We start from the raw sequence: 57,671 nt of genomic DNA on the forward strand, positions 1-57,671 counted from the left end.
TGACTGTTACTAATCGGTCGAGGGCTTGACCTGAATGGTTGTGTTCACAAAAATGGAATGATAGATGTATAGTGTATGCGGTTTTGAAGGTATATCAGATATCTTCAATTGAATAATCCTCGATAGCTCAATGGTAGAGCATTCGGCTGTTAACCGAAGGGTTGTTGGTTCGAGCCCAACTCGGGGAGTGAATGCGACCTGTAAGAAACTCTTACAGGTCAGTTCTTTCAAAAAGTAAATATGGCTCCGTGGTCAAGCGGTTAAGACATCGCCCTTTCACGGCGGTAACACGGGTTCGATTCCCGTCGGAGTCACTGAATATAAAATATTTGTTATGTATGCCGATGTGGCTCAATTGGCAGAGCAGCTGATTTGTAATCAGCAGGTTATCGGTTCGAGTCCGATCATCGGCTCTTTGGACCTTTAGCTCAGTTGGTTAGAGCAACCGGCTCATAACCGGTCGGTCCCGGGTTCGAGTCCCTGAAGGTCCACTTTAGTTCCATATTTTATATTCTGTATATGTCTGGCCCGGTGGCTCAGCTGGTTAGAGCGCCGCCCTGTCACGGCGGAGGTCGTCGGTTCGATCCCGATCCGGGTCGCTTTAAAAAGTCTGCGGAAGCAGGCTTTTTTCGTGTATAAAATTTCTTCCAGCTATAAAAGATGCCGTATTTCAGACATAGAAAAAAGTCTGAAAGACGGCATCTTGCTTAACAGATAAATTAACGGATAAAGTTTGTGCCGACGCGCGGTTCCTTTTCCGGAAGACCAAAGGATTCTTTTCCGAGCTGGATGCTCTTCATCAGAAAACTCATATTCCGTGCAAGGGTACGCATGATCTGCAGGCCTTCGAGATCTTGCTGTGCCTCGTCCGCATTATTTCCATGGATACTGTTCCAATACTGGCCGGAAGCAACCGGCATGCCGGAGATGGTGAAGTATTTGTTCAGCTCATCAAAGGTAGCGGAAAGACCGCCGCGGCGTGCAGAGACAACCGAAGCGCCGACTTTCATGGTCTTGTCAAAGTGTGTGCTGTAGAACAGACGGTCAAGAAAAGCAATAAGTGTTGCATTTGCAGATGCATAATAAACCGGACTTCCGACAACAAGGCCGTCAGCCTCTTCAAATTTCGGAGCAACCTCATTTACCATATCGGAAAAAGCACATTTTCCGAGCTTGGAACAGGCACCGCAGGCAACACAGCCGCGGATATCTTTATTTCCGATATGTACGATTTCCGCCTCAATACCATTTTCTGTAAAGACTTTTTCCATTTCGTGCAGGGCAGTATAAGTGCTGCCTTTTGCGTGAGGACTTCCGTTGATTAATAATACTTTCATTTGATGGTACCTCTCTTTCGTAATTTCCTTTATTATAACACCGGAAAAGATGCAAATAAAGACGCTTTTTTGGGCAAAAACTGATCTTAACAGAAATAGCTGCTGGACGGTATAATACAATCAGCAAAGAAGGCAAAACTTGCAATGGGAGGTTACCAAATGAAGATAGAGAGAATTCTGATTGAAGATCAGATGGCACCGATCGGGCTGGATGAGAAAAAACCGGCATTTTCCTGGCTGCTGACGGCAGAAGAAGGAGAACAGAATCTGATGCAGAGCGCATGCCGGATCGTTGTGCGCACCGGAGAAGATACTGTGTGGGACAGCGGAAAAATGGAAACCGGCGTATCAACAGGGATTGGTTATGAAGGAGAAGCACTGCAGCCCTGTACCAAATATGAGGTAAAAGCAGAGGTGTGGGATAACCACGGCGGAAAAGCAGAAGCAGAAAGTTCCTTCGAGACAGGCCTTATGGATTCTTTGTATGCAGCATGGGAGGGAGCTGAGTGGATCGGCGCACCGCATGCGACGGTATGCGCGGAAAACCGCGGTGTTTTTACAATCGAGAGTGAATTTCGGATGGAAGGCGGGAAGGGAGAAGCGGGTATCGTCTTTGGAGCCAATGACTTCCGTCTGAACGATCATACGAAAAATGAGCTTGGCATGGAAGGGGAGAACTATATCCGTTATGCTGTGTGCCTTGAGGATGGAGATGCACGCCTCGAAATTTACCGCGTGGGCTATGCGCCGGAGGATACAGCGGAAAAACCGTTTGCCGTTACAAAACTGGTCAACTGGAAAGAGAAAACACAGGAAATCCTGACACCAGAGAATGCCGATGCCTTTCATAAGCTGACCGTAGAGGTTGACGGCAATGTGGCATACGCCTATGTCGACGGCATCCTCGTGGATGCCATTGAAGAGCATGGATTTTTTGGAACGAAAGTATCAGGCCGCCAGCTGAATCCGAGAGGAAATAACGATGTGCTGCCGTATCCGAGACTGAATGAGATCGGATTTTATGCAGGAAAAGGGACGACAGGATATTTTAAGAATCTGACCGTAAGAAACGTAAGAAAACCATCCGCGGAAATTGTTCGTGAGACGCCGGAAGGACGGCTGGATGGGGGAAAAAGTATCTTTGCGGATCAGATTCCGGTGGAAAACGGATACTTTAAAGTAGAAGACAGCCAGATTACGGCAGATCCGTCCCATCATTCAATTCCAATGCTGCGGTCGTGTATTTCCTGCCAGAAAGAGAAAAAACTGGCATCGGCACGCCTTTATATTACTGCGCGCGGTATCTACGACTGCCGGATCAACGGACAGGAGATCACGGAAGATCTGCTGCGTCCGGGTCTGACACAGTATGACCACAGAATGAACTATCAGACATACGATATCACAGGGCTGATGAAACCGGGCCGAAACGGAATCGGCGTGACGCTGGCATCGGGCTGGTGGAGCGAGGCACAGACCTTTGTGGTGAAGAACTTCAATTACTTTGGAGACAAGGAGAGTCTGCTTGCCAAGGTTGTCATGAAGTACGAGGACGGCAGCCGCGAGGTCTTTGGAACAAATACCGAGGATTGGAAGTATTTCGGAGAAGGTCCTTACCTGTTTTCCAGCTACTTTGCCGGAGAGCAGTACGATGCGCGCCGGGCCGAGGTTTACGAAACTTATTCTCTGCCGGAGTTTGATGACAGCACCTGGGAAAAGCCAGTTGTTGTGGATACCGTCATGATCGAAGAGTTCTGCACGATGCCGGGCTTTGGACGGTCCTGGCCGGCGGTTCATGAGCAGAAGCCGGAATATATCGGTGAGTACGATGCGCCGGTGCGGATTGTGGACCGGAGAACGGCAAAGACGAGAAAAGAGCTGTTCCCGGGTGTGTATCTCTACGATCTGGAACAGGAGATGGCCGGTGTACCGCGGATTACACTGCATGAGAAGGCGGGCACAAAGATCATCATCCGCTATGCGGAGGTGCTTTATCCGGATCTGCCGGAGTATGCCGGAAAAGAAGGCACGATGATGCTGGAAAATTACCGGGATGCGACGAGTACGGATGTTTATATCTGCCGCGGCGGGGAAGAGGTGTTCCAGCCGAAGTTTACCTTCCACGGCTACCGCTATATTGAGATCAGCGGTGTGGAGCATGCGCCGGAGCTGGAAGAAGTAGAGAGTCTTCAGTATTCTTCTGTGACGGGATTCCATGGAAGCCTTACGAGTAGCCATAAACTGCTGAACCGGTTTGCCGAGAATGTTTCCTGGTCACAGAAATGCAACTTTATCAACATTCCGACCGACTGCCCGCAGAGAAATGAGCGCATGGGCTGGGCGGGCGATACGCATATTTTCTGCCATACGGCGCTCAACAACAGCAGCCTGAAGAAATTCTATGAGCGGAACCTGCAGGCGATGTGTGATCTGCAGACACCGGAAGGCCAGTACCCGGAGATTGCACCGGTGGGCGGCGGATTCGGCGGCATTACGTATGAGTGTGCGAGTATTTTTATGGCGTGGGAACTGTATGAGCAGTATGGGGATATCCGCACACTGGAGAAATTTTATCCTGGCATGCAGAAATATATGGACTATATGAAGGATAAGGGTCTGCCGGGAACGAAGGTAAATCCGGCGATCGGACCGCTTGGCGACTGGCTGGCACCGGAAGAGACGGATCTGCTGCTTTTATGGAATGCATTCTATTATAAAGAAGCCGATCTGATGAGCCGGATTGCCGGTGCGCTCGGAAGAACAGAGGAGCAGCATCAGTATGAGGCGCTTGCTGCGAAGGTGAAGAAATTCTGGAATGAGACATTTGTACTTCCGGATTCCGGAAAGACCTGCAATGCGGACGGAACGCTGTGTGATACGCAGTGCTCGTATGCAATTGCACTGTCTTATGGTGTGGCAGAAGACAGAAAGAGAATAGGAGAGCATCTGATCCGAAAGACGAGAGCGATCGGCTATACGGTCGGAACGGGATTCTTTGGAACGGGTATTCTGAACCAGATGCTGACCGAGCAGGGCGCTGTGGAGGATGCCTGGAAGATGATGCTGCAGACGGCATTCCCGTCGTGGCTGTATCCGGTGACCCAGGGAGCGACGACGATCTGGGAGCACTGGGATTCTTACACGAAGGAAAAAGGCTTCGGCGGACAGAATGCGATGAACTCGTTCAATCATTATTCGCTCGGAAGCGTTCTTTCCTGGCTGTATCACACGGGACTTGGTATCCAGAGAGACGAGACAAAACCGGGTTATCAGCACATTCTGCTGAAACCGCAGCCGGGCCCGCTCGAGTTTATGAAAGGTTCCGTAGACAGCCCGTACGGCGTGATTTCTGCCGGATGGGAGCGGAAAGGTGACAAAATAGAGTATCAGGTTACGATTCCGGTCAATACAACGGCAACCCTGTTTAAAAACACGGAGGATCCGGCGGATACCGTGGAACTGGGAAGCGGAACGTATACTTTTATGCTGTAAAAAGAAAACCCGAAAGGCTCCGGCAAAGAAATGGGAGACTTTCGGGCGGAAAGAGAAACGCTGTCGGAGAGAAGAGAACTCCGGCAGCGTTTTCTTTGTCATGCTTATTTTTCGGCAGTCATGTGCAGATGACGTTTGATCGCTTCAAAGCTTTCCTGGCTGATGACATGCTCGATGCGGCAGGCATCTTCCGTGGCGGTCTGCTCATCAACACCAAGGCTCATCAGGCCGCGGGAGAGGAGCTGATGGCGCTCATAGATCATCTCTGCGATCGCGCGTCCGCTGTCGGTCAGGTAGATGTAGCCTTCCGGCGTTACGCGGATCTGCTCTTTTTCTCTTAAGTTTTTCATGGCAACGCTGACACTTGATTTTTTAAAGCCAAGTTCTTCTGCAATATCAACACCGCGTACAACGGGTTTTTTCTGACTTAAGACTAAAATGGTTTCCAAATAATTTTCTGCGGATTCATTCGTTTTCAGCAAGATGTTCACCTCGTTTTTCTAAATAGCTGAAGATTCATAAATATATATACATATAGAATAGCATATTTTTCGGAATAGGGCAATGATGGTTTTTGATGGTTTTTCTTAATTTCAGAAAAGTTGTAAGATTTCAGAAAAAAAAGACAATGAGGATAGAAGAAGAAAAGCAAGAGAAAAGATGACAGGGGGCAAAAAGAGAGGTAAAATAGGAAAAAACAATGAAATTTAGATGGAGGTTAGGACATACCATGGAACAGGTGATAAAGAAAAGACTGCAGCAGGTGATGGATGCGTCTGTTGCAAAAGGAGAGACACCGGGCTGTCTTCTGATGGTGATCAAAGACGGAGAGGAGCAGGTTTATCTGGAGAGCGGATATGCGGATATCGAAGCGAAAAAGCCGGTTTCCCGCGATAATATTTTCCGTCTCTACTCCATGAGCAAGCCGATTACCGCGACGGCCATGATGATTCTGGTAGAGCGCGGAATCGTCGATCTGGCGGATCCGGTCAGCAAGTATCTGCCGGGCTTCCGGAACCCGGTTGTATGTACAGCGGATGGGAAGATAGAAAAAGCGGAGCGGGAGATCCTTCTGGAGGATATTATGAATATGACATCCGGGCTGACGTACGGCGGAACGGATGAGACGGGACGGCAGACCGATGCACTTTTTCAGGAGGTGATCCACGGACTTAAGGAAGAAAACGGCGGAACGATCAGTACAGTAGAATTTGCAAACCGTCTTGGAAAAGTCCCGCTTCTGTATCAGCCGGGCCAGTCCTGGAGTTATGGAACGTCGGCGGATGTCGTAGGTGCGGTGATTGAGGTGGCAAGCGGCATGCGCTTTGGGGATTTTCTGAAAAAAGAAATTTTCGAGCCGCTCGGCATGAACGATACCGATTTCTGGGTTCCGGCAGAAAAGCAGGATCGTCTGGCGAAGGTGTATGACTGCAGGGAGGGACAGCCGTCCGTCCGTTATCTGGACAATAACCTTGGCATTCAGAACGATATGGCGTACCGCCCGGCATATGAGGCAGGCGGAGCAGGCCTTGCATCTACCATCGACGATTATGCGAAATTTACGCAGATGCTGCTGAACGGCGGCACCTACAACGGTGTACAGATTCTCCGTCCGGCGACGGTAAAATTTCTGGGAGGCCACACATTAAGCGCAGTACAGCAGGCAGGCTTTGATAACTGGATCGGCCTGGAAGGATTTTCCTACGGAAATCTGATGCGTGTTCTGGTAGATCCGACGCGTGCGGTAACGCTGGGAAGCAAGGGTGAGTTCGGCTGGGACGGCTGGCTTGGATGCTACATGGAAGTCGTGCCGGAGCAGAATATGACATTTCTGATGATGACCCAGAAAAAAGATGCCGGAACGTATACGCTGTCCCGGAAGATCCGAAATATTATTTTCAGCGAATAACTTTTCATGAGAGTGATTCTCAAGTAAGGCCTTCCGGCCCGTCAGATCAGACGAAAAAAGTGCCGGAAAAGAAACAACTTAACGAATCAGACGGAACATATGAGCAAATTGCTGTAAAACTACGTCGAATTTTGTCTAAAACGGATATTTGCAGTGAGACAGATGTATGCTATTTTAGTGTCAGTCGAAAATGAAGGCGATTTCATTACTACTTTCAGAAAAAACAGCAAAAAAGGGATATCGTGTAAGCTTTTGACCGATTTTGAAGGAAATAAAAGAAAGAATTCAAAATCATGAAAAAAAGACCAAAAAGCAGAAAGGATGCAGAAAATATGATTTCGTTACCGTTAAAGTTTGATGAAGTAGAGAGTGTAGAAGAATTTGTAAATATGGTGAAACGCCTGGATTACGACGTTGACGTAAAAATAGGACGATGCGTCTTTGATGCGAAATCCCTGATGAGTGTCCTGATGATCGCCGGAAACCCGGATGCGGTTGTGGAAGCCCATACGAACGATATCGAAGCATTTAAAAAGAAATTTAAGGATTACCTTCAGTAAGAAAAAAAGTCGGAAAGGCACTGTGTGTAAGATGCATGGTGTCTTTTTTGATGCACGAAAAAGCGGGTGAAGTATCTTGCCGGGGAGACGTGTGCATGGTAAAATAAAGTCTATTGGGATGGAAATAAGAGAATCAAAAGAACGGGCTGATGTAGAAGAAGTTTTTCGTAAAAAAGGAGGTACAAAGTGGAAGAAGAGAAACTGGAAAGAAGCATCAGAAAATCAGAGATTCCCGGACTTACGAGGGAAGAGGAGGAAGCACAGCTTGCGAAGGTGATCGGGATTGCCGAGCAGAATCTGGAACAGGCGAAGGCGGATATCCGGCTGGCGAATGAGGATCTGGCGGATCTGATGGAGACGTACGACGCAAAAGAGGCGGAAGGCCTGGCGCTCTGGAACAACGCGACGGCGAAGCTGAATGCGTACCAGCACGGCATGGCGCGGCTGGAAAAAGCGAGAAAGAAGCCGTATTTCGGGCGGATTGATTTTCAGGATCCGCGGCTTTCGTTTTTAGAGTCCTATTACATCGGGCGCGTCGGCATTTCCGATGAGAAGGCGGAACCGGTTGTGCTGGACTGGCGGGCGCCGATTTCCTCCGTCTATTATGAGAACAGCACTGGGCCGTGCAGCTATACGGTGAGTTCAGAGGGTACTTTTTCGATTGATCTGAAAAGAAAGCGGACGTATGAGATTGAAAATGACCATCTGAAAGACTTTTTTGATTCCGATGTGGTAGCGAACGATGAGCTGCTGACAAAGTATCTGGCGAAGAACAAAAAAGCGGTGCTCGGTGAGATCATTGCGACGATCCAGCAGGAGCAGAACCTCATTATCCGCAGATCCCCGAAGACGAATCTGATCGTACAGGGCGTGGCTGGCTCCGGAAAGACGACGGTGGCGATGCACCGGATTTCGTACATCCTCTATAATTACGAGGAGGACTTCCGGCCGGAGGATTTCTATATCATTGGAAGCAACCGCATTCTGCTGAACTACATTACCAGCGTTCTGCCGGAACTCGATGTGTACGGCATCCGTCAGATGACGATGGAGCAGCTTTTCATCCGGCTTCTGTATGAGGACTGGGACGAAGAAAAGTACATGGTACACACCATCGACCGCGCGGATGAGAAAAACAGCATAAAGGGCGGAAGCGGCTGGTTTTTCGATCTGGAAAATTTCTGCCGTACGTACGAGGCAGAGCAGATTCCGCGGGAGCCGGTGCGGCTGGAAAAAACGGGAACATTGCTTCTGGACGCCGAGTATATTGATAACTATTGCAGGGAGCAGTCCACACTTTCCATGGAAGGAAAGATGTGCATGCTGAACGAGATCCTGCTGGCAAAATTTGAGAACGAGGTTTCGGGAAAAGAAGTGACGTTTCCGGCGCGCGAAAAAAAGGCGCTGAAGCGGAAATACGAGAAATATTTTGGGGATGGAAAATGGCGGGGATCCATTTTTGATCTCTATTTACAGTTTCTGGAGCAGCAGGCGGAGAAAGGAAAAGCGGTGGAAGTGCCGGAAAACTCCTTTGATGTCTATGATCTGGCGGCGCTGGCATACCTCTATAAGCGGATCAAGGAAAACGATCCCGTGCGCGAGGCGAGCCATGTGGTCATCGACGAGGCGCAGGATTTCGGGATGATGGCGTACCAGGTGCTTCATTACTGTCTGCGTGACTGTACGTATACCATTATGGGAGATACGTCGCAGAATATCCATTTTTCCTACGGCCTGAACGACTGGGAGGAGTTGAAAAAGCTGATTCTGACCGGCACGTACGATGCGTTCGGCGTTCTGCGGAAGAGTTACCGGAACACGGTGGAGATCTCCGATTTTGCAAATGAAATCCTGCGGCACGGGGATTTTGCGATTTATCCGGTGGAGCCGGTGCTGCGGCATGGAACGACGGTGCAAAAGGAAGCGTTTGCGGATGAGGCTGCGCTTCTGGCAGCTGGAGTGCAGAAGATCAAAGCGTGGCAGGAGCAGGGATATGAGACAATTGCCGTTGTATGCCGGGATGAGGCAGAAGCGGCTGCGACGGCGCGGAAGCTGAAAAAATATGTGCCGGTTGTGGAGGAGGATCTCGAGACGGCAGAATTTGGCGAGGGCGTGATGGTGCTTCCGGTTGCGTATACGAAGGGACTCGAGTTTGACGCGGTGCTGCTTCTTGATCCGACAGAAGAAAAATATCCGGAGAATGACGGACAGGTAAAGCTGCTTTATGTAGCGGCAACGCGTGCGCTGCATGAGCTGGCAGTGCTGTATACGGGAAAACTCACAGGAATCCTTGCAAAGAAAGCGCCAAAGGGCCGTCACAATCAGGAATTTGCCATGGAGACGCTGACGAAGGCGAAAGAGTATGAGAAGGTTTCGCTGACGCAGAAGAAGGCGCGTGAGGAGAACCGCGCGATCGGCATTCAGGAGATGGACGAGCGGAACAGCCATGGACCGAAACGGATTGTGATCAAGCCGGAGCAGAGGCCGGGAATGGCGCTTGGAAATACAAGCACGACCGGAACAGCGGTGATGGCAAAAGGCAGTACGGCAACGCGGAGGGCTGCGGCAGAAACGGGAGAAGAAATTGCCGCAAAGACAATGCAGCAGCGTGCACCGGAAGGGGTGTCATCTATTTTTGCTGGTGCGGCTTATCATGGAAAGGCAGGCGGCAAAGCGCCGGGAAGCAGACGGAGTGCAGGAATGCAATATGGAACGGGCATGGCCGGAGTGCAGAGTGCAAAAAGACCGGGCGGAGCAGGTATGGTACCAGGAGAAGCCGAGAAGACGGAGCGCCTGAATACCTCACTTTACGCTTTCGGTGCAATCCCGGAAAACGAGCTGCTGCGCATCAAGGGCCATTCGAAGATCAAGTGTGCGGTGAAATGGGCGAAGAAAGGAAAATCGGCGGTTGAGATTGCCAGCATGTACGGCATTTTACGTATCACCCCGATCACGCCGGAGGTGATCCGCATCAGTTTCGTAAAAGGTGTGACCGCAAAAGTGCAGGACACGTACTGGAAGCCGAAGGCAGACACCGCGTTTCCGTGGAGTGCGAAAGAATCGAAGACGGCGGTTCTGGTCGAGACGGAAAAGCTGCGCGTCATGGTAGAAAAAAAGGACGGCGCGGTGCAGTTCCTGACGCCGGACAACAAACCAATCCTTTCCGAGAAGCGTGACGAGCCGCGCATGATCGACGGCGGCATGACATGGACGTTCTTCGACTGGAGCGGTTCCGAAAAGCTGAAAGCAAAAGGCATTCTTTCGACCGAGTGGCTGGATCTGACCGCGAAGGCGCGCTACGTCTCTTTTGGCGGAAAGCAGGCGCGGATGCCGCTGTTTGTTTCGAACCGCGGCTACGGCATTGCGGCCGCCGCGTCCCGGACGGCACTGCTGTGCAATGTACGGACGTTTGGAACGTATCTTCACACCGCAGGGGACGGACAGATTGATTATTACTTCATTCTCGGAAAAGACCGGGAGGAAATTGTAAAACAGTATAAAGAGCTATAAAAGGAGCAGACATTTTATGAAAACTCTGGTAATTGCAGAAAAACCATCCGTGGCACGCGACATTGCGCGCGTACTGGGGTGCAGCAAAAAAGAAAACGGAGCGCTGGAGGGAAACAAGTATATCGTTACCTGGGCGCTCGGCCATCTGGTGACGTTAAAAGATCCGGAAGACTATGACAAAAAGTATAAGGAATGGAATATGGCAGTTCTGCCGATGATGCCGGAAAAACTGCAGATCAAGGTCATTCCGCAGACGGGAAAACAGTACCATGCAGTGACGACACAGCTTGCGCGGAAGGACGTGAATGAGATTGTCATTGCAACCGATGCCGGACGCGAGGGTGAGCTGGTGGCGCGGTGGATTCTCGACAAAGCACATAACCAGAAGCCGTGTAAGCGTCTCTGGATTTCCTCTGTGACGGACAGGGCGATCCGTGAGGGTTTTGCCAATCTGAAGGATGCGAAAGAGTACGACAATCTCTACCGCGCTGCCGTTTCCCGTGCCGAGGCGGACTGGCTCGTCGGCATCAATGCGACGCGGGCGCTGACCTGTAAATACAATGCACAGCTTTCCTGCGGCCGTGTGCAGACGCCGACACTTGCCATGATCGCACAGCGCGAGCAGGAAATCCGTGAATTTGTCCCGAAACCGTATTACACGGTGACGGCCGCGGCGGGCGGTGTGGTCTACACCTGGAAAGATGAAAAATCGGGCGGCACAAGAATCTCCGATCCGGAAAAGGCAAAGCAGATCGCAGAGAAGGCAAAACGGTATCCGCTTGTCTTACAGAACGTAGAAAAGAAGAAAAAGCAGAAAGAAGCGCCATTGCTCTACGATCTGACGGAGCTGCAGCGCGATGCGAGCGCACGGTTCGGCTATTCGGCAAAACAGACGCTGAATCTGATGCAGAGCCTCTATGAGACCCATAAAGTCCTTACGTATCCGCGGACAGATTCACGGTATCTGACGAAAGATATTGTGCCGACGTTAAAAGAGCGGCTGGATGCGGTCAGCATCGGCCCGTACAAAGCACTGGCCCAGCAGGCGAAGCGCAGTCCGCTGAACGGAAAGCTCTCCTTTGTCAATGATGCGAAGGTTTCCGATCACCATGCCATTATCCCGACAGAGCAGTACGTGCAGTTATCCGCACTCTCGAACGAGGAGCGCCGCATTTATGATCTTGTTGTGCGCCGTTTTCTTGCGGTACTGCTGCCGCCGTGTGTATATGAAGAGACGGTGATCCAGGCTTCCATCGAAAAGGAATGCTTTACTGCGCGCGGAAAGCGCATGGTCGAGAAAGGCTGGCAGGAGGCGTACGAGGATAACCGGTACGACGAAGAGGATGAGGCGAAAGAAGAGGTGCGGGAGCAGAATCTGCCGCTTCTGGAGGCAGGCATGAAGATCGGGCAGCCGAAGATTAGTCTCCGCGAAGGAAAGACAAAACCTCCGGCACGCTTCACGGAAGGCACGCTGCTCTCCGCGATGGAAAATCCGGTCCGCTACATGGAAAACCGCGACAGCAGCCTGGTAAAAACGATCGGTGAGGCGGGCGGCCTTGGAACGGTTGCGACCCGTGCGGATATCATCGAGAAGCTGTTCCGCAGCTTTCTGATGGAGAAAAAAGGCAATGAGATCTATCTGACCTCGAAAGCACGCCAGCTTCTGAAGCTGGTTCCGGCGGATTTGAAAAAGCCGGAGCTGACGGCAAGCTGGGAGATGCAGTTAAACGACATTGCAAAGGGAAAGAAGCGGCGCGATGTGTTTATGAAGGAGATCCGCAGCTACACGGTGGAACTGATCGATGAGATCAAGACGGAAGAGGGAACGTTCCGCCACGACAACCTGACGAACAAGAAGTGCCCGAACTGCGGAAAACGGCTGCTTGCGGTGAATGGAAAGAACGCAAAACTGCTCGTCTGCCAGGACAGAGAGTGCGGCTACCGCGAGACGGTTTCCCGCACGACGAATGCGAGATGCCCGGTCTGCCATAAGCGCATGGAGATGATCGGAAAGGGCGAGGATGCGACGTTTGTCTGCGCCTGCGGCCACAAAGAGCGCATGACAAAATTCCAAGAGCGCCGCAAAAAAGAGGGCGGCGGCGTGACGAAGCGCGATGTGGCAGCTTATATGAAGAAACAGAAAAAAGAGGCAGAAGAGCCGGTGAACAATGCGTTTGCCGCGGCATTAAAAGGAATTAAATTATAAAAAAGGGAGCGAGTTCTGCCGAAAATCAAAAAACGGCGGAACCCGCTTTTTTTGTTAAAATCGTTGAGGAAAAGGTCAAAAAAAGTGATTGTTTTATGCAGAGTTATGCCGTAAAATAGAAACAAATGATATAAGAAACAGGAAAATTCTGAAAATAACAACAGGGAGGTTTTTCAATGAAACAGACAGATTTGGAAAAGCTGCTGGCGGATATGTCGCTGAAAGAGAAAGTAGATCAGATGCTTCAGTTAAGCGGAGCATTTTACCTCGGGGATGAAAACAGCGTCCTGACCGGCCCGGCAAATGACATGGGAATCGGAAAAGAGGACCTGGAGATGGCCGGTTCCATTCTCGGTGCAGCCGGTGCCGATACGATGAAAAAACTGCAGGATGACTACATGGCAAAACAGCCGCATCACATCCCGATGCTGTTCATGATGGATGTCATTCACGGCATGAAGACCATTTTCCCGGCGCCGCTGGCGCAGGGAGCCACTTTTGATCCGGAGCTCTCCGGCGAGTGCGCGTCTGCAGCCGCAAAAGAAGCATCCGCGACCGGACTTCACGTTACCTTTTCTCCGATGGTTGACCTTGTGCGCGATGCGAGATGGGGCCGCGTTGTGGAATCCACAGGCGAAGATCCGTACCTGAACAGCCGCTTTTCCGAGGCGATCGTAAAAGGCTTCCAGGGCGATGATTTAAAAACACCGGGAAAAGTTGCCTCCTGCATCAAACACTTTGCAGGCTACGGCGGAGCAGTCGCAGGAAGAGATTACAACACCGTAGAGCTCTCAGAGCATACCTTCCGTGAATTCTATCTTCCGGCATACAAAGCAGGCATTGATGCGGGCGCAGCGATGGTGATGACATCATTCAACACGATCAACGGCGTTCCGGCGAGCACCAACAAATGGCTGATGCGCGATATCCTGCGCGGCGAGATGGGATTTGACGGCGTGCTGATTTCTGACTTTGCAGCCATTCTGGAAACCGTTGCCCACAGAAGCTCGAAAGATGCCGCCGATGCAGCGAAAAAAGCGCTGGAGGCAGGCGTGGATATTGATATGATGACATCCGTTTACGCCGCAAACCTCTGCCGTCTCGTAGAAGAAGGTGAAGTGGACGAGCATCTGATTGACGAGTGCTGCCTGCGGATTCTGGAGCTGAAAAACAAACTGGGACTGTTTGAAAATCCATATAAAGATGCGGATGCCGAGAAAGAGAAAGCATACAACCTCTGCCCGGAGCACCGTGCACTGGCGAAAAAAGCAGCGGAGGAATCCTTCGTCCTGCTGAAAAACGACGGCGTACTGCCGCTCGACACTTCGAAAAAGATTGCATTTGTCGGCCCGTATACCAACAATCATGAAATCAAGAGCAGCTGGTCCTTCACCGGCGACAGCAAGGACTGCGTGACGATTCAGGAAGCAGCCGAGAAAGTCTTCGACGCATCACGCACCACGTATGCGGAAGGATGCCCGGTTATCGGAAACGATGTGGAGCTGATCGGATTTACCGAGACGACACCGAAAAAATACAGTGAGGAAGAGCTTGCTGCCATGGAGCAGAGCGCACTACAGGCAGCAAAAGAGGCCGATCTCGTGGTAATGCCGATGGGTGAGCATTATCTGCAGAGCGGCGAGGCGACCAGCCGTGCCATGATCGATGTGCCGGAAATCCAGATGGAGCTGTTCCACAAAGTGCTGGCCGTCAACCCGAATGTGGTTGTCGTTCTGTTCAACGGCCGCCCGCTGGATCTGCGGGAAATCAGCGCTAAAGCAAAAGCCATTCTCGAGGTATGGTTCCCGGGAACCGAGGGCGGAAGCGCTGTTGTGGATGTTCTGAACGGAAAGAAAAATCCGTCCGGCCATCTGCCGATGAGCTTCCCGTACTGCGTGGGCCAGGCACCGGTCAGCTACAACGAGTATTCCACCGGAAGACCGAATCTGCCGGGCATGAAAGAGCGGTTCCGCTCCAAATATCTTGACATTCCGAATGCACCGCTGTATCCGTTCGGCTATGGTCTTTCCTACACGACATTTGCCATTTCGGATGTCGTGCTTGACCAGAACGAGATGGATAAGAATGGCAGAATTGCAGCAAAAGTAACCGTGAAGAATACCGGTGATGCTGCAGGCTGCGAGGTTGTTCAGCTGTACATCCGCGATGATTATTCCGATGTGGTTCGTCCGGTGAAAGAGCTGAAAGGTTTCCGGAAAGTAGAGCTTGCCCCGGGTGAGGAGCAGGAGGTTACGTTCTATATTACCGAAGAGGATCTGCGCTACTACCGGCTCGACGGAACCTTCGGCAGCGAGCCGGGTACCTTTACGGTGATGATCGGCAACAGCAGCACGACGGAAAACAGTGCGGTATTTACTTTAAAATAAATTGGGAAAAGAAGGGTGAAACTTATGGAGAAAACAACGAAAAACGGAATCCACCGGATCCGCCAGGAGGGCGGAAAAACGATCGCCTGGGCAGAAGAGTCCGGAGTTAAGGTACTGGAAAAAGACGGGTATTACTTTAAAGACCTGGCAAAAACCGGTGAACTGCTGCCGTATGAGAACTGGCGCCTCTCCGATGAGGAGAGAGCCGCAGACCTTGCGGGCCGTCTTTCCATCGAGGAGATCGCTGGCCTTATGTTGTACTCACCGCACCAGGCCGTACCGCCGATGCCGGGCGGTCCGTTCCAGGGAACGTTTGACGGAAAAACGTATCTGGAATCCGGCAAAGAACCGTATGCGATTTCAGATCAGCAGAAAGAATTTCTGGAGGACGAGCACATCCGCCATATCCTGCTGACGAACGTGGAAAGCCCGGAGATTTCCGCAAAATGGAGCAATGAGCTGCAGAAACGGGCAGAGACACTGCCGTATGGTATTCCGATCAACCTCTCCTCTGATCCGCGGAACGGAGCAAAGGATTCCGGCGCAGAGTTCAAGAGCGGCGGAAGCGAGATCAGCAAATGGCCGGAGGGTGTCGGCTTTGCAGCATGCTTTGACCCGGAAGTAGCCGGACAGTTTGCAAAGGATGCCTCCCGTGAATACCGGGCACTCGGCATCACAACGGCACTCGGACCGCAGATCGACCTCTGCACCGAGCCGAGATGGATGCGCTTTGTCGATACGTTAGGCGAAGAAGTGGAGATGTCCAAAAAGCTTACCAAAGCGTACTGTGACGGTATGCAGACAACGGAAGGGGAAGCAGACGGCTGGGGAAAAGACAGCGTCAACACGATGGTCAAACACTGGCCGGGCGGCGGCACCGGAGAGGCCGGACGCGATGCACACTATGCATTCGGACAGTTTGCCGTTTATCCGACCGGAAATTTTGAGGAGCATTTAAAACCGTTTACCGAGGCAGCCTTCCACCTGGACGGACCGACCGACTGCGCATCCGCGGTTATGCCGTACTACACCGTATCCTACGGCGTGGACAAGAAAAACGGCAAGAACGTCGGAAACTCCTACAGCGAGTACCTGATCAAGGATCTGCTGCGCGGAAAATATGAATTTAAAGGCATTGTCTGCACCGACTGGGGCATCACCCAGGATCCGGAGAAGACGATTGAGGGATTTGGAAGCCGCTGCTACGGCGTGCAGGATATGACCGAGGCAGAACGGTGTCTGCTGGCGATCACAAACGGCGTTGACCAGTTCGGCGGAAACAGCGAGTCCGGTCCGATTGTCGAGGCATATAAGATCGGCTGTGAGAAATACGGCGAGAAAGCGATGCGTGAGCGCATGGAGCTGTCCGCCAAACGTCTTCTGATCAACATTTTCCACTGCGGCTTGTTTGAGGACCCGTATCTTGATCCGGAAGAATCCGCAAAGATTGTAGGATGCGAAGAGTTCTGCCGCCATGGCTATGAGGCACAGCAGAAATCCATCGTCCTGCTGAAAAACAGTGCGAAACGTGCACCGGAAGGACAGAAGGGTGTGCTGCCGCTGAAGAAAGGTTTGAAGGTTTATATTCCGGAGAGAAAGATCGGACCGTCCAAAGCGTTCTTCCGCATCGATCTGCCGGCAAAAACCGAAGATCCGCTGCCGGATGGACTGCCGTCCAAGTACGGTACACGCGTGGCATCACCGGAGGAGGCCGATGTGGCGCTGGTATTTATCGAAAGCCCGGCATGCAACCCGTATTCCACCGAAGATCTTGCGAACGGCGGCAACGGCTATCTGCCGATTACACTGCAGTACCGCCCGTATACGGCGAAAAAAGCGCGTGAGGTGAGCATTGCCGGCGGTGATTTCCGCGAGAATTTCACGAACCGCAGCTATCTTGGAAAGACAAACACTGCCTACAACGAGGCTGATCTCGACAATATTCTCGAATGCCGCCGCGCGATGGGCGACAAGCCGGTGATCGTCTGCGCAACCGTCAACAACCCGATGGTGATGCATGAATTTGAAGCCGAAGCCGATGCGATCATCGCAGAGTTCGGTGTTTCGAGAGCCGCTGTGCTCGACGTTGTCTTCGGCGGTTACAACCCGACCGGCCGTCTGCCGATCCAGATGCCGAAGGATATGGATGCGGTTGAGGAGCAGAGTGAGGACCGTGCGTTGGATATGGAAACCTATATTGACAGCGAAGGACATAACTATGACTACGGTTATGGCATGAATTACGAAGGCGTTCTTCCTGCATGGAAAAAGTAAAAGAATAACAGAAAACCTGATCGGCACCGGGACTGCGTGTGTTTCGGTGCCGATATTGGAAACAAAAGACAGAATAAGGAGGACTTAAAAAGAGATGATTGTTCCAAAATATTTCGAAGATTTCGATCACCTGCATGTGAATACCATGCCGAACCGTGCCTACTACATTCCGGCATCCCGCCGCATGGAGGATCTGGTGGAGAACCGGGAGGCGTCGGACCGCTTTTTCCTGCTTTCCGGCGACTGGAAATTCCGCTATTTTACCAGTGTTTACGATGTAAAAGAGGAGTTTTTCGCAGAAGGATACGACACTTCTGCATTCGAGACGATTCCGGTGCCGTCCGTCTGGCAGAATTATGGCCATGACCACCATCAGTATACGAATGTCCGCTACCCGTTCCCGGTGGATCCGCCGTATGTGCCGTATGAGAACCCGTGCGGTGCGTACGTGAGAACGTTCGAGTGGAAAAAACAGGAGGAAGCACCGAGGGAATTCCTGAATTTTGAGGGCGTGGATTCCTGTTTCTACGTGTGGATGAACGGCAGCTTCGTCGGCTACAGCCAGGTGTCTCATTCTACGAGTGAATTTGATGTAACAGACTTCTTAAAAGATGGCACCAACACCATCGCCGTACTGGTGCTGAAATGGTGCGATGGAAGCTATCTCGAGGATCAGGACAAATTCCGCATGAGCGGCATTTTCCGCGATGTCTATCTGCTTGCAAGACCAGAAAAAGGCATCCGCGATTACTTTGTAAAGGCAGCGCCGGACGCATCGTACCAGAATGGAGAAGTTTCGATTGCGATTACCTGGAATGACGGGGAACCGCAGGAAGGAACAGCAAAGCTGTTTGATGCAGAAAATCATCTTGTGGCAGAGGCAGCGTTTGGCGGCGATACGGTTCAGATGCATGTAAAAGATGCACATCTGTGGAATGCCGAGGAGCCGTATCTGTATACGCTGGTGCTGGAGACGGCGGGTGAGGTGATCACGGATCATGTCGGCATCCGTGAGATCCACGCGAAGGACGGTGTGCTGTACCTGAACGGCGTGAAGATCAAATTCCACGGAACAAACCGCCACGACAGCGATCCGGTGACGGGATTTGCAATCAGCCTTGCACAGATCAAAAAAGATCTGAAGGTAATGAAAGAGCACAACATCAATGCGATCCGGACCAGCCATTACCCGAATGCGCCGTACTGTTATCAGCTTTATGACCGTCTCGGTTTTTATGTCATCGATGAGGCGGACAATGAGAGCCACGGCACAGAGGCAATTTATGCGAATTACACGGGCTGGGAAGAGTATGCGAAGAACTGGAATAAACTAATTGCGAACAATCCGGTATTTACCGAGGCAACCGTAGACCGCACACAGCGTTGCGTAGAGCGCGATAAAAACCGCCCGAGCGTTGTCATCTGGTCGATGGGAAATGAGTGCGCATACGGCTGTACCTTCGAGGCGGCCTTAAAGTGGACGAAGGAATTTGATCCGACGCGTCTGACGCACTATGAGTCGGCACGGTATGTGGATGATCCGAAGAAATACGATTACAGCAACCTCGACCTCTACAGCCGCATGTATCCATCACTCGAGGAGATCAAAAAAGAGCTGGTGGAGTACGGGGATAAGCCGTATATCATGTGCGAATACTGCCATGCGATGGGCAACGGCCCGGGAGATCTTGAAGACTACTTTGAACTGATCCACAGCGAGGAGAAGATGTGCGGCGGCTTTATCTGGGAGTGGTGCGACCACGCGATTGATATGGGAAAAACGATCGAGGGAAAGAAGATGTACGCGTACGGCGGCGACCACAACGAGTATCCGCACGACGGCAACTTCTGCATGGACGGACTTGTTTATCCGGACCGCACACCGCATACGGGACTGATGGAATTTAAAAACGTGTATCGTCCGGTGCGCGTGACGGGATATGATGCCGAAAAGGGTACACTGACCATCAAAAACTATATGAATTTTGTGAATCTGAAAGATTACGCTGTGCTCGGCTATGAGGTGCTTGTGGACGGCGAAGTGACGGAGAGCGGCAAGATTACAGATGAAGCACTGCTGGAGCTTGCGGCAGGCTGTGAGAAGACGATTCCGCTTGCCATTTCCGTGCCGGAGCAGGGAAAATGTGCGCTGAAGGTTACCTGGTATCAGAAACAGGCCACTGAGGTGCTGCCGGAGCAGTTCGAACTGGGATTTGAAGAAGTTCCGGTGAAAACGAAAGACAATCAGAACCAGAAGGCAAAAGAGATGATGAAGCGCCCGGAGGGAACGGCTTCGTTTGGATGGAAAGAGGACGATCATTATCTGACGGTATCGACGGAACAGTTCAGCTATACCTATAATAAGTTCACCGGCCTGTTCGAGGAAATGTGCTATGCCAACCAGAATCTGCTCGACCGCCCGATGGAGCTGAACATCTGGCGTGCGCCGACAGACAATGACCGCAATATCAAGAATACCTGGATGCGTGCTCAGTATGACCGCACCGTGACGCGGGCGTATGAGACAACGGCAAAAGAAGAAAACGGCTGCGTGGAGATCGAGACAAGCTATTCGATTTCGTCTCCGGCTCTGCAGCGGATCCTTGCAGGTGTGATCAAATGGACAATTTACAGCGACGGAACGACCGATGTCCATGTAGAAGCAAAGAAAGACCCGGTATTCTCGGTTCTGCCGCGTTTTGGCCTGCGCCTGTTCCTGCCGAAATCGTTTGCAAAACTGACCTACTGCGGTCTCGGTCCGGTGGAGAGCTACGTGGATAAGCACCAGGCAAGCTATCACGGCGTTTTCCACAGCACACCGGCAGAACAGCAGGAAGACTATATCCGCCCGCAGGAGAACGGCAGCCACTACGACTGCGATTATGCAAGTCTTGCCAGTGATCGTGCGGTATTGACGGCAGTGGGCGAGAAAACCTTCTCATTCCAGGCATCTATTTACACGCAGGAGGAGCTGACCGCGAAAGCCCACAACTATGAGCTTCGGCCGTGCGGAAGCACTGTTTTCTGCATCGACTACCGCCAGGCCGGGATCGGATCGGCAAGCTGCGGACCGATGCTGCTGGAAAAATATCAGCTGAAAGAAACCGAAATCAGCTTCGATGTGCGGCTGAAACCGAAACTGCTGTAAAGTGTAGAATTTGAAAAATAAGAAAAGCGCTGTGCCCTCTCTCTGAAAGGTGAGGGAACGGCGCCTTTTTATATGATGTACAAAAAAGTCTTGATAAACCTATTGAATTACTATGAATACAGGATTATAATGGACGAAATTATAATTCAAATCTAATCCAGGTGATTCTGGAAAGAGAAAAGGGAAGGAGAAAATCAAGCATGAGTGAAATTACAAGAGATGAGGCATTTACGTTATTAAAAAAATACAACAAAGATCCCTTCCATATTCAGCATGCGCTTACCGTAGAGGCCGTGATGAAATGGTATGCAAGAGAGCTTGGCTATGGGGCAGAAGAGGAGCACTGGGGTATTGTCGGACTGCTGCATGACATTGATTTTGAGCTGTATCCGGCAGAGCACTGCCTGAAAGCACCGGAGCTTCTGCGGGAAGGCGGCGTGTCGGAAGATATCATTCATGGTGTCGTTTCCCATGGCTGCGGCATTACCATTGAGTGTGGCGTCACACTGGATGTGGAGCCGGTGCATGAGATGGAAAAAGTTCTGTTTGCAGCAGATGAGCTGACGGGACTGATCTGGGCAGCTGCGCTGATGCGGCCTTCGAAGAGCACAAAAGACATGGAACTGAAATCCTTAAAGAAGAAATATAAGAGCAAAGGCTTTGCAACAGGATGTTCGAGAGAGGTCATTGAGAGGGGCGCCGATCAGCTTGGCTGGCCGCTGGAAAAATTACTGACTATGACCCTGCAGGCAATGGCCGACAGCGAGGATGAGATCAATCAGGAAGTGGAAGCGGAACAGAACGCATAAAAACAGTCTGAGTTTCGGTGTAAAAACGGGAACTCAGGCTGTTTTTTTGCATGGCGCATCTTTTCCCAGGCATTACCATTTCTTTTTTTGTTAGATCGCAAGAAGAAAATACGGAATCCGCACAGGGCAGGAAGAGGCGTTTTTTCAGCATTGGAGGAAGTGACGGACAGGGAATTTTGTGATATAGTAAAACAAAATCTGAGTGAAAAGGTGAAATACAAAATGATCAGTGAAAAAATTTTTGAATTAATTCTTCGAAACGGGGTGACCCAGAAAGAATTCTCTGAAGAAACCGGAATTTCACAGAGCACCATCAGCGACTGGAAAAGAAAGGGGACGAATCCGTCGGCGGATAAGATACTGAAAATCTGCGAAGTGCTGAAGGTTACGCCGTATGAGCTTTTAGGAGAAAATGAGATCGAACGGAAAGCAGTGGATCTCGAAATGTGCGCGGCAAACACAGAGGAGAAAATGATTCTGGAAGGCTTTCGTAATTTGCCCGACAGAAAAAAGGAACGAATTCTGGGATATCTGGCGGCATTGCAGGAGGAATAAAAGGATGCAGAAACCATCTGTGCATATCCTGGCCTCTCAGATGAGGAAAATATTTCAAAAATCTGAGATTTTCTATCGCGAATCTCTCTTAGGAGTGATAAAATAAACCATAATACGTTCGGCAGAAAGAGGGAATCGAGTATGAAATATGCCTACAAAAACGGAAAAATTTTAAACGGAACGAAAGAGATGCAGGTCCAGACCGGTCTTACGATCCTGACGGAGGGAGAAAACATCACGGCGATTGTCCCGGAAGAATCGACCATCCGCAGGTAAAACGTAATCCGGTCGTGACGGCGGAGCTGGATAAATTTCTGGTGGATTAAAAACAGGATGGAGAAGACAAACAAGATGGAAGAAACGAAAGAAACACAGGAAAGCTTACAGCGAAAAAGAGAACAGGCCCTGCAGCGGCTCCGCAAGGAGCGGACAGAAGAAGCCCTATGGGACTGTGTTACTGCGTATCAGGATTTTGAGTTCCATACGTATTCCGGTCTGCCGTATTCCTACCATATGAAATACGGCAGAAGCGGCACCTATACAAAAGAGCTCTGGATCAACCGCAGAGAAAAAAGCAAAAGTCTTGTCTGGAGCTCCGTCCGGAGTGCATATCAGAAAGTGCTGGAATTACAGCAGGAGAGCGAAAGACCGGTTGTCGAGCGCCCGAAAGCGCTGGGCGATATCCGTGGAATCACGTATATTTACGGCATCTTTTACGAGTTTGCCCTGCTGGAAATGCCGGAAAAAGCAAAAGAAAAAATTGCTCTGCAGACAGCAGGACAAAAATCGCCGGAAAAATAAATTTTCTGCCCATGCAGGTCTTGACAACCACGCATTGGGTGATATAATCTAAAACTATCGGGAGCCAAAAAGCACCGAACACAAAAAACAAAGCGTAGAAGAGACGAGTAAATCACAGCGAATGTGACAGAGAGAAACCCCGTTTTGTGGTGCAAGGGTTTTAACAGGAACGTGATCGAAGACCAGCTCTGAGCGGCCCCAATCTGGCCCGGTGATTCCGTTATCGTCAAATGAAGTGGTTTGAAAAAACAAAATGGGTGGAACCGCGGTGAATGAAAATACATCGTCCCTTTTGACAGCATAAGCGTGTCAGAAGGGACTTTTTTGTTGCTGTAAAAAATATAAAAATTCTGAAACACGCTTGCGAAAAATATACAAAGAAAGAGGTAAAGCAAATGATCATCACACTGAAAGATGGAAGTACCAAAGAGTACTCCGAACCGAAATCCATCATTGAGATCGCAGCAGACATCAGCGAAGGCCTTGCAAGAATGGCCTGTGCAGGTGAAGTAAACGGTGAAGTAGAAGATCTTCGTACCGTCATCGACAAGGACTGCAATCTTTCCATTCTGACCTTCAACGATGAAGGCGGAAAAGCAGCATTCCGTCACACCACATCCCATATCATGGCACAGGCAATCAAGAGACTGTACCCGGAGACCAAGCTTGCAATCGGACCGTCCATCGCAGACGGATTCTACTACGATATAGACAGAGAAACTCCACTCACCAGCGAAGACCTTGAAAAAATCGAAGCAGAAATGAAGAAAATTGTAAAAGAGGATCTGAAACTGGAGCGCTTCGAGCTGCCGAGAGCAGAAGCCATCGCTTTCATGAAAGAAAAAGAAGAGCCATATAAAGTAGAACTGATCGAAGATCTGCCGGAAGACGCAGTCATCAGCTTCTATCGCCAGGGTGAATTCACGGACCTGTGCGCAGGCCCTCATCTGATGAGCACAAAGCCGGTCAAAGCCTTCAAACTGACCAGCCTTGCAGGCGCATACTGGAGAGGCAGCGAGAAAAACAAGATGCTGCAGAGAATCTACGGAACTGCATTCACAAAGAAAGCAGAGCTTGAAGAGTACCTCCACATGATCGAGGAAGCAAAGAAGCGTGACCACAGAAAACTCGGAAAAGAGCTCGGCCTGTTTATGATGAGTGAGGACGGCCCGGGATTCCCGTTCTTCCTTCCAAAAGGAATGGATCTGAAAAATGCACTGATGGATTACTGGCGTGAAATCCACAGAAAAGCAGGATACGTAGAAATCTCCACACCGATCATCCTGAACCGTCGCCTGTGGGAGACCTCCGGTCATTGGGATCACTACAAAGAAAACATGTATACCACCGTCATCGACGATGAAGATTATGCAATCAAACCGATGAACTGCCCGGGCGGCGTTCTCGTTTACAAATCCGAGCCTCGTTCCTACCGTGATCTGCCGCTGCGTCTGGCAGAGGTTGGTCTGGTACATCGTCATGAGAAATCCGGCCAGCTGCACGGCCTGATGCGTGTACGCTGCTTCAACCAGGACGATGCCCATATCTTCATGACACCGGAGCAGATCAAAGACGAAATCAAAGGCGTTGCAAACCTGATTGACCAGGTTTACAAACTGTTCGGATTCAAATATCACGTAGAGCTGTCCACCCGTCCGGAAGACAGCATGGGAAGCGATGAGGACTGGGAGGTAGCAACCGAAGGTCTCCGCGGCGCACTCGATGATCTTGGCCTTGACTATGTAGTCAACGAAGGCGACGGCGCATTCTATGGCCCGAAGATCGACTTCCATCTGGAAGACTCCATCGGAAGAACGTGGCAGTGCGGTACCATCCAGCTTGACTTCCAGCTGCCGCAGAGATTCGAGCTGGAATACACAGGAGCAGACGGCGAGAAGCATCGTCCGATTATGATCCACCGTGTTGTTTACGGTTCTGTTGAGCGTTTCATCGGTATCCTGATCGAGCATTTTGCAGGTGCATTCCCAACCTGGCTTGCACCGGTACAGGTAAAGGTTCTGCCAATCTCCGACAAATACGCAGATTACGGTAAGAAGGTTCTGGACGCCCTTCACGAGGCAGGCATCCGCGCAGAGATGGATACCCGTTCCGAGAAGATTGGATATAAGATCCGTGAGGCACAGGGACAGAAGATTCCATACATGCTGATCGCCGGAGCAAAAGAGGAAGAGGCAGGTCTTGTATCTGTCAGAAGCCGTTTTGCAGGTGATGAAGGCCAGAGAAGCCTGGAGCAGTTTATCGCAGATATCAAAGAAGAAATCGCAGGCCGCGTTAACCGCCCGGTTACTGTTGAAACAAAAGAAAATAAATAATAAAGCATAAAAAATTACCTCTTGGAAATAATGGTTTCTATGCGGGCGAAACCGCAGAAAACTAAATTTCAGGAGGTAATTTATTATGCCAGCATTAAGTTGTTCCGCTATGACCTGTGTTTACAACCAGAACGAGCTCTGTTCCAAAGGAGATATCCGCGTAGGCGGAAGCGAAGCCAAAAGCTCCATGGAAACGTGCTGCGAGAGCTTCAAGGAGCGCGGTGAGGGCACGATGTTCAACTCTACCGGCTGCGGCTGTACGAAAATCGGTGTCGACTGCAAGGCGCAGAACTGTACCTTTAACGACAACTGTAAATGCGAAGCCGGAGACATCCATATCGCCGGAGACAGCGCATGCAGCTGCCAGGAAACCGAGTGCAGCTCCTTCCGCTGTGGCTGCGGGAGATAAATACGAAAAAATGCGAAAATCAGTATTGACAACAGGATGGGAGAGTGCTATACTGCAATAGTCTGAGAAAAAGAAAGTAGAGTATCCACTCTCACCCTAGCGCAAACACGCGACTACGGTCCAATATTGATCTTAAGTTCTCTTTGTGTAGAGATTTATGTACAATGTTAAGTGGATAGTCTGTCTATCCACTTTTCTTGCGTTATCAGTCAAATCCGGTCCGGTGAGCCGAGTTTGATTTCGTTACACCGCAAAAGCGGGAACACAGTCTTTTATAATGATGGAGGTGCACTACAATTAGCGAATTAATGATTAATGAGCAGATCAGAGACAGAGAAATTCGTCTGATCGGTCAGAACGGAGAACAGCTTGGAATTATGTCTGCCAGAGATGCGTACCTGAAAGCACAGGAAGCAGGTCTGGATCTTGTGAAAATTGCTCCGACAGCGAAACCGCCGGTTTGCAAAATTATCGACTACGGAAAGTACAGATATGAACTGGCCCGCAAGGAAAAAGAAGCAAAGAAAAAACAGAAAACAATTGAAATCAAGGAAGTTCGCCTTTCTCCAAACATTGACACCAATGATCTTAATACCAAAGTAGGTGCAGCCCGCAAGTTCATTACAAAGGGAGACAAAGTAAAAGTAACACTTCGTTTCCGCGGCCGTGAGATGGCACATATGAACAGTAGCAAATACATCCTCGATGAATTTGCAGAGAGTCTGTCCGATATTGCAACGGTTGACAAAGCGCCGAAGGTGGAAGGCAGAAGCATGACCATGTTTTTGACGGCTAAACGTTAAAATACATTTGAATCAATATCAAGGAGGAAATTAAAATGCCAAAGGTAAAAACAAGCAGAGCAGCTGCAAAGCGTTTTAAAACAACAGGAACAGGAAAATTAGTAAGAAATAAAGCTTACAAGAGCCATATCTTAACCAAGAAATCTCAGAAGAGAAAAAGAAACCTGAGAAAACAGACTACTGTTGATGCAACAAACGTAAAGAACATGAAGAAAATCTTACCTTACATGTAATTTTTGCAAGGTAGAGTTACGCCCAACAGATCAAGGAGGAAAATAAGAAATGGCAAGAATTAAAGGCGGCATGAACGCTAAGAAAAAACATAACAGAGTATTAAAACTGGCTAAAGGTTACAGAGGAGCCAGAAGCAAACAGTATAGAGTAGCAAAACAGTCCGTAATGCGCGCACTGACCAGCTCCTACGCAGGAAGAAAACAGAAAAAACGTCAGTTCCGTCAGCTGTGGATCGCTCGTATCAACGCAGCAGCAAGAATGAACGGTCTGTCCTACAGCAAATTTATGTATGGTCTGAAACTGGCAGGCGTTGAGCTGAACCGTAAAGTTCTGGCTGACATGGCAGTTAACGATGCAGAAGGATTTGCAACACTGGCTGAGCTTGCAAAAAGCAAAGTAGCATAAGTAAAAACATATTCTGTGTGAATATACGAAGAAGCTGTGAGAACCGGTAAGGGGATCGCAGCTTCTTTTGAAATATAGAAAAACATGAGGTGAATATGAAAAAAAGCAAAGTGGCAGTGGTTGCCTGTCCCGACTATGAGCCGGCGCACGTAAAGGAAAGCCTGCAAAAGGGATTGGAAGCAATTGGCGGCCTGGAATCTCTGATCGGAAAAGAAGAGAATATCTTATTAAAACCAAACCTCGTCCGCTCCGCAAAACGAGAACGCGCCGTCGTGACCGACCCGGAAGTTATGGATGCCCTGATCACGATTTTGCAGGAAAATGGCTATGAGAATATTTCCTGCGGCGATTCCTGCGGCCTTGGCACCCCGGAGGGCATTGCAAAGGAAGCCGGGCTGAAAGAGGTGCTGGAAAAACACAACGTTCCGCTGAAAGATTTCCTTACGAGCGAGCGCGTAGAAACCGCCGATGGTAAATTTCTGATGATTGCGAAAGATGCACTCGACTGCGACGCCCTCATCAGTGTCAGCAAAATGAAAACCCACGCGCTGGAACGCATCACCGGAGCTGTCAAGAACCAGTACGGCTGCATCAGCGGCGTCTACAAAAAACTCGGCCACACGCAGTATCCGAACGCTGAGAGCTTCGCGCACATGCTGATCGAGCTGAACCAGAAAGTCGCCCCGCGCCTCTATATCTGCGACGGCATCGTAGCAATGGAAGGCAATGGTCCGACTTCCGGCGACCCGGTTTCGATGGGAGTTCTTCTTATGTCCACCGATCCGATTGCACTGGATACCGTGTTCTGCCATCTGGTGAACCTTGATCCGTCGTATGTGCCGACAAATCTCTACGGGGAAACGCTCGGCCTTGGAACGTGGCACGACGACCGCATCGAAATCGTGACAGCGGATGGCACCATATCCGAGGAAGAACTGAAAAGAAAGTACGGAAATCCAAACTTCAACGTCGACCGCCGCAAAGCCCGCAAAAAAGGAGCCCTCGACCTGCTCGAGATCCTCGGGGTCTTCCAGAGCCGCCCCTATATCATAGAAGAAAAATGTAAAAAATGCGGCGTCTGCGTCGAGAGCTGCCCGGTGGAAGGGAAAGCCGTCCGTTTTGATAACGGCCGCAGAAATCCGCCGGTCTACGATTATAAAAAGTGCATCCGCTGTTTCTGCTGTCAGGAAATGTGCCCGCATCAGGCAATCCAGGTAAAGAAACACCGTCTGCCGTGGGGAAAATAAGGGAGCTATCCTACAAAGTGACTGGAAAAGCAAAAAGAGAAGTGTTATACTTGAAACCGGACAAAATTTAGTACAGGAGGAACAACACCATGGAATTAGAAACTTTAAGAAGTGATATGATAGCAGCAATGAAAGCCAAAGACAAAGCGAGAAAAGAGGCCATCTCTTCCCTGATCTCCGCAGCAAAGAAAGTAGCCATCGACGAGGGCTGCCGCGATGACATCAAACCGGAGCTGGTAGACCGCGTCATCTTAAAAGAGCTGAAGACCGTAAAAGAGCAGATCGATACCTGCCCGGCATCCCGTGAGGACTTAAAAGCAGAGTATCAGTTCCGCTATGACGTCATCAGCGAGTACGCACCGAAACAGATGAGTGCAGACGAAGTCAAAGCCTACATCCAGGAGAAATTCGCAGACGTTCTGGCAACCAAGAACAAAGGTGCCATCATGAAGGCCGTTATGGCAGATATGAAAGGTAAAGCAGACGGAAAAGTCATCAACCAGACCGTTGCAGAACTGTGCAAATGAATATCATCAACATCGAACACATCAGCAAACTGTTCGGCGATAAACTGATTTTTGACGATGCTTCCTTCGGCCTGCAGGAGGGCGACAAGGTCGGCATCGTCGGAATCAACGGAACCGGAAAATCCACGCTGCTGCGCATGGCAGCAGGAGAGGAGACCCCGGATTCCGGCCAGATTATCCGCCAGAACAACCTCAAAATGGCCTATCTTCCGCAGACACCGGAATTTCCAAAGGATGCCACCGTGCTGTCCTACGCCCTTTCCGGCGATGAGGAGGACTGGCAGGTGCAGAGCAACCTTGTACAGCTCGGTATCACCGAATACGACGCAAAAATCGACACCCTCTCGGGCGGCCAGCGCCGCAAGGTTGCCCTGGCAAAAGTGCTTGCGTCCGATTTTGACGTCCTGATCCTCGACGAGCCGACAAACCATCTCGACAATGCGATGCTCTCCTGGCTCGAGGATTACCTGAAAAATTACCGCGGAACCGTCTTTATGGTCACCCATGACCGTTATTTCCTGGATAAAGTGTCGAACCGCATCCTCGAAATCAGCCACGGAAAAATGTACAGCTACGATTCCAACTATTCCCGTTTTCTGGAACTGAAAGCTGAGCGCGAGGAGATGGAACTCGCCTCTGAACGGAAACGCCAGAGCATCCTGCGCATGGAACTCGAATGGGCGAAACGCGGCTGCCGCGCAAGAAGCACAAAACAGCGCGCAAGACTCGAACGTCTCGAAGTACTCAAAAATGGCACGGCACCGACCGCAGACGCTGTCGTGGAGATGGATGCTGTCGAGACCCGCATGGGAAAGAAAACGATTGAATTCCATAACGTCAGCAAAGCCTTCGGCGATAAAACGCTGATGAAAGATTTCGAATACATCTTCCTGCGGAACCAGAGTGTCGGCATCATTGGCCCGAACGGCTGCGGAAAATCCACAATGCTGCGGATGATCACCGGAGAAGTCCTGCCGGATGCGGGAACCATCGAAATCGGCGACACGATCCGCATCGGCTATCTGGCACAGGAAGAGCCGGACATGGATACGAATCAGCGCGTGATCGACTACGTGAAAGATATCGCTGAGTATGTCCAGACCCGTGACGGCCGCATCAGCGCATCGCAGATGCTCGAACGCTTCCTGTTCACACCGGATATGCAGTACACCCCGATTTCCAAACTCTCCGGAGGCGAAAAACGGAGACTGTATCTCTTATCCGTCTTAGTGAGCGGCGCCAATGTTCTGATCCTCGACGAGCCGTCCAACAACGTTGATATCCCGACCCTGACCGTGCTTGAGGATTTCCTGAACACGTTCGTCGGCATCGTCATCACCGTTTCCCACGACCGCTATTTCCTGGATAACGTCGTGGACCGCATCTTCGAATTCGACGGAAACGGAAATCTTCTGCAGTACGAGGGCGGCTACACCGATTACCTCGAAGCAAAAGAACGCCGTTTCGGCGGAAGTGCGGAAGAAACGGCAAAAGCAGCGCCGTCCAAAACGTCCGCGGACGAACCTGCAAAGTCAAAGAACAATGACTGGAAGCAGAAACGTCCGACCCGCCTGAAATTTACGTTCAAAGAACAGCGCGAGTACGAGACCATCGATGACGATATCGCTGTACTCGAGGAAAAGATTGCATCGCTTGACGATCAGATGCTCAAAAACGCCACCAACTCTGCAAAGCTCGCCGAACTGATGGTGGAAAAAGAGAAGACCGAAGCTGCTCTGGAAGAAAAAACCGAGAGATGGGTTTATCTAACCGACCTCGCAGAACAGATTGAGGCGCAGAATCAGAAATAAAAGAAGCAAAGGAACTGTCCGCAGAAGAGAAAAAATATGCGGGTCGTTCCTTCTTTTTTTATCGAGAAATTCGACGCGGAATTACCAGAAGTTGTAAAAAACTTGTATTTTTCCCTGAACACCCACAGAAAATCTGGACAGAATGCCCAATCGGTGTTATAATTCAAATACTGGACATAGTGGCATTGCCATGCCCTTATCCGGGTTTTTCGAAGCGCGGAGGCAACCGAAACCCGGCAGAACACCAACCTGAGAAAAGCCAAAGTAATTTTTGGTCATCATTTTTTAAGGAGGATAAAATCAAATGGCTAGAAAGATGAAAACCATGGATGGTAACCAGGCTGCAGCACATGCGTCTTATGCGTATACCGACGTAGCAGCTATTTACCCAATTACCCCTTCATCCGTTATGGCGGAGCATACCGATGAGTGGGCAACCCAGGGAAGAAAGAACATTTTCGGACAGGAAGTTCAGGTAACTGAGATGCAGTCTGAGGCAGGAGCAGCAGGTGCAGTACACGGATCACTGGCAGCCGGAGCTCTTACCACAACCTACACCGCATCCCAGGGACTTCTTCTGATGATCCCGAACCTTTATAAAATTGCCGGCGAGCAGCTCCCGGGCGTATTCAACGTATCCGCTCGTGCCCTTGCAAGCCACGCACTTTCCATCTTCGGAGATCATTCAGACGTTTACGCCTGTCGTCAGACCGGAGTCGCAATGCTCTGCGAATCCAGCGTACAGGAGGTTATGGACCTGACACCGGTTGCACACTGTGCAGCACTGAAAGGCAAAGTTCCATTTATCAACTTCTTCGACGGATTCCGTACCTCCCACGAGATTCAGAAAATCGAGACATGGGATTACGAAGATCTGAAAGACATGGTAGATATGGATGCAGTAGATGCATTCCGTAAACATGCCCTGAACCCGAACCATCCGTGCCAGAGAGGATCCGCACAGAACCCGGATATCTTCTTCCAGGCAAGAGAAGCATGTAACCCGTACTACGATGCTCTTCCGGCAATCGTACAGGAGTACATGGACAAAGTAAACGAGAAAATCGGAACCGATTACAAACTGTTCAACTATTATGGAGCAGCAGACGCTGAGCACGTAATCATCGCTATGGGTTCTGTCTGCGATACCATCGAGGAGACCATCGATTACCTCGTAGCAGCAGGCAAGAAAGTCGGCGTTGTAAAGGTACGTCTGTACCGTCCGTTCTCCGCAGAAGCACTCATCAATGCAATTCCGGAGACTGTAAAACAGATTTCCGTTCTGGACAGAACAAAAGAGCCGGGATCTCTTGGCGAGCCTCTGTACCTGGACGTAGTAGCAGCATTAAAAGGCAGCAGATTCGAGAGCACACCGGTATTCACAGGTCGTTACGGACTTGGTTCCAAGGACACCACACCGGCTCAGATCGTTGCTGTATATGAAAATACAGAGAAACAGAGATTTACCATTGGTATCGTAGACGATGTTACCAATCTGTCTCTGCCGGTTGGCGCTCCTCTGGTAACAACTCCGGAAGGAACCATCAACTGCAAATTCTGGGGACTTGGCGCAGACGGTACCGTAGGTGCAAACAAGAACTCCATCAAGATCATCGGTGACAACACAGACATGTACGCTCAGGCTTACTTCGATTATGACTCCAAGAAGTCCGGCGGTGTAACGATGTCTCACCTGCGTTTCGGAAAGAAACCGATCAAATCCACCTACCTGATCCACAAAGCAAACTTTGTTGCATGTCATAATCCTTCCTATGTGAACAAATATCACATGGTAGAGGAGCTGGTAGACGGAGGAACCTTCCTTCTGAACTGTCCATGGGATGAAGCAGGACTGGAAGAGCATCTGCCAGGTCAGGTAAAAGCATTCATCGCAAACCATAACATCAAATTCTATGTGATCGACGGCGTTAAGATCGGTATCGAGACCGGCATGGGACCGACCCGTATCAACACCATTCTTCAGTCTGCATTCTTCAAGCTTGCGAAGATCATTCCGGAAGAAAAAGCCATCGAACTCATGAAAGCAGCAGCAAAAGCTACCTATGGCCGTAAAGGTGATGATGTCGTAGCAAAGAACTGGGCAGCAATCGATGAGGGTGCAAAACAGATCAAAGAAGTTGCAGTTCCGGAAAGCTGGAAAAATGCAGCAGACGAAGGTCTGACCACAACTCATGCAGAGAGCGGCCGCGCTGACGCTGTTAAATTCGTAAATACCATCCAGGCAAAAGTAACTTCCCAGGAAGGAAACAACCTGCCTGTATCCGCATTTGCAGACTACGTAGACGGAACAACTCCGTCCGGCACATCCGCATACGAGAAACGTGGTATCGCCGTAAACGTACCTGTATGGAATCCGGAAAACTGTATCCAGTGTAACAGATGTTCCTTCGTCTGCCCGCACGCTGTTATCCGTCCGGTTGCCATGACCGCAGAAGAAGCAGCAGCAGCTCCGGAAGGCATCCAGACCATGCCGATGACCGGTATGCCGGACTACACCTTCACAATGGCTATTTCCCAGCTTGACTGTACCGGATGTGGTTCCTGTGCAAACGTATGCCCGGGCAAGAAGGGTGTGAAAGCACTGGCTATGGAAAGCCTTGCAGCACACGAAGCAGAGCAGAAATACTTCGATTATGCAGCAGCTCTTCCAGAGAAGACAGACGTTGTAGCAAAATTCAAAGAGAATACCGTAAAGGGCAGCCAGTTCAAGAAACCGCTGCTTGAGTTCTCCGGCGCATGCGCAGGCTGCGGCGAGACTCCTTACGCAAAACTGATCACCCAGCTGTTCGGTGACAGAATGTACATCGCAAACGCAACAGGATGCTCCTCTATCTGGGGTAACTCCTCACCGTCCACTCCTTACACTGTAAACGAGAAAGGACAGGGCCCGGCATGGTCCAACTCCCTGTTCGAGGACAACGCAGAGTTCGGTTATGGTATGCTTCTCGCTCAGAAAGCAATCCGCGGCGGCCTGAAAGCCAAAGTTGAGGATGTTATGAACTCCGAGAAAGCTCCGGAAGAAGTAAAAGCAGCATGCAAAGAGTATCTGGATACCTTTGACTGCGGCGCTACCAACGGAACTGCAACCGAGAAACTTGTAGAAGCAATCAAAGACGCTGACTGCGACGTTTGCAGAGACATCGTTAAGAACAAAGACTTCCTCGCTAAGAAATCCCAGTGGATCTTCGGTGGTGACGGATGGGCTTACGATATCGGATTCGGCGGCGTAGACCACGTACTTGCCAGCGGAAAAGATATCAACGTAATGGTATTCGATACCGAGGTTTACTCCAACACAGGCGGACAGTCCTCCAAAGCTACTCCGACCGGTGCAGTTGCACAGTTCGCAGCAGGCGGTAAAGAAACCAAGAAGAAAGATATGGCAAGCATCGCAATGAGCTATGGCTATGTATACGTAGCACAGATCGCTATGGGCGCTGATTACAATCAGGCAGTCAAAGCAATCGCAGAGGCAGAGGCATATCCGGGACCGTCCCTCATTATCGCTTACGCTCCATGTATCAACCATGGTATCAAGAAAGGTATGAGCAAAGCACAGACCGAGGAGCAGCTCGCTGTTCAGACCGGATACTGGCATTGCTTCCGCTTCAACCCGGCACTCGCTGCAGAAGGCAAGAGCGCATTCACACTGGATTCCAAGGCTCCGTCAGGAGATTATCAGGAATTCCTGAACGGCGAGGTACGTTACAACTCTCTGAAACGTGCAAACCCGGCGAAAGCAGAAAGACTGTTCGGCAAGAACGAGCAGGAAGCAAAAGACCGTTACACTTACCTGAACAAACTCGTAAAACTGTACGGCGCAGAAGAAGAGTAATTCTTTTTCCTTAAAAAGAATTTGAAAAAGGAGAGAAGTCATACTTGAGAGAGTATGGCTTCTTTCTTTTTGGGAGAAAAAATGAATTAGCGACATTTGGCAATAGTTTTGTATCGTTTGTCAACATTTTTATCCCGGAAAATGTTGACAAACGATACATTTTTGAGCAAGAAGGCTTTGAGATATGGTATAATGTGCGTATCACGATATAATGAGCGTTAGCGAGAGGAATTTTATTATGTTGAAAATATATCTTGGAGAAATGAAAGGTGCAATCTATCATCCGCCAACCTATTTTGATAATTGTTATGAAGATGAATGGCTGACCACGCCACTGGCAAAAGAAATGATCCGCGATGTGGATCGCTCGGAGGTAATCAGTGCGCATCTGATTGACAGCCCGGTGCTTGGTCCGATTCCACCGAAAGATTTATCCGGAGGAATCAAAACGTTGCTGCTGATGGCATACGATACAGACGGAAAGATCTTTAATGCCTCCGTATGTGGAGATAATTGTGCAAAATGGATTTTAAAATTAGGAGAGCAAAAGGATCTGACGATTAATCTGCGTCATGTGATGCGGTTTGGCAAAGATCCTTTTGAAATCCTGATTTTAAATACAGGGACTATTGTGCGGAATATGTCCGAATTTGTAGATGTTGCCGAGGCTTATGTATAGGTGGATGTATGAAGGGAAAGAAAAGAGTTATTATTCAAAATAACAGAGTTCATTATGAATTTGTGATAAAGCGTAATATTACAATCATCCAGGGGGATAGTGCATCAGGAAAAACAACACTGGTAAATATGATCCGGCAGGCAGAAAATTTAGGGGAGTCCAGCGGAATCAACGTTTCCTGTGAAGTACCGTGCAGAGTGCTGGAAGGTGTTAATTGGAAAATTATTTTGGAAAACAGCCGGGAAAGCATCTTTTTCATAGACGAGGAGAATTATTTTATAAAAACAGAAGAATTTGCTTCTGCCATACGGGGTTCAGAAAACTATTTTGTATTGATTACGAGAGAAAACTTATATAATTTGCCGTATAGTGTAGAAGAGATTTATGGATTGCATGTTTCCGGAAAATACAGAGATACCAGAAAAATATATCAGAAAATGTATCAGATCTATCCCAAAACAGCACGGCTTCCTGTTAGAGTACAAAAAATAATTACGGAAGATTCCAATTCTGGGTATCAATTTTTTGAAAATGTATGTGCAGAAAGGAATATTACATGTGAAAGCGCTGGTGGAAAAACAAAAATACCGGAAATGATCGGCAAGGCAGGAACAGAAGAAACCTGTATTATTGCGGACGGTGCTGCAATTGGAGCAGAAATGAATCTTCTCAGCAATAAAATAGAGGAAAAACAGAACGTACATTTATATTTACCGGAGTCTTTTGAATGGCTGATTTTAAATTCAGATCTTTTACAGGACAAAGAGGTTCGTAAAATTCTGGAAAATCCAGAAGATTATATCGACAGCACAGAGTTTTTTAGCTGGGAACAATATTTTACAAAATTGCTGATTCAGAAAACAGAAGGAACATATTTGCAGTATAAAAAAGCAAAATTAAATCCATCTTATTTGCAGGATAAAAATAAAAACAAAATACTGGAGAGTATACAAGGGATTCAGTGGAAAATAAAATCCTTAAAATAGCAAAAATAATGAAAGAATAGAGAGAAGAACATGAACTATACAATTTATGACTATCTCGGCCTGTTTTTCTTTTACGCCTTCCTTGGATGGCTTCTGGAAACTTCTGTGGCCGCGATCCGGAAAAAACATATGGTAAACAGAGGATTCTTAAATGGTCCGCTCTGCGCCATCTATGGAATCACAGCTGTCTTTATGACACGTTATCTGTATGAACTGCAGTCAAGCCCCGTCTTTTTGTTCCTTGGCTGTATGATTATCGCTACCGCAGTCGAGTGGCTGGCCGGTCACGCACTGGAACGCATTGGCCATGGCAAATGGTGGGACTATTCCAATAAAAAATGGAACATGGACGGCTATATCTGCCTCCAGTATTCTGTACTCTGGGGAATTTTAGGACTGCTTGCCATGAAAATCGGCAATCGCCTCTGCTTTACAGTTCTTCATTTAATTCCGGCCGGTTTCCTGCATATCACATCCTGGATTCTCTTTGGTATATTGGTAGTAGATGCCGTCGGTTCCTATGCTGTTCTGCACCACATCACGAAAAAAATGCCGCGGATCAGCGCTATGAACGATCAGATCGACGCCTTCACCAGACGCCTTTCTGTCCGTGTTTACCGCTATCTGGAGCGTCGTGTGGAACGTGCCTATCCGGCCGTACAGCCAGTTCCGGAGAAAAAAGAGAAAACAGAAACCGGCGTATTTGCCGAAGGATGCAGCTTTTACAAAATCGTTCTTCTCTTCATCATCGGCGCATTTTTGGGCGATATTACAGAAGCCATATTCTGCCGCATCACCGCCGGTGTCTGGATGAGCCGCAGCAGCCTTGTCTGGGGCCCGTTCAGCATCGTCTGGGGCCTGGCCATCGCCCTCGCTACCTGGTTCCTCTACAACTACCGCGACCGCTCCGATGGATTCCTGTTTGCCTTTGGTACCTTCCTCGGCGGAGCCTACGAATACATCTGCAGTGTGTTCACCGAAATCGTATTCGGAAAAGTCTTCTGGGACTACAGCGACATTCCCTTCAACCTCGGAGGCCGTATCAACCTCCTGTACTGTTTCTTCTGGGGAATAGCCGCCGTCGTCTGGCTCAAAAAATTCTATCCTGTCATTTCGCGCTGGATTGAAAAAATCCCGATGAAATTCGGAGAAATCATCACTTGGATCCTGATCGTGTTCATGGTGGCCAACATGCTCGTATCTACCCTTGCTCTCGCCCGATACGACGAACGCGCCCACCAAAAGCCCGCAGCTAATGCCATCGAGCAGACCATAGATGCCCATTTCCCGGACGCCCGAATGGAAAAAATCTACCCCAATGCCAAAGCGATTAACTAGAATGTGTTAAAAAACATTTCCGTAGTCTGCACGCCCCAATTACAGACTACAAAAAGCCCTCTCCCGCCGTCATGCAAAGTCAGGCCCCGTTTCGACAGCTTTGGTCTGCGCGGTCCGTTACCCCCAAAGAAAACCTTTGGCAACCCACCAAAAGTATGATATAATGTCACATAGATATTTTGGGGATACCATATCCTCTAAGAGCGAAGAAAGGACTCAACCACAAATGACAGTAGACAACAGCTTCACAATGAAGAAATTTCAGAGCATGGAAATCATCTATGTCACATTTTCCCAGATCACGAAACTCCCATACGTAGAGTGCGATCCGGAAACCTTTGATGATCAGGTATACATGTTTACCGAAGAAGAAGCAGCTAAAGAATTTGCAAAATCCTATGTAGAGAAGAACACCCCGCTGCTTACCGTAAAAGTACTGCGCAAGCAGATGCCGAACTTCTATATGGGCCTCTACGCAGAAGGTGTCAACATGGTCATCTTCCACGAAGGCGGTCAGACCCGCCGCATCGAGCTGGAGCAGATCTTCCCGAAACCGGACATGGAAAAAATGAACAAACAGCATCTTCCGGTCCTCAACCCTGGCGTACAGCTCACTGTAGTCTATTTCCTGCAGGAGCTCCGCAAACCAAATCAGAAAAGAGACGATGCCGAACGCATGCAGCACCTGCGTGAACTCGAAGAAGAAATGCTTGTCAACCTGATGCGAAGCAAATTCATCCTTGCCATCGACATCTCCCAGGTACAGGGCGAATTCGATCCGGCCAACCCGGGACCAGACGTGCGCATCCCGTACATCAAAAACCAGAACGAAGACATCTTCCAGCCGCTGTTTTCCGATATTGGTGAATTCCAGAAATTCCGTCCGGATCCGCAGGCAAAACTCCGTCTGGCAGCCATCCCGTTCCAGCACCTTCTGCCGTACCTGATGAAACAGGCCAAAGGCTTCGTCATCAACCCGTCCGGCTTCAACCTTCTGTTGACCAGAGAACAGCTCCAGAGAATCATGGGAGCCCAGGCGCAGAGTGTCCGCCCGAATCTCGAGGCGATGATGGCACAGGCTGCCGCAGCTCAGGCGCAGAGAAATGCGCAGAACAATGCTGCAAATGACGAAGTAAAAGATCATGTGGATGAGGCGGAAACTACCGACGCAGAAACAGACCACGAAGAATAAAAACCGACAGGGCCGCAGAAAATCCCAGTAAACGGGCACTGCGGTCCGTTTTTGACTGCATAAAACCGGAAATAATAAAGAAAAACAAGAAAGGATATACAAAAATGAACGCAGAACATTGCAAAGCCTATACCCTGCTGCAGGAACAGCAGATTGATGATATCCACGCACATGGCTACCTCCTTCGCCACAACAAAAGCGGAGCCCGCGTGCTGCTTCTCGAGACGGAGGATGACAACAAAGTATTCAACATCGCGTTCCGTACCCCGCCGGCCGACAGCACCGGCGTAGCCCACATCCTCGAGCACAGCGTCCTCTGCGGCTCCCGCGAATTCCCGTTAAAGGATCCCTTCGTAGAACTCGTCAAAGGATCCCTGAACACCTTCTTAAATGCTATGACCTACCCGGATAAAACCATGTACCCGGTAGCCAGCACCAACGATGCCGACTTCCAGAACCTGATGCATGTCTACATGGACGCCGTATTCTACCCGAACATTTACAAACACGACGAAATCTTCCGTCAGGAAGGCTGGAGCTATCATCTGGAAAGCAAAGACGGCCCGCTGACCTACAACGGTGTTGTATACAACGAGATGAAAGGAGCCTTCTCCTCCGCAGACGATGTCCTGGAGCGTGAAACATTCAACACCCTGTTCCCGGACACTCCGTACGGCGTAGAATCCGGCGGAGATCCGTCCTGCATCCCGAACCTGACCTACGAAAACTTCCTGAAATTCCATCAGACCTATTACCATCCGTCCAACAGCTATATCTACCTGTACGGAAACATGGATATGGAAGAAAAACTGGTATGGATGGATGAAAAATACCTGTCCCATTTTGATGCAAAAGAAGTAAAATCCGAAATCCCGTATCAGAAACCATTTGCAGAGACCCTCGACATTGTACACGAGTACCCGGTGCTCGACGGCGATCCGCTTGAAAACAATGCGTACCTGTCCTACAACATGGTCATTGGCAGCGGTCTGGATGTAAAATTAAACGTGGCATTTTCTGTTCTGGAGTATGCACTCCTTGACGCACCGGGAGCCCCGGTCAAACAGGCACTCCTTGACGCACACATCGGAAAAGATGTTTACGGTTCCTACGAGGACGGCATCCTGCAGCCATTCTTCTCCATCGTAGCCAAGAACGCTGATGAAAATGAGAAAGAAAAATTCCTGTCCATCATCCGCGGCACCCTCGAGGATATCGTGAAAAACGGCATGGATCAGAAAGCCATCGAGGCAGGCATCAACTATTTCGAATTCCGTTTCCGTGAGGCGGACTTCTCCAGCTTCCCAAAGGGCCTGATGTACGGCATCGACGTCTTCGACAGCTGGCTGTACGACGAGAACAAACCGTTCGCCTACCTGCAGCAGCTTGCGATCTACGATGAGCTGAAAAAACTGGCAAAAGAAGGCTATTTCGAAAACCTGATCCAGACGTATCTGCTGGACAACACCCATGCCTCCATCGTGACCCTCATTCCAAAGACCGGTCTTGCCGCAGAAAATGATGCAAAGACCGCAGAAAAACTGCAGAAATACAAAGAGAGCCTGTCAAAAGAAGAGATCGAGAAAATCATTGCTGACACCAAAGAGCTGGCAGCATATCAGGAAGAAGAGGAGAGCGAGGAAGTACTCGAGACGATTCCGCTCCTGAAACGAAGCGATATCAAACGTGAGTCTATCAAACTTTACAATGACGAGCATGAAGTCGATGGAACGACAGTGCTTCATCACAACGTATTCACGAACGGCATCGGTTACTTAAGCTTGTTGTTTGATACGAAAAATGTGCCGAACGATCTGATCCCGTACATGGGCGTATTAAAATCCGTTCTCGGCTATGTGGACACCGAACACTACACCTACGGCGAACTGTTCAACGAGATCAATGCACAGACCGGCGGCATCAACTGTGGACTGCAGGTATTCCGCATTCCGGAAAATGATGACGACTGCCGCAGAATGTTCGGCATCCGCGCGAAATTCCTGTACGACAAACTGGATTTCGTCATGAAAATGATTGAGGAAATCCTGAACACCTCCCGCCTGGATGACGAGAAACGTCTTCACGAGATCATCTCCAGCATGAAATCCGGCCTGCAGAACCGCCTGTCTTCCGCCGGAAATGCAACGGCTGTGATGCGTGCAGCTTCCTATTACTCCCCGATGAGCAATTTCCAGGACCGCATCGCAGGCATCGGCTTCTACCAGCTCTTAAAAGATCTGGACGAGAACTTCGATGAGAAAAAAGCAGAACTGATTAAAAATCTGCAGACCCTGATGAAATACATCTTCCGCAAAGAGAATCTGACCGTCTCCTATACCGCAGACGAGACAGGCTACGCACCGCTGGAAGAAAAAATCGCAGCATTCAAAGAGAATCTGTACACCGACGAAGTGGAGCCGGGCAGCATTGTGTATGACTTTGAACAGAAAAACGAAGCCTTCCAGACCTCCGGCCAGGTACAGTACGTGGCACTCTGTGGAAACTTCGAGCGCGAAGGCTACGACTACACAGGAGCCCTGCGCATCCTGCGTGTCATGCTGAGCTATGACTATCTGTGGATCAACATCCGTGTCAAAGGCGGCGCTTACGGCTGCGGCGGAGCTTTCGGAAGAGGCGGAAACGCGTGCATTTCTTCCTACCGTGACCCGAACGTCGGAAGAACCCTTGAAGTATACCGCGGTATCGGCGATTACGTGCGCAATTTCGAAGCAGACGAGCGCCAGATGACCAAATACATCATCGGAACGATCAGCGAACTCGACGTCCCGATGAACCCGTCCGCAAAAGGCCAGACCTCCGAGAGCGCATGGTTCAACGGCATCACCGAAGCAGACTTCCAGCAGGAGAGAGATCAGATCCTCGATGCAACCCTGGACGACATTCATGCACTGGCAGACCTTGTAGATGCAGCCTTAAAACAGAACAACATCTGCGTTGTCGGAAGCGAAGCAGCCATTCAGAAAGAGAAAGAACTGTTTAAGAACGTAGAGAACTTATAAATGAGGAGAAGAGACAGCAATGGAAAACAATGCAAATTATAAATCCGGCTTTGTAGCCCTGATTGGCCGTCCGAACGTGGGAAAATCCACGCTGATGAACCACCTGATCGGACAGAAGATTGCGATTACATCCAAGAAACCGCAGACCACCCGCAACCGCATCCAGACCGTTTATACGTGTGACGAGGGACAGATCGTGTTCCTCGACACACCGGGTATCCACAAGGCGAAAAATAAGCTCGGCGAGTACATGGTCGATGTAGCCGAGAAAACGTTAAAAGAAGTCGATGTGATTCTCTGGCTGGTAGAGCCGAGCAACTTCATCGGAGCAGGAGAGCGCCATATCGCAGAGATCCTGGAGAAAGTCAATGCGCCGGTCATCCTCATTATCAACAAGACCGATACCGTGGAGAAAGACAAAATCCTGGAATTCATCGATACGTACCGCAAGCTGTTCCAGTTTGCCGAGATCATTCCGTGCTCGGCACTCCGCCATCAGAACACCGATGACATCATTCCGAGCATCTTCAAATATCTGCCGTACGGCCCGCAGTTCTACGATGAGGACACCATCACCGATCAGCCGATGCGCCAGATCGTGGCTGAGATCATCCGCGAGAAAGCACTGTACGCCTTAAACGAAGAGATCCCGCACGGCATCGCCGTTGTGATCGACCAGATGAAAGACCGCCCGAACGGAAAAATCGTTGATATTGATGCGACCATCATCTGCGAGCGCGATTCCCACAAGGGCATCATCATCGGAAAACAGGGCGCGATGCTCAAGAAGATCGGAAGCAACGCGCGGTATGAGCTGGAGCAGATGCTGGAGCAGAAAGTCAACCTGAAGCTCTGGGTCAAAGTCAAAAAAGACTGGCGCGACAGCGATTTCCTCGTGAAGAACTTCGGATATGATAAAAAGAAACTCGATTTATAATATTGCATTATAATAAGGAAGAAACATGCGAGAACCAATCAATGTAAGCGGAATGGTATTATCCGCCTCCCCGGTCGGAGAGTATGACAAGCGCGTCGTGATCCTGACCCGGGAGCTCGGCAAAATCACCGCCTTCGCGCGCGGCGCCCGCCGCATGAAAAGCCCGCTGATGGCCGTCTCCAATCCGTTCGTCTTCGGCGAGTTTCAGGTTTACGAGGGCCGTGACAGCTACACCCTCTCCGGCGCAAACATTAAAGAATACTTCCTCGACCTGGCGCAGATGCAGCCCGGCGTTTATTACGGCTTTTATTTTCTGGAACTGGCCGAATATTTCGGCCAGGAAGGAAACGATGAAACCCAGATGCTGAACCTTCTGTACGTGACGATGAACGCCATCCGCAGCGGAAAACAGGACCTCCGCCTGATCCGGTGCATCTTCGAACTGCGGACGATCACAATCAGCGGAGAAGCACCGCAGATGTTCTCCTGCATGGAGTGCGGCACGAAAGAGAATCTGACCGTTTTCTCCCTGCGCGACAGCGCCATCTACTGCCCAAACTGTGGAAAAACCATCAGAGATCCATGGCCGCTGCAGCCGGGCACCGTGCTGGCATGCCGCTATATCATTGCGGCACCGCTCGCGAAGCTGTATGGTTTTACCGTAAATGAAGAGATCCTGGACGAACTGGAACGATTGCTGCGTGCATATCTCCATCGCTATGTCGAAAAGAAGATGAAAACATTACAGATTCTGGATGTGATGAAATAATATAAAATGTAATAATTTGCAAAAATGTGAAATAATTATGTCCAAAAGTGTGTCCACACCTTTACAAATAAGTAGAAATGGGATAGAATATTTGGAATAAAGAAAAAAATGGTTCTGTATTCGTCACAGAAGATATTGCAAATGCATAGTACCAGAAAAAATGAGAAGGTTTTAGTGAAAATGGTAATATAAAAGCTAGAAAAACTATGCGAAACAAGAGAATGTTACGAGTACGGCGAAAAAAATACGACAGGGGAGAAAGGTATGTACAAAAAATCATCCACAGGATGGCTGAAGCATCTGGATTTTATGGTTCTTGATATTATCTGTCTTCAGCTGGCTTTCGTCATGGGTTATTTCTTAAGACATCACAGTTTTAAGCCATATGGAAGCCCAATTTACCGAAATGAGGCTATCGTATTCGCTCTGATCCAGCTGATGATCATGTTTTTTGACGATTCCTTCAAAAACGTCATGAAGCGCGGATACCTCGTGGAAATCGGAATGACTGTAAAAAATATGGTATACATCATCGTTCTTGGTGTATTCTACCTGTTCCTGATTCAGGAGGGAGATCAGTTCTCCAGAGCAACCATTATGCTGACCGGTGCTCTGTACGGAATGCTTTCCTATCTGATGCGCATCGGATGGAAGGCTGTGGTAAAGAAACGCAGCAGCGGGGAACACAGCGGCCGTTCGCTTCTGATCATCACGACCGAAAAACAGTCACAGTCCGTTGTAAAGAGCATGCTGGATTTCGATTACATCGGCGTTCGTCCGACTGGCGTTGTTCTCGTAGACCAGGACAGAACCGGACACAAAATCCACGGCGTACCGGTGGTATCGAACCTTGCAGATGCAGCTGAGTATGTCTGCCGTGAGTGGTTCGACGAAGTGCTGATCGTTCTGCCGGAAGGCAGAGAAATCCCGCAGAAAGTATTCGACGCATTCGCCGAGATGGGCATTACGATCCACGTAAAAATTGCGGACGTGAACGAAATGCAGGGAAAAAATCAGACTGTAGAGCGCATGGGCAACTATACCGTGGTCACCACCTGCATCAATATGGCAAGCGCAGGACAGCTTGTGCTGAAACGAATCATGGACATCTGCGGCGGTCTTGCCGGATGTATTCTGACCGGAATCATCTTCCTGTTCGTTGCCCCTGCGATTTATATCAAGTCTCCGGGCCCGATCTTCTTCTCACAGTACCGTGTCGGAAAGAACGGAAGAAAATTCAAAATTTACAAGTTCCGTAGCATGTACATGGATGCGGAAGAGCGGAAAAAAGAACTGATGAAACAGAACCGCGTCAGCGATGGTCTGATGTTCAAAATGGAGAATGACCCGCGTGTCATCGGAAGCGAAAAAGGACCAGGCAAAGGAATCGGAAACTTTATCCGCAAAACCTCGCTGGATGAATTCCCGCAGTTCTTCAATGTGTTAAAAGGCGACATGAGCCTTGTAGGAACCCGTCCGCCGACAGTGGATGAGTGGGAGAAATATGAGCTCCATCACAGAGCAAGACTGGCAATCAAGCCGGGACTGACTGGTATGTGGCAGGTAAGCGGACGAAGCGAGATTACAGATTTTGAAGAGGTTGTAAAACTGGATACGAAGTACATTTCAGAATGGTCCTTTATGCTGGATATTAAGATTTTGTTTAAAACTGTACTGATTGTATTAGGCCAGAAAGGTTCTATGTAAAAAAAATGAAAAATGGAGATATATTGTAGTTTTGGGAGTAGTGTGGTAAAATAAAGGTAAATTTTAAGAAAAATTTATGAATGGAAGCGCAAAGAAGTCCTGATGACGGCGAAAAGGAAAAAGGCTTCCTTTGACAGGTGGTCCAAATAATGTTAATTATTTGGACCTTTTTATGTGAACTTCCTGAAATATTAACTCTCGTTTCGACATGTTCTTGCTTTAAGCCAGTTGTAGCATACTTTAAAAGGAATTTTATGAGAGTTAATTTTATAGGAAGTTCACATATATACTACCACAAAAGTAATTATCTTTCACTGACAACTATCCTAACACACAGGGGATTGAAAAAGTCATAAAGTTATGGTATAATCGAAAACAAAAGTTCATGAAAAATGAAAGAAGGAAGTATATGAACAACTCAAAACAAGATATATTGAACAACCTGATAAAAGAACCCTTCATCAATCAGCGTATCCTTGCCGCACAGACCGGCCATTCGCTTGGAATCGTCAATCGTTCGATCAAGGAACTGATTTCAGAAGGTTACCTGGATGAAGAGATCCGTCCGACGGAAAAGACACTGCGTGAGGCAAAAGAGAAAGCGCCGAAAAACGCCATTATCCTTGCCGCCGGATTTGGTATGCGGATGGTTCCGATTAATACAGAGACACCGAAAGGACTTCTGGAAATCAAGGGAGAGCGGCTGATAGAGCGCACAATCCGTCAGCTTCATGAAGTCGGCATTACAGAGATTTACGTCGTTGTCGGATTTATGAAAGAGCAGTATGAATATCTGATCGATGAATACGGCGTAGAATTGATCGTCGCTCCGGACTATGTGTCGAAAAACAATCTGCATTCCCTGAAAACGGCGGCAGCCCATTTATCAAACAGCTACATCATTCCCTGTGATATCTGGTGTGAAAAGAATCCATACAGCAGAAACGAATTATATTCCTGGTACATGGTCAGCGATCTGGTGGATGATGACAGTACCGTCCGCGTAAACCGGAAGCAGGAGCTGGTCGTACAGAAAGAACAGGCAGGCGGAAACGCGATGATCGGCATCTGTTATCTGCTGGAAACAGAAGCGGAGATCGTGCGGGAGCGTCTGGAAGAACTGGGAAGAGATTCCCGATACGACGGAGCGTTCTGGGAGGAAACCTTATACCGGAAAGACAGAATGATTGTGACGGCCCGTGTTGTACATGCTGCCGATGCCGTAGAAATCAATACCTATGAGCAGCTGCGTGAGATTGACAGCGATTCCAGCCAGCTGCAGACGGATGCGATTCAGGTAATCTGTGAAGCACTTGGAGCACAGCAGAACGAAGTGACAAACATTACAGTTCTGAAAAAAGGAATGACAAACCGATCCTTTTTATTCTCCTGTAAAGATAAAAAATACATTATGCGAATTCCGGGAGAGGGAACCGATCAGTTGATCAACCGCAGGCAGGAAGCCGCTGTATATCAGACGATCGCCGGCCGCAGGATCTGTGATGAGATTGCCTATATTAACCCGGAGAACGGCTACAAAATCACAGAATATCTCGAAGGTGCGCGGGTCTGCGATGCAGAAAATGAGGAAGATCTTCAGAAATGCATGAAGAAACTGCGGGAGTTTCACGGGCAGAAATTAAGAGTAGACCATTCCTTCGACCTGTTCGGACAGATGGAATACTATGAAAGCCTCTGGGAAGGAACTCCGTCAGCATATAAAGATTACGAAAAGACGAAAGCGCATGTGCTTCAGTTAAAGGATTACATCGAAGCAAATGCCGGAGAGTGGGTGCTCACTCACATTGATGCTGTGCCGGACAATTTTCTGTTTGTGGAAGAAAACGGAAAAGAGGAGATCCGCCTGATCGACTGGGAATACGCCGGAATGCAGGATCCGCATGTGGATATTGCGATGTTCTGTATCTATTCTCTTTACAAAAAAGAGCAGGTGGACCATCTGATTGATCTTTATTTTGAAGGAAACTGTGACGACAGAACACGCATAAAAATCTACTGCTACATCGCAGTCTGCGGTCTGCTCTGGAGCAACTGGTGCGAATATAAACGGAAATTAGGCGTGGAATTCGGAGAATATTCCCTGCGGCAGTACCGTTACGCAAAAGATTATTACAAAATTGTCCAGCAGGAACTGGGAGAGGAAGGAAAAGAAATATGTACAAAGTAGAGCGCGCCATTATTATGGCGGCAGGCCTCGGAAACCGGATGAAGCCGGTAACGTTAAAAACACCAAAACCGCTGGTCCGGGTAAACGGTGTGCGGATGATTGATACCGTCATCAATGGACTGCACAAAAACGGAATCACAGAAATTTACGTGGTAGTCGGTTACCTCAAGGAACAGTTCCAGACACTGGAAGAGGAGTACCCGGGTCTGAAGCTGATCGACAATCCGTGGTACGATACCTGCAACAACATCGCATCGCTGTATGTGGCGCGGGAACATCTGGAAAATGCGTTTATTCTTGACGGTGACCAGATCATCTATCATCCGGAAATTCTGGCACCGGAGTTTGAGCGATCCGGTTACAACAGCGTGTGGACGGATGATGAGACCGACGAGTGGCTGCAGACCGTGGAAAACGGCATTGTGACAGGCTGCAGCAGAACCGGCGGAAAGGGCGGCTGGCAGCTCTACAGCATTTCCCGATGGACAGCAGAAGATGGAAAGCGGTTAAAAGGCCATCTGGAGCAGGAGTTTGAAGTAAAGAAAAACCGTCAGATTTACTGGGACGATGTGGCAATGTTCTGCTACCCGAAAGAGTATCAGCTTGGCATCCGGCCAATGAAGGCAGAGGATATCATAGAAGTAGACAATTTCAGCGAGCTTGTTGCACTCGATGCATCGTATGCGGATTACGCAGAAAGGGAAGAAAATGAACAGTAAGAACCAACAGAAGAAAAAAGAAATCGACTGGATGATTACGCTGGTGCCTCTGGCGCTGATCGTTGCTCTATGTATCGTATTTTTCTTTGCACCGGAGCAGTCGAATCAGGTACTTGGCCAGATTCGATTTCTGTTTGGAGACACCTTTGGAACGTATTACCTGGTCATCGGACTTGGCATTTTCTTTCTGTCTCTGTTTCTGGCAGGCTCCAAATACGGAAATATTGTGCTTGGAAAGCCGGATGAGAAGCCAAAATATTCCTTTTTTGCATGGGGATGCATGATGTTTACCTGTGGTCTGGCAGCAGATATTCTGTTTTATTCGTTCTCTGAGTGGATTTTGTACGCAACAGATCCTCACATCGCAGAACTTGGCAGCATTCAGGACTGGGCAGGCGTATTTCCACTGTTTCACTGGAGCTTTATCCCGTGGGGATTCTATCTGGTACTGGCTGTTGCGTTTGGCTTTATGCTTCATGTAAGAAAACGAAACCGTCAGAAATACAGCGAGGCGTGCCGTCCGATTCTGGGAAAACAGACAGATGGAATTGGCGGCCGTCTGATTGACCTTCTGGCTGTCTTTGCATTGCTGGCCGGAACTGCTACCACTTTTAGTGTGGCAACTCCTCTGATGGCGGAAATCATCGGCGAGCTGTTCCATATGGAAGTCAGCAGAACTGTGATTAATATTATCATTCTTCTGATCACCTGCTGTGTTTATACCTATTCTCTTCTGCATGGATTCAAAGGAATCAGCATTCTGGCCAAGGTGTGCATTTATCTGTTTTTCGGACTCCTTGCCTTCGTCCTGCTGTTTGGGGGAGAGACGCGGTATATTATTGAAACTGGATTTTCTTCTCTTGGAAAAATGATTCAGAACTTTATCGGCTTATCGACGTATACGGACCCGATGCGTACGACAAACTTCCCACAGAACTGGACCATTTATTACTGGGCATACTGGATGGTATGGTGTGTGGCAGCACCGTTCTTCATTGGCAGCATTTCCCGCGGAAGAACAGTGCGCCAGACGATTCTCGGCGGATACGGTTTTGGTGTGGGTTCCACGCTTGTCAGCTTTATTATTCTTGGAAATTATTCGATGGGAAAGCAGATTTCAGGTGCAATTGATTTCATTTCGCAGTATAATGAAAGTGGAGATTTATATCATCTGATCGTGTCGATGATCAAAACCATGCCGTGTGCACCGCTGATTATGGTTGTTGTATTAGTTACGATGGTTGCATTTTATGCGACATCGTTCGACTCGATCGCATTGACGGCATCGTGCTACAGCTACCGGAAACTGGAAGACGGCGAAGAGCCGGCAAAAGGAATTCAGCTGATGTGGTGTATCCTGCTGATCCTGCTTCCGATTGCACTTCTTTTTGCAGAGAGTTCCATGAACAGTCTGCAGTCTGTCAGTATCGTAGCGGCATTTCCGATCGGCATTGTGATCGTGATGATTGCGGTCAGCTTCTTAAAAGATGCAAAACTGTATTTAGAAGAATTGCAGGGAGGAAAAGCGCATGGAGAGGAGAAAAAAGAGAATCGTTAAACTGACAGCATTTTTGTTTCTGCTTGCGGCATCCATTTTTGTGATGCCGCAAAAGGCGTTTGCGGACGAAAATGAGGATGTTACATTGCCGACGGGCGATATTAAACCCATGGAACCACAGCAGGATGAGTCCGGGATTGATACATACGGGGCCGATGAAGGCGATGAGTTCAGCGGAACGGAGTATGAATTGTATACGGTTCTGGAGAATCGTGTGAAAGAAGCGATGCTGTCTGGAAATGAATGGGTATCCATTAAAGATTTAAAAATAAGAAGGGATACCTATGACTTAAGCTTTTATTATGGCTATTCGCCGTATTTTCCGAGTGATACGTATAATAGAATCATTGCCTGGTATGGTGATGCATACTATACAGGTTTGAGAATTACCAATACATTCGGAACACCGGAAGAAACCAAACAGATTTTTAATGCAGTGGATGAGAAACTGGCATCCATCTATAAACTGATGAACAATTCCATGACAGATGAGTAGAAGGCGTTTGTAATTCACGATTATCTGGTATTGCATGCAGAGTATGATCTGAATTATAAGAATTATACCAGTTATGGTGTGCTGATGGACGGAAGAGGTGTGTGTCAGTCGTATGCATTGGCCTATATGTATATTCTGAATCATTTGGGAATCGAAACACATAAAGCAGTGAGAATCCCCCATGGTTGAATGGAAGCGTTCAACCATGGGGGATTTTAATGGATGTTCCTCTTGCAGTCCCCCCCATTTTGTGTTAACATAAAACACGCAAATAACCAACAGCAAGGAGTTCTATTTTACATGAACATTACCTCAAAATACCGTTCTCTCTCCGTCCAGGCGAAGGCGGCGCTTTGGTTTACGATCTGCAGTTTTTTACAGAAAGGCATTTCGTTCATCACAGTTCCGATTTTCACGCGTCTGATGAGCACCGAGGAGTACGGAACCTATACGGTTTATCTGTCCTGGCTGCAGATTTTGACGATTATGACATCGCTGTATTTATTTAATGGTGTTTATGACAATGCGATGGCAAAGTACGAGAAGCAGCGGGATGAATATACATCTGCAATGCAGGGACTGACGCTTGTGATTACGGGTGCGGTTTTTGCATTGTATTGTTTTACATCGGGTTTCTGGGAGAAGATTTTAAATCTGCCGAAATCCATGATTCTGCTGATGTTTCTGGAAGCGCTGCTGAGTCCGGCGCTTTCTTACTGGTCGGGGCGGCAGCGGTTTGAGTATCGGTACCGGATTCTGGTCTGCGTGACGATTCTGCAGGCGCTGATGAACCCGATCGCGAGCCTGGTGCTGATCCGTATCAACGGCGGTACGGCCATGATGCGGATCTTAGGTATCGTCGGGGTGCAGGTCTGCATCTGTGTGCCGATTATTGTGTTCCAGTTTTGCAAAGGAAAAGAGTTCTTTTCGAAGGAATACTGGGGCTACGCACTGCGGATCGGAATTCCGATTGTGCCGCATTATCTGTCCGGTATTATCCTGAATCAGGGCGACCGCATCATGATCGACAAGATGGTCGGAAAGACGGAAGTTGCGCTGTACGGGCTGGCGTACAGCATTGGTATGCTGGTGCAGCTTTTCATCAGCGGTATGAACAGTGCATTGACACCGTGGATGTACAGCAAGATCAAAAAGGGCGACATCCGCTCGATGCGGAAGGTGCTGCAGCTTCTTAGTATTGTAGTGGTCGGCATAGCCGTGGCGCTGATGCTGATCAGTCCGGAGATGGTGCTGATTTTCGGATCGCCGAAGTACCGCGAGGCGGTGTACGTCATTCCGCCGGTGGCAGCGAGTGTGTTCTTTATCTTTATTTATAATATTCTCTCGATGCCGCAGTTCTATTATGAAAAAACACAGTTTCTGATGGCTGCATCCATGGCGGCGGCTGGAGCGAATGTGGTGCTGAACTTTATTTTTATCCGCCTGTTCGGCTATATTGCGGCCGGTTACACGACGCTGGCATGCTATATGCTGTATTCGGTCGGCCATTATATTGTGAGCAAACAGATTCTGGTGAACGAAGGAATCCAGGAAAATCTGATGAATCCAGGATTTCTTCTGGCGTGCTCCGTTTTTCTGATTGGAGCAAGCATCATCTGCAATCTGATTTTCCCGTACAGGATCCTGCGTTACGCGATTCTGCTCGCAAGTGCAGGGCTGGTCTTCTGGAAGAAAGAACTTCTGTTGAAGACGATGGCGGATATCCGGAAAAAATAAAAAAGTGGGGGAGGATTTGAAACGAATGTTCAGAGACTCCCCGTTTTTTCTTGACAGTCACAGAAAAAACGATACAATGAAAGAATGAAGAAAAGTAAGGCATTTTAATTAGAAAAGGAAAAATTACATGAGTACCAGTATTTCAATAAAAGAACTAAAAGAGCTCGATCCGTCAAGCTATCAGATCGTCGATATCCGCGATGCGGTAGAGATCTCCCACGGCGCGATTCCGGGAGCGCTTGTGATGAAGACAGAAGAAATCGAGACAAGTGATGCGATTGACCGGAGCAAAAAGACGATTATCTGCTGCAGCCGCGGCCGGTTCAGTGTCGCAGCGGCGGAAGAATTACAGGAAAAGGGCTGGGACGCTGTGAGCCTGGAGGGCGGTTACATCGCCTGGCTGATGGATGTGATGAGCGCGCCGGAGGAGCAGGACAAGGCGGCAGACGTGGAGAAGAGTCTCCGCAAAAAATTCAAAAAGTCGATCTGGTCCAAATTTACGAAAGCGATCAACACATACGAGCTGGTAAAACCGGGCGATAAAATCGCTGTCTGTATTTCCGGCGGAAAAGATTCGATGTTGATGGCGAAATGCTTTCAGGAGTTAAAGCTTCACAATAAATTTGATTTCGAAGTAAAATTCGTTGTCATGGACCCGGGATACAGCCCGGAGAACCGCAAGGTGATCGAGGATAACGCAAAGAGCCTCCATATTCCGATCACGATTTTCGAGACCGATATTTTCGATTCGGTTTACCATGTCGAAAATTCGCCGTGTTACCTCTGCGCGAGAATGCGCCGCGGCCATCTGTACCATTTTGCACAGCAGCTTGGCTGCAACAAGATCGCACTTGGCCATCATTACGATGATGTCATTGAGACAATCCTCATGGGAATGCTCTACGGTGCGCAGGTGCAGACGATGATGCCGAAGCTTCACAGCATCCACTTCGAGGGCATGGAGCTGATCCGCCCGCTGTATCTGGTGCGCGAGGATGATATCAAGGCGTGGAGAGATTATAACGGTCTGCATTTTATCCAGTGTGCCTGCAAGTTTACCGATACCTGCACGACCTGCAATAACGAGGAGAATCGTTCGAAACGCGTGGAGATCAAGGAACTGATCAAAAACCTGAAAAAGGTGAATCCGTTCGTGGAGAGCAATATTTTCCGCAGTGTCGAAAATGTCAACATTGACACCGTGGTCGGCTACAAGCAGCACGGCATCCGCCACAATTTCCTGGAAGGATACGACGACAATCCGGGGTATGTGCCGGAGGCAGAAAAAGCAGCGGCGGAAACGGAGCAGGAAAAAGAAGGAAAGTAATGCACAGAAAAATAGAAGAAACGCCGGGGCGGGAGAAAATGCTGATCCGGCTGAAAGAGCTCCGTCTGGAACGCGGTTACTCGATGACACAGGCGGCGCGGAAGATTTTCAGTCACCCGGACACCTACAACCGGTATGAAAAAGGCATCCGTGAGATTCCGTTGGACTGTCTGATTACGCTGGCAAAGCTGTATGACTGCAGTCTCGATTATCTCGCGGGTGTTTCCGATCAGCCGCGAAAATACGGAAGGTGATGTAAATGGCAATTCCTCTTTATCTGACAACGATTGAACAGGATATTTTTGATACATTCCGGTATCTGCCGCATGCGGTTGCAGTCGGTGTCGGCTTTGTGACGGTTGCGGCGGCGTGGAAAAACCAGCAGATGATAAAGAAACAAAAACGGCTGGAGCATGCGCATGCGGTTCCTGGCACCCAGCTTCTGCTGTGGTTTCTGGTAGCAGTCTATTTTGCGATGATGCTTTCTATTACGCTGTTTTCCAGAGAACCGGGTTCGAGAACGGGCGTGGATGTGAAGCTGTTTGAAACCTGGGGAAACCAGCGGCTGCCGGACCGGTATTTTGTGGAAAATATTCTGCTGTTTCTCCCGTTCGGCGTATTGCTGCCGGCGGCGGTTCCGTCTCTTCGGAAAGGATGGTGCTGCGTCTATGCGGCGTTTTCCACAAGCATGATGCTGGAAACAGTGCAGCTCTTAACAGAGCGCGGCTACTGCCAGTTAGATGATGTTGTGACGAATACGCTTGGAGCAGCCATCGGGTATCTGGTGTTTGCACTGGTGCGGAAATGTTGGAGAGGGAAGATAGAAGAATAGAAGGAAAACAAGAAGGCTCTGCCCAAATGGACAGAGCTTTTTTCTTCCCTGTTTTTATAGCAAGACCCGAAAATAATGCAAAAAATTCAGCACCGCAGAGCGTGAATTACTGCGTCACAGATTTTCGTCGTACCCCGGCACGCCTTCAAATCTGTTCCTTGCAATTCGCGCTCTGCAGCACTGCCTTTTTTGCATTATTTTCGGGTCTTGCTATAGATGGAAGTGCAGGAGAGTTAATCCACCCGTTCTTTCCCCCAGAAAAACAATGCCACGGTTCCCGGCCCTGTGTGGCTGCCGATGGTGGTTCCGATGTTGTTGATCTCGACTTTTCCGTTCAGATTGGGAAAGCGTTCCTCGATAAGATCCGCAACGGCCCGCGCATCGTCGTAGCAGGCGGACTGGGAAATGTAGCATTTGCCGGAGTAGGAGAGGCCGCCCTCGGCGTTTTCTTCCATCTGGTCGACGATTTTTTTGATGACTTTTTTCTTCGTACGGATTTTAAACCGCGGAATCAGACGGCCTTCGTTGTCCATGTTGAGCAGCGGGCAGATGCCGAGGAGTCCGCCGATTGCGCCGGAGGCTTTGGAGATGCGGCCGCCGCGCACGTAGAAGGTGAGGTCCGTGGAGAAGAACCAGTGATGGACTTTGAGGCGGTTTTTCATCGCGAAACCGTAAACCTCTTCCAGCGGTTTTCCTTCATCGCGCAGGTCGGCAAGGCGGTCCATCAGAAGACCATAGCCGGAGGAAGCGCCGAGGGAATCCACGATGAGGATTTTCCGTTCCGGGTAGCGCTCTTCAAGGTCGGCTTTGGCGATCATCGCAGAATTCAGGACACCGGAAATGCCGGAGGAGAGGCAGACGTGGAGAATGTCTTTGCCGTCCTGCAGGAATGTTTCAAAATAGGCTTCAAATTCATCGGCATTCACCTGGGATGTTTTCGTGGAAGCGCCGGCGGCCATGGCGGCATAGAACTGATCGAACGGCATGGACTTGCCGAGATCATCCGCGTACTCGGTGTCATTTAATTTGTAATGGAAACAGATGTATGAGATTTCCCGTTTGGAGAAATGTTCTTCGGTAAGGTCTGCCGTAGAGCAGCAGCTGATGACATAGGAACTCATAAAATAATCCCTCCTTGTAAAAATGAAAGTAAGAACTCTGGTTTCTGTGCCTATTGTAGCATTCCGAATGGGAAAAGGCAACTGCGGAACGTGATTATATCCGTAATGAAAGGGGAAGCGAAATGGTGTCAAGCCTTGTATTTGCGGTGCGGCCTGTGGTAGAATAGAACTATGAGAATACGAAAATACAAGGAGGTTTTTGCATATGCAGAATTATTCAGGAGAAGAAGGGCTGCAGTATCATCTGCAGATCCGAAAAGGCGATGTGGGACGGTATGTGATTCTGCCGGGAGATCCCAAACGGTGTAAAAAAATTGCAGCTTACTTTGAGAACCCGGTGCTCGTCGCAGACAGCCGGGAATTTGTGACTTATACGGGTACTTTGGACGGTGTAAAGGTTTCCGTTACATCTACCGGCATCGGCGGTCCGTCGGCTTCCATCGCGATGGAAGAGCTGATCCAGTGCGGCGCCGATACGTTTATCCGCGTCGGAACATGCGGCGGTATGGCACTCGATGTAGAGGGCGGCGATATCGTGGTGGCAACGGGAGCGATCCGTGCGGAGGGAACGTCAAAGGAATACGCACCGATCGAGTTCCCGGCAGTCGCAGACCTTACCGTGACGAATGCGCTGGTGCAGGCGGCAAAGAATCTTGGGAAAAAATGGCATGCGGGCGTGGTACAGTGCAAGGATTCCTTCTACGGCCAGCACGACCCGGAGCAGATGCCGGTCGGCGATGAGCTGCTGAAAAAATGGGATGCATGGATGAAGCTTGGATGCAAAGCGTCAGAGATGGAATCGGCGGCACTCTTTATCGTGGCAAGTGCCCGCGGCGTCCGTGCCGGATCGGATTTTCTTGTGATGGGAAATCAGGAGAGAGTGAAACGCGGCATGGAGAACCACATTACGCACGATACGGAAGGTGCGATTCAGGTAGCCATCGAGGCACTGCGGATTCTGATCCGGGAAGATCAGAAATAAGAAAGAAAAAATAAGGGGATACTGGAAAGGGGATGCTGGATATGAAACAGGAAATCAGTACAGAAATAAAACAGGAGCTGGTAAAACAGGCTCTGGCAGCGCGGAAATTTGCGTATGTGCCGTATTCGAAATTCCGCGTAGGCGCGGCGGTTCTGGCAAAGAATGGAGCGATTTATACCGGTTGCAACATTGAAAATGCGGCGTATACACCGACAAACTGCGCGGAGCGCACCGCGGTCTTCAAAGCCGTATCCGAGGGCATAACGGAATTTGACGCGATCGCCGTCTGCGGCGGCCCGGGAGAGGCAGAGCCGGAGGATTTCTGCACACCGTGCGGTGTCTGCCGCCAGGTCCTGCGGGAATTCGTTGATCCGAACGAATTTCTCGTCCTTCTCTGCAAGGGCGACGGTTCCTGGAAAGAAATGACACTCGAGGAGCTGCTGCCAATGGGATTCGGAAAAGAAAATTTATAAACAGAAGCCGGAAAAGAAAAAATCCAGGGCAGGTACGGAAAGTACCGTATGCCCTGGATTTTTTATGTCCAAGATATAAAAATTATTTACTGAAATTTCGGCTCACAGGTCAGATCGCATCCCAGACGCTGGAACATTTTGCGGTCCACATCGGAGAGCATAACGCTGGAGTGCACCTGGCAGCCCTTTAACTGCGGCAGGCAGGAGAGTGCTTTCTGTGCATCCTCGCTCTGTGCAGCGGTAGCGGACAGGGCGATCAGAACTTCGTCAGTATGGAGACGCGGATTTTTGCTTCCGAGATACTTTGTTTTCAGTGTCTGGATCGGAGCGATGGATTCCGGTGAGAGAACGTGTACGTCGTGTTCAATACCGGAAAGGTCTTTTAAAGCATTCAGCAGAAGTGCTGCGCTTGAGCCGAGCAGATCGCTTGTCTTTCCGGTGATGATGCGTCCGTCCAAAAGCTCCATGGCAGCAGCCGGTGCGCCGGTCGCTTCAGCGCGGACAAGAGCCGGGGAAACGGTGGTGCGGTCTGCGGCAACGATGTTCTCCTGTTTCATCAGAAGCTCGATTTTGTAAGCCTCTGTCTCGGAACGGGAACCGTCTGCGATGCCGTCCACAGCGTTATAGTAGCGGCGGATGATCTCCTGGCGGGAAGCCTCGCAGCATGCGGCATCATCGACAATGCAGTTTCCGGCCATGTTGACACCCATGTCGGTCGGGGATTTGTATGGGCTCTCGCCGAAAATCTGCTGGAAAATGGCGCGCAGAACCGGGAAAATCTCAACATCACGGTTATAGTTGACGGTTGTTACATCGTATGCCTCAAGATGGAACGGGTCGATCATGTTGACATCGTTCAGATCGGCGGTAGCAGCCTCATAGGCCAGGTTGACCGGGTGCTTCAGCGGCAGATTCCAGATCGGGAAGGTTTCATATTTGGCATAGCCGGCGTTTACACCGCGTTTGTGCTCGTGGTAAAGCTGGGAAAGACAGGTTG

The 57,671-nt window shown here is 49.4% G+C and carries 44 protein-coding genes and 5 tRNA genes (1 of these 49 running past the window's edge); 45 read left to right on the forward strand and 4 right to left on the reverse strand.

The window, feature by feature from the left end; translation table 11 throughout:
* The first annotated feature begins 116 nt into the window (after positions 1–116).
* The 5 genes from DW743_RS04195 (at position 117) to DW743_RS04215 (ending at position 599) form a co-directional block, all read left to right on the forward strand.
* A tRNA-Asn gene (locus DW743_RS04195) sits at positions 117–188 on the forward strand.
* Between the two features lie 54 nt (positions 189–242).
* A tRNA-Glu gene (locus DW743_RS04200) sits at positions 243–314 on the forward strand.
* 26 nt (positions 315–340) lie between these two features.
* Positions 341–413: transfer RNA gene (locus DW743_RS04205), tRNA-Thr, on the forward strand.
* Between the two features lie 4 nt (positions 414–417).
* Positions 418–491: transfer RNA gene (locus DW743_RS04210), tRNA-Ile, on the forward strand.
* Positions 492–525: 34 nt separating this feature from the next.
* Positions 526–599 (forward strand) — tRNA-Asp (locus DW743_RS04215).
* Positions 600–719: 120 nt separating this feature from the next.
* On the opposite strand, the gene DW743_RS04220 is transcribed toward DW743_RS04215, so the two are convergent.
* The gene (locus DW743_RS04220) at positions 720–1,337 is read right to left on the reverse strand and encodes a flavodoxin family protein (RefSeq protein ID WP_022461984.1); all 618 of its coding nucleotides are present in this window, start codon (positions 1,335–1,337) and stop codon (positions 720–722) included.
* A gap of 159 nt (positions 1,338–1,496) precedes the next feature.
* Here DW743_RS04220 and DW743_RS04225 point away from each other — a divergent pair, with 159 nt between their 5' ends.
* On the forward strand, positions 1,497–4,829 hold the full coding sequence (locus DW743_RS04225) for an alpha-L-rhamnosidase (RefSeq protein ID WP_158568536.1): 3,333 nt from the start codon (positions 1,497–1,499) through the stop codon (positions 4,827–4,829).
* Positions 4,830–4,933: 104 nt separating this feature from the next.
* Here the strand turns inward: DW743_RS04225 and DW743_RS04230 are convergent, their stop codons facing one another.
* The gene (locus tag DW743_RS04230; RefSeq protein WP_055221737.1) at positions 4,934–5,308 is read right to left on the reverse strand and encodes a metal-dependent transcriptional regulator; all 375 of its coding nucleotides are present in this window, start codon (positions 5,306–5,308) and stop codon (positions 4,934–4,936) included.
* A gap of 221 nt (positions 5,309–5,529) precedes the next feature.
* On the opposite strand from DW743_RS04230, the gene DW743_RS04235 reads away from it, so the two are divergent.
* From DW743_RS04235 to DW743_RS04405, 37 genes are all read left to right on the forward strand, one after another.
* The gene (locus DW743_RS04235; protein WP_243002049.1) at positions 5,530–6,738 is read left to right on the forward strand and encodes a serine hydrolase domain-containing protein; all 1,209 of its coding nucleotides are present in this window, start codon (positions 5,530–5,532) and stop codon (positions 6,736–6,738) included.
* Positions 6,739–7,070: 332 nt separating this feature from the next.
* On the forward strand, positions 7,071–7,298 hold the full coding sequence (locus DW743_RS04240) for an HPr family phosphocarrier protein (protein WP_147326098.1): 228 nt from the start codon (positions 7,071–7,073) through the stop codon (positions 7,296–7,298).
* 186 nt (positions 7,299–7,484) lie between these two features.
* Positions 7,485–10,808, forward strand: a complete 3,324-nt coding sequence (locus tag DW743_RS04245; protein ID WP_243004540.1) for a 3'-5' exonuclease — start codon at positions 7,485–7,487, stop codon at positions 10,806–10,808.
* A 16-nt stretch (positions 10,809–10,824) separates the two neighbouring features.
* Positions 10,825–13,014, forward strand: a complete 2,190-nt coding sequence (locus DW743_RS04250; RefSeq protein ID WP_117760606.1) for a DNA topoisomerase III — start codon at positions 10,825–10,827, stop codon at positions 13,012–13,014.
* Positions 13,015–13,190: 176 nt separating this feature from the next.
* Complete coding sequence (gene bglX, locus DW743_RS04255; RefSeq protein WP_117760607.1) at positions 13,191–15,401, forward strand: beta-glucosidase BglX; 2,211 nt, start codon at positions 13,191–13,193, stop codon at positions 15,399–15,401.
* Positions 15,402–15,425: 24 nt separating this feature from the next.
* Positions 15,426–17,675 carry a glycoside hydrolase family 3 protein gene (locus DW743_RS04260; RefSeq protein ID WP_117760608.1) on the forward strand — a complete coding sequence of 750 codons (2,250 nt, stop codon included), beginning with the start codon at positions 15,426–15,428 and terminating at the stop codon, positions 17,673–17,675.
* Positions 17,676–17,769: 94 nt separating this feature from the next.
* The gene (locus DW743_RS04265) at positions 17,770–20,823 is read left to right on the forward strand and encodes a glycoside hydrolase family 2 TIM barrel-domain containing protein (protein WP_117760609.1); all 3,054 of its coding nucleotides are present in this window, start codon (positions 17,770–17,772) and stop codon (positions 20,821–20,823) included.
* Between the two features lie 200 nt (positions 20,824–21,023).
* Positions 21,024–21,632 carry a hydrolase gene (locus DW743_RS04270; RefSeq protein WP_117760610.1) on the forward strand — a complete coding sequence of 203 codons (609 nt, stop codon included), beginning with the start codon at positions 21,024–21,026 and terminating at the stop codon, positions 21,630–21,632.
* Between the two features lie 222 nt (positions 21,633–21,854).
* Positions 21,855–22,187 (forward strand): helix-turn-helix domain-containing protein, encoded by a 333-nt coding sequence (locus tag DW743_RS04275; protein ID WP_070103703.1) that lies wholly within the window; start codon positions 21,855–21,857, stop codon positions 22,185–22,187.
* Positions 22,188–22,328: 141 nt separating this feature from the next.
* Positions 22,329–22,463: a hypothetical protein gene (locus tag DW743_RS18625; RefSeq protein ID WP_256359690.1), complete on the forward strand. Its 135-nt coding sequence runs from the start codon at positions 22,329–22,331 to the stop codon at positions 22,461–22,463.
* 75 nt (positions 22,464–22,538) lie between these two features.
* Positions 22,539–22,988, forward strand: coding sequence for a hypothetical protein (locus tag DW743_RS04280; protein ID WP_172680781.1), 450 nt, complete (start codon positions 22,539–22,541; stop codon positions 22,986–22,988).
* A gap of 395 nt (positions 22,989–23,383) precedes the next feature.
* A complete protein-coding gene (gene thrS / locus DW743_RS04285; RefSeq protein WP_117760611.1) occupies positions 23,384–25,321 on the forward strand; it encodes a threonine--tRNA ligase in 1,938 nt (645 codons plus the stop codon).
* Positions 25,322–25,406: 85 nt separating this feature from the next.
* On the forward strand, positions 25,407–25,730 hold the full coding sequence (locus DW743_RS04290; protein ID WP_022461744.1) for a DUF1540 domain-containing protein: 324 nt from the start codon (positions 25,407–25,409) through the stop codon (positions 25,728–25,730).
* A 308-nt stretch (positions 25,731–26,038) separates the two neighbouring features.
* On the forward strand, positions 26,039–26,533 hold the full coding sequence (gene infC, locus DW743_RS04295; protein ID WP_022461743.1) for a translation initiation factor IF-3: 495 nt from the start codon (positions 26,039–26,041) through the stop codon (positions 26,531–26,533).
* Positions 26,534–26,568: 35 nt separating this feature from the next.
* Positions 26,569–26,766 carry a 50S ribosomal protein L35 gene (gene rpmI / locus DW743_RS04300; protein ID WP_022461742.1) on the forward strand — a complete coding sequence of 66 codons (198 nt, stop codon included), beginning with the start codon at positions 26,569–26,571 and terminating at the stop codon, positions 26,764–26,766.
* A gap of 49 nt (positions 26,767–26,815) precedes the next feature.
* Positions 26,816–27,172 carry a 50S ribosomal protein L20 gene (rplT, locus tag DW743_RS04305; RefSeq protein WP_022461741.1) on the forward strand — a complete coding sequence of 119 codons (357 nt, stop codon included), beginning with the start codon at positions 26,816–26,818 and terminating at the stop codon, positions 27,170–27,172.
* 95 nt (positions 27,173–27,267) lie between these two features.
* Positions 27,268–28,419: a DUF362 domain-containing protein gene (locus tag DW743_RS04310; RefSeq protein WP_117760612.1), complete on the forward strand. Its 1,152-nt coding sequence runs from the start codon at positions 27,268–27,270 to the stop codon at positions 28,417–28,419.
* 89 nt (positions 28,420–28,508) lie between these two features.
* The gene (locus DW743_RS04315) at positions 28,509–28,946 is read left to right on the forward strand and encodes a GatB/YqeY domain-containing protein (protein WP_055221697.1); all 438 of its coding nucleotides are present in this window, start codon (positions 28,509–28,511) and stop codon (positions 28,944–28,946) included.
* The gene (locus DW743_RS04320; RefSeq protein ID WP_117760613.1) at positions 28,943–30,757 is read left to right on the forward strand and encodes an ABC-F family ATP-binding cassette domain-containing protein; all 1,815 of its coding nucleotides are present in this window, start codon (positions 28,943–28,945) and stop codon (positions 30,755–30,757) included. The genes DW743_RS04315 and DW743_RS04320 overlap by 4 nt, the downstream gene beginning before the upstream one ends.
* Positions 30,758–31,061: 304 nt before the next feature.
* Entirely contained in the window at positions 31,062–34,613 is a 3,552-nt protein-coding gene (nifJ, locus tag DW743_RS04325; RefSeq protein ID WP_117760614.1) for a pyruvate:ferredoxin (flavodoxin) oxidoreductase, read from the forward strand.
* A 238-nt stretch (positions 34,614–34,851) separates the two neighbouring features.
* Positions 34,852–35,292 (forward strand): DUF4869 domain-containing protein, encoded by a 441-nt coding sequence (locus tag DW743_RS04330; protein WP_055227895.1) that lies wholly within the window; start codon positions 34,852–34,854, stop codon positions 35,290–35,292.
* An 8-nt stretch (positions 35,293–35,300) separates the two neighbouring features.
* A complete protein-coding gene (locus DW743_RS04335) occupies positions 35,301–36,278 on the forward strand; it encodes a hypothetical protein (RefSeq protein WP_055227896.1) in 978 nt (325 codons plus the stop codon).
* A 30-nt stretch (positions 36,279–36,308) separates the two neighbouring features.
* Positions 36,309–37,616, forward strand: coding sequence for a putative ABC transporter permease (locus tag DW743_RS04340; protein WP_117760615.1), 1,308 nt, complete (start codon positions 36,309–36,311; stop codon positions 37,614–37,616).
* Positions 37,617–37,842: 226 nt separating this feature from the next.
* Positions 37,843–38,808 carry an SseB family protein gene (locus DW743_RS04345; RefSeq protein ID WP_158568537.1) on the forward strand — a complete coding sequence of 322 codons (966 nt, stop codon included), beginning with the start codon at positions 37,843–37,845 and terminating at the stop codon, positions 38,806–38,808.
* 104 nt (positions 38,809–38,912) lie between these two features.
* Positions 38,913–41,828 (forward strand): insulinase family protein, encoded by a 2,916-nt coding sequence (locus DW743_RS04350; protein WP_117760617.1) that lies wholly within the window; start codon positions 38,913–38,915, stop codon positions 41,826–41,828.
* Between the two features lie 19 nt (positions 41,829–41,847).
* Complete coding sequence (gene era / locus DW743_RS04355) at positions 41,848–42,765, forward strand: GTPase Era (protein WP_055227900.1); 918 nt, start codon at positions 41,848–41,850, stop codon at positions 42,763–42,765.
* A 25-nt stretch (positions 42,766–42,790) separates the two neighbouring features.
* On the forward strand, positions 42,791–43,534 hold the full coding sequence (gene recO / locus DW743_RS04360) for a DNA repair protein RecO (protein ID WP_117509403.1): 744 nt from the start codon (positions 42,791–42,793) through the stop codon (positions 43,532–43,534).
* Positions 43,535–43,798: 264 nt separating this feature from the next.
* Positions 43,799–45,241: a sugar transferase gene (locus tag DW743_RS04365; RefSeq protein ID WP_117509402.1), complete on the forward strand. Its 1,443-nt coding sequence runs from the start codon at positions 43,799–43,801 to the stop codon at positions 45,239–45,241.
* Positions 45,242–45,650: 409 nt separating this feature from the next.
* Entirely contained in the window at positions 45,651–47,429 is a 1,779-nt protein-coding gene (locus DW743_RS04370) for a phosphotransferase (protein ID WP_117760618.1), read from the forward strand.
* Positions 47,417–48,148 (forward strand): NTP transferase domain-containing protein, encoded by a 732-nt coding sequence (locus DW743_RS04375; RefSeq protein WP_117760619.1) that lies wholly within the window; start codon positions 47,417–47,419, stop codon positions 48,146–48,148. Before DW743_RS04370 ends, DW743_RS04375 begins: the two co-directional genes overlap by 13 nt.
* Positions 48,138–49,706, forward strand: a complete 1,569-nt coding sequence (locus tag DW743_RS04380) for a BCCT family transporter (protein ID WP_055227905.1) — start codon at positions 48,138–48,140, stop codon at positions 49,704–49,706. Before DW743_RS04375 ends, DW743_RS04380 begins: the two co-directional genes overlap by 11 nt.
* Positions 49,678–50,202, forward strand: a complete 525-nt coding sequence (locus tag DW743_RS04385) for a hypothetical protein (RefSeq protein WP_117760620.1) — start codon at positions 49,678–49,680, stop codon at positions 50,200–50,202. Before DW743_RS04380 ends, DW743_RS04385 begins: the two co-directional genes overlap by 29 nt.
* A gap of 12 nt (positions 50,203–50,214) precedes the next feature.
* Complete coding sequence (locus DW743_RS19010; RefSeq protein WP_416388105.1) at positions 50,215–50,391, forward strand: transglutaminase domain-containing protein; 177 nt, start codon at positions 50,215–50,217, stop codon at positions 50,389–50,391.
* A gap of 111 nt (positions 50,392–50,502) precedes the next feature.
* The gene (locus tag DW743_RS04390; protein WP_158554972.1) at positions 50,503–51,939 is read left to right on the forward strand and encodes a lipopolysaccharide biosynthesis protein; all 1,437 of its coding nucleotides are present in this window, start codon (positions 50,503–50,505) and stop codon (positions 51,937–51,939) included.
* Between the two features lie 127 nt (positions 51,940–52,066).
* A complete protein-coding gene (locus DW743_RS04395) occupies positions 52,067–53,266 on the forward strand; it encodes an ATP-binding protein (protein ID WP_117760621.1) in 1,200 nt (399 codons plus the stop codon).
* Complete coding sequence (locus tag DW743_RS04400; RefSeq protein ID WP_242991123.1) at positions 53,266–53,520, forward strand: helix-turn-helix domain-containing protein; 255 nt, start codon at positions 53,266–53,268, stop codon at positions 53,518–53,520. Before DW743_RS04395 ends, DW743_RS04400 begins: the two co-directional genes overlap by 1 nt.
* Positions 53,521–53,525: 5 nt before the next feature.
* On the forward strand, positions 53,526–54,098 hold the full coding sequence (locus tag DW743_RS04405) for a VanZ family protein (RefSeq protein ID WP_117760622.1): 573 nt from the start codon (positions 53,526–53,528) through the stop codon (positions 54,096–54,098).
* A 233-nt stretch (positions 54,099–54,331) separates the two neighbouring features.
* Here DW743_RS04405 and DW743_RS04410 read toward each other — a convergent pair whose 3' ends face one another.
* Positions 54,332–55,219 (reverse strand): DegV family protein, encoded by an 888-nt coding sequence (locus tag DW743_RS04410; protein WP_117760623.1) that lies wholly within the window; start codon positions 55,217–55,219, stop codon positions 54,332–54,334.
* Positions 55,220–55,424: 205 nt separating this feature from the next.
* Here DW743_RS04410 and udp point away from each other — a divergent pair, with 205 nt between their 5' ends.
* A complete protein-coding gene (gene udp, locus DW743_RS04415; protein ID WP_055220432.1) occupies positions 55,425–56,201 on the forward strand; it encodes a uridine phosphorylase in 777 nt (258 codons plus the stop codon).
* A 41-nt stretch (positions 56,202–56,242) separates the two neighbouring features.
* Positions 56,243–56,674, forward strand: coding sequence for a cytidine deaminase (locus DW743_RS04420; RefSeq protein ID WP_117760908.1), 432 nt, complete (start codon positions 56,243–56,245; stop codon positions 56,672–56,674).
* A gap of 86 nt (positions 56,675–56,760) precedes the next feature.
* Here the strand turns inward: DW743_RS04420 and DW743_RS04425 are convergent, their stop codons facing one another.
* A protein-coding gene (locus DW743_RS04425) for a DUF1846 domain-containing protein (RefSeq protein ID WP_117509441.1) crosses the window boundary here: on the reverse strand, positions 56,761–57,671 show its 3' portion. The gene runs 550 nt beyond the window's last position; the window shows 911 of its 1,461 coding nt (coding positions 551–1,461); the start codon falls outside the window, past its right edge; it ends in the stop codon at positions 56,761–56,763.

The sequence above is a fragment of the Blautia sp. AM28-27 genome, from assembly GCF_003480905.1.
GTDB lineage: Bacteria > Bacillota > Clostridia > Lachnospirales > Lachnospiraceae > Fusicatenibacter > Fusicatenibacter saccharivorans.

Excerpts from the sequence above, each read along its gene's own strand:
- DW743_RS04370 (WP_117760618.1), top strand. The coding sequence starts at position 45,651 with ATGAACAACTCAAAACAAGATATATTGAACAACCTGATAAAAGAACCC.
- DW743_RS04345 (WP_158568537.1), top strand. The coding sequence starts at position 37,843 with ATGACAGTAGACAACAGCTTCACAATGAAGAAATTTCAGAGCATGGAA.
- DW743_RS04265 (WP_117760609.1), top strand. The coding sequence starts at position 17,770 with ATGATTGTTCCAAAATATTTCGAAGATTTCGATCACCTGCATGTGAAT.
- DW743_RS04380 (WP_055227905.1), top strand. The coding sequence starts at position 48,138 with ATGAACAGTAAGAACCAACAGAAGAAAAAAGAAATCGACTGGATGATT.
- DW743_RS04240 (WP_147326098.1), top strand. The coding sequence starts at position 7,071 with ATGATTTCGTTACCGTTAAAGTTTGATGAAGTAGAGAGTGTAGAAGAA.
- rpmI (WP_022461742.1), top strand. The coding sequence starts at position 26,569 with ATGCCAAAGGTAAAAACAAGCAGAGCAGCTGCAAAGCGTTTTAAAACA.
- DW743_RS04390 (WP_158554972.1), top strand. The coding sequence starts at position 50,503 with ATGAACATTACCTCAAAATACCGTTCTCTCTCCGTCCAGGCGAAGGCG.
- DW743_RS04350 (WP_117760617.1), top strand. The coding sequence starts at position 38,913 with ATGAACGCAGAACATTGCAAAGCCTATACCCTGCTGCAGGAACAGCAG.
- recO (WP_117509403.1), top strand. The coding sequence starts at position 42,791 with ATGCGAGAACCAATCAATGTAAGCGGAATGGTATTATCCGCCTCCCCG.
- DW743_RS04260 (WP_117760608.1), top strand. The coding sequence starts at position 15,426 with ATGGAGAAAACAACGAAAAACGGAATCCACCGGATCCGCCAGGAGGGC.
- DW743_RS04250 (WP_117760606.1), top strand. The coding sequence starts at position 10,825 with ATGAAAACTCTGGTAATTGCAGAAAAACCATCCGTGGCACGCGACATT.
- DW743_RS04320 (WP_117760613.1), top strand. The coding sequence starts at position 28,943 with ATGAATATCATCAACATCGAACACATCAGCAAACTGTTCGGCGATAAA.
- DW743_RS04340 (WP_117760615.1), top strand. The coding sequence starts at position 36,309 with ATGAACTATACAATTTATGACTATCTCGGCCTGTTTTTCTTTTACGCC.
- DW743_RS04365 (WP_117509402.1), top strand. The coding sequence starts at position 43,799 with ATGTACAAAAAATCATCCACAGGATGGCTGAAGCATCTGGATTTTATG.
- rplT (WP_022461741.1), top strand. The coding sequence starts at position 26,816 with ATGGCAAGAATTAAAGGCGGCATGAACGCTAAGAAAAAACATAACAGA.
- DW743_RS04270 (WP_117760610.1), top strand. The coding sequence starts at position 21,024 with ATGAGTGAAATTACAAGAGATGAGGCATTTACGTTATTAAAAAAATAC.
- DW743_RS04235 (WP_243002049.1), top strand. The coding sequence starts at position 5,530 with ATGAAATTTAGATGGAGGTTAGGACATACCATGGAACAGGTGATAAAG.
- bglX (WP_117760607.1), top strand. The coding sequence starts at position 13,191 with ATGAAACAGACAGATTTGGAAAAGCTGCTGGCGGATATGTCGCTGAAA.
- DW743_RS04395 (WP_117760621.1), top strand. The coding sequence starts at position 52,067 with ATGAGTACCAGTATTTCAATAAAAGAACTAAAAGAGCTCGATCCGTCA.
- DW743_RS04330 (WP_055227895.1), top strand. The coding sequence starts at position 34,852 with ATGTTGAAAATATATCTTGGAGAAATGAAAGGTGCAATCTATCATCCG.
- DW743_RS04220 (WP_022461984.1), bottom strand. The coding sequence starts at position 1,337 with ATGAAAGTATTATTAATCAACGGAAGTCCTCACGCAAAAGGCAGCACT.
- DW743_RS04420 (WP_117760908.1), top strand. The coding sequence starts at position 56,243 with ATGAAACAGGAAATCAGTACAGAAATAAAACAGGAGCTGGTAAAACAG.
- DW743_RS04225 (WP_158568536.1), top strand. The coding sequence starts at position 1,497 with ATGAAGATAGAGAGAATTCTGATTGAAGATCAGATGGCACCGATCGGG.
- DW743_RS04410 (WP_117760623.1), bottom strand. The coding sequence starts at position 55,219 with ATGAGTTCCTATGTCATCAGCTGCTGCTCTACGGCAGACCTTACCGAA.
- DW743_RS04405 (WP_117760622.1), top strand. The coding sequence starts at position 53,526 with ATGGCAATTCCTCTTTATCTGACAACGATTGAACAGGATATTTTTGAT.
- DW743_RS04385 (WP_117760620.1), top strand. The coding sequence starts at position 49,678 with ATGGAGAGGAGAAAAAAGAGAATCGTTAAACTGACAGCATTTTTGTTT.
- infC (WP_022461743.1), top strand. The coding sequence starts at position 26,039 with ATGATTAATGAGCAGATCAGAGACAGAGAAATTCGTCTGATCGGTCAG.
- DW743_RS04375 (WP_117760619.1), top strand. The coding sequence starts at position 47,417 with ATGTACAAAGTAGAGCGCGCCATTATTATGGCGGCAGGCCTCGGAAAC.
- era (WP_055227900.1), top strand. The coding sequence starts at position 41,848 with ATGGAAAACAATGCAAATTATAAATCCGGCTTTGTAGCCCTGATTGGC.
- DW743_RS04275 (WP_070103703.1), top strand. The coding sequence starts at position 21,855 with ATGATCAGTGAAAAAATTTTTGAATTAATTCTTCGAAACGGGGTGACC.
- thrS (WP_117760611.1), top strand. The coding sequence starts at position 23,384 with ATGATCATCACACTGAAAGATGGAAGTACCAAAGAGTACTCCGAACCG.
- DW743_RS04335 (WP_055227896.1), top strand. The coding sequence starts at position 35,301 with ATGAAGGGAAAGAAAAGAGTTATTATTCAAAATAACAGAGTTCATTAT.
- DW743_RS04310 (WP_117760612.1), top strand. The coding sequence starts at position 27,268 with ATGAAAAAAAGCAAAGTGGCAGTGGTTGCCTGTCCCGACTATGAGCCG.
- DW743_RS04400 (WP_242991123.1), top strand. The coding sequence starts at position 53,266 with ATGCACAGAAAAATAGAAGAAACGCCGGGGCGGGAGAAAATGCTGATC.
- udp (WP_055220432.1), top strand. The coding sequence starts at position 55,425 with ATGCAGAATTATTCAGGAGAAGAAGGGCTGCAGTATCATCTGCAGATC.
- DW743_RS04290 (WP_022461744.1), top strand. The coding sequence starts at position 25,407 with ATGCCAGCATTAAGTTGTTCCGCTATGACCTGTGTTTACAACCAGAAC.
- DW743_RS04315 (WP_055221697.1), top strand. The coding sequence starts at position 28,509 with ATGGAATTAGAAACTTTAAGAAGTGATATGATAGCAGCAATGAAAGCC.
- DW743_RS18625 (WP_256359690.1), top strand. The coding sequence starts at position 22,329 with ATGAAATATGCCTACAAAAACGGAAAAATTTTAAACGGAACGAAAGAG.
- DW743_RS04280 (WP_172680781.1), top strand. The coding sequence starts at position 22,539 with ATGGAAGAAACGAAAGAAACACAGGAAAGCTTACAGCGAAAAAGAGAA.
- nifJ (WP_117760614.1), top strand. The coding sequence starts at position 31,062 with ATGGCTAGAAAGATGAAAACCATGGATGGTAACCAGGCTGCAGCACAT.